This is a genomic window from Bowmanella sp. JS7-9, assembly GCF_004329715.1.
Lineage (GTDB): Bacteria > Pseudomonadota > Gammaproteobacteria > Enterobacterales > Alteromonadaceae > Pseudobowmanella > Pseudobowmanella zhangzhouensis.
In genome coordinates this window covers 115,343-173,013 of the sequence record NZ_JXSY01000005.1, presented here as the reverse complement: position 1 = coordinate 173,013, position 57,671 = coordinate 115,343, and the positions used below count along the sequence as shown (strand labels likewise).

The window sequence follows — 57,671 nt, the reverse complement described above, 5'->3', positions numbered from 1 at the left end:
TAACCGCGGTGTAACCGGCATCTTTTGCCATCTTGATCGCCGCCAGTGTTTCCGTCAGTGAACCGATTTGGTTGAACTTGATCAGGATAGAGTTGGCTATGCCGTTATCGATACCACGCTTAAGGATTTTGGTGTTGGTCACAAACAGATCATCACCGACCAGTTGCACGCGCTCGCCAATCTTCTTGGTCAGGCTAGCCCAGCCGTCCCAATCGCTTTCGTCCAGACCGTCTTCGATAGACACGATAGGATACTTGCTGCTCAGATCAGCGAGGAAATCACCGAAACCTTCAGAGTCGAAGACTTTGCCTTCACCTGACAGGTCATATTTACCGTTTTTGTAGAACTCAGAAGCAGCACAGTCCAGCGCCAGAGTGATATCTTTATCCATCACGTAGCCAGCTTTCTCAACCGCTTCAACGATAACGGCCAGTGCTTCCTCGTTGGATGACAGGTTAGGAGCAAAGCCACCTTCATCACCCACGGCAGTATTCAGGCCTTTGGCGCTGAGTACTTTTTTCAGGTTATGGAAGATTTCCGCACCCATTCGCAGCGCTTCAGAGAAACTCTTTGCGCCGACTGGTTGCACCATAAATTCCTGAATATCTACGTTGTTGTCGGCGTGCTCACCACCGTTGATGATATTCATCATCGGCACGGGCAGGCTGTATTGTCCCGGAGTGCCATTCAGATCGGCAATGTGCTGATACAAAGGCACGCCTTTGTGCATGGCGGCCGCTTTTGCGGTAGCCAATGACACAGCCAGAATCGCGTTAGCACCAAACTTTTCTTTGTTCTCAGTGCCATCCAAATCAATCATGATTTGGTCGATATTGGCTTGCTCCAGCGCATTTTGGCCCAGTAAGGCTTGCTGAATCTCGTTATTCACCGCGGATACCGCTTTGAGTACGCCTTTACCCAGATAACGAGCTTTATCACCGTCACGCAGTTCCAGCGCTTCGCGGGTACCGGTTGATGCACCACTGGGTGCACAAGCGCGGCCAAATGCACCGCAAGTTAAAAATACGTCGGCTTCGACAGTAGGATTACCCCGTGAGTCCAGTACTTCACGGCCGATAATCTTAGCAATGCTAGACATGCTGTACCCTCTTGTTTGTTACTTGTTGAAATTAAATTAGTTATGTTGCTTATGAAAATCCCCAGCGGCTTTCACAAACCCTTCAAACAATGGGTGACCATCGCGTGGGGTAGAGGTGAACTCCGGGTGGAACTGTGCGGCGACAAACCACGGATGATTATCGATTTCGACAATCTCTACCAGTTTTTTGTCGGTCGACAGACCAGTAACTTTCATGCCCGCCTGTTCTATTTGCGGTCGCAGATTATTGTTCACTTCGTAACGATGACGGTGACGTTCATAGATGCTGTCCTCGCCATACAATTGGTGAACTTTACTGCCTGAAATTAAGTGGCACAGCTGGCTGCCCAGTCGCATCGTTCCGCCTAAATCGGAACGCTCGCTACGGGTTTCCTTACTGCCATCGGCATCCAGCCATTCGGTAATCAAACCAACCACTGGGTAAGGTGTAGCGGGATTGAATTCGGTACTGTTTGCTTCTGGCATGCCAGCCACATTTCGGGCGAATTCAATCAAGGCGACTTGCATACCTAGACAAATGCCTAAGTAGGGTACGTTATTTTCACGGGCATATTGGGCAGCAAGAATTTTGCCTTCAATACCACGCTCTCCAAAACCACCGGGGACCAAAACAGCGTCCAGGCCTTCCAGCAGTTGAGTGCCTTTACTCTCAATATCCTGAGAGTCGATATATTTGATATTCACCGCCAGACGATTTTTCAGGCCTGCATGCTTTAATGCTTCGTTGACTGATTTGTAGGCGTCCGGCAGAGCTACATATTTGCCCACCATACCAATGGTGACTTCAAAGTTGGGATTCGACTCGGCATACAGAACCTGCTCCCATTCGCTCAGGTCGGCTTCCGGACAGTCGATGCCAAAACGTTTCACCACCAGCTCATCCATACCCTGGGCTTTAAGCGCCGCCGGAATTTTATAGATGCTGTCTACGTCACGCAGGGAAATAACCGCTTTGTCCGGCACATTGGTAAATAACGCGATTTTGGAACGTTCGCCGGCGGGCAGGGCGACTTCTGAACGGCACACCAGAATATCTGGCTGGATACCGATAGAGCGTAATTCTTTTACTGAATGTTGGGTCGGCTTGGTTTTGGTCTCACCGCTGGCTGCCAGATAGGGTACCAGTGTCAGGTGCATAAACATGGCGCGCTCACGGCCCAGTTCAGTACCTAACTGGCGAATGGCTTCTAAAAACGGTTGTGATTCAATATCACCCACAGTGCCACCCACTTCTACGATGGCAATGTCATTGCCTTCGGCACCGTCAATCACGCGACGTTTGATTTCGTTGGTGATATGCGGAATAACCTGAATAGTGGCACCCAGATAGTCGCCGCGGCGCTCGCGGCGCAGCACTTCTTCATAGACCTTACCCGTCGTGAAGTTATTGCGCTTGGACATACGGGTGCGAATAAAGCGCTCGTAGTGGCCTAAGTCCAAATCGGTTTCGGCACCGTCGTCGGTTACAAACACTTCACCATGCTGAATCGGACTCATGGTGCCGGGATCCACATTGATGTAAGGGTCGAGCTTGAGCATGGTGACTTTGAGACCGCGTGCTTCGAGGATGGCTGCCAGTGATGCAGCAGCAATTCCTTTCCCCAACGATGAAACAACACCACCTGTGACGAAGATGTAATTAGTCATGCGAAACCTAAGGCGTAGAAGTTAACAGGAAAACGTTAGCGGGCAACGTTTTACGACATCAAGATGGGAGATCAGTATAAGGGAACATGGCTGCGCTGTACATGAAAAATACGCTATTCCACGTTAGTTTTGCTGCTCCTCGACAACCAGCTTTTCCGGAATTTCCACGCTAAAGCAGGTACCATGATCGCTGCTGGTTACGCTAATTTTGCCTTTAAGCATCTGTGTCACCCAATTGTGCACCAGGTGTAACCCAAGACCGGTATTGCCCTCGCTGCGCCCGGTGGTAACAAAGGGATCAAACAGGGTTTCACGCACCTCGTCATCAATACCGACGCCGTTGTCACATAATTCAATGTTAATCTTGCCTTGCTGTTTGGTGGCCGAAATCTTTAAGATCGGGTTGTTAACCCCGATTGGGAAACCGTGGTCGATGGCGTTATCGATCAAGTTTTGTAACACCTGCGAGATAATCCCGGGGTAACTGGTGAGGATGATATCGGCGCCGATATCTACCTGCACGCTAACCCCCCGGCGTTTGATTTTTGGCGTGATACTCAGGAGTAAATCTCTGAGATTATCGGCAAGAGCAAAGGTTTCAAGGGTTAACGTGGCACGGTCAATAGCCAGGCGTTTAAAGCTTTGCAATATCTCTGCGCAGCGTTGCAGGTTACGCAAAGTCAATTCAAAGCCCTGACGATTGCCTTGCAAATACTCCTCTAGTGCGCTTTTTGTCAGCCCGGTGCGCACCAGCTCATCCATTGCACTTAAGCGTTGCTCTAAGGTGGTGATGGTAATTAATGTGGCTCCTATTGGGGTATTTAACTCGTGGGCAACACCGGCCACCATCATGCCTAAAGAGGACAATTTTCGGGTCTCAACCAATTCATCCTGCATCAAACGCTGGGTTTCCAAATTGGTTGCCAGTTCCTGATTTGAATGCTGGAGCTGTTGTCGTTGCTTTTGCAGGTCCACATAAAGCTTATGGGCAATCAGCTGGTCGGTCACAATGCGGTATTTGGCCCAGACAATGTAGCTTATCAGTAGCAACATCACGGGTATGATAATAACCAACGTGCGCAGTCGTATGTCGTTCAAGGTGCCGGAAGATAAGGCCGTCACAACGAAAAAGTTTTTTTCGTACGCACCGGCGATGTTATTTAACTCGGTTTCCAGCGACATATAGCGCCATAATCTGCCGTTGGTGTTGACGCTGCCAATGCGCTCACCGGATTGTATGGTTTGCCACAACTCAGTGTAGGCATTGCTGATATTGTATTCAGGGTGATTTAACTGGTTGCCCCATTCCTTGGTGGGCTCAGGATGCAACAACCAGTTGCCGGTTGCGTCAGCGACAAACAGTTGAAATTGTTCTGAAGCACCGTGGCGGAAGGTATCCAGCAGCGAGTTCAACTGAAAATTAGCAACCAAATAGCCTGGCTGCATGCCGTCAAACTCAGTACGCATAATGGTTCTGACGGTAATCCGAAACGGCAGTTCGACCTGGCCATATTCTACATTCAAGTTAATTTGTGACAGATAGACGTTGCCCAGCCCAATGTCTTTTGCGGCCTGAAAATAATCACGGTGTCCTTTGTCGACCAGTTTGTCTTCAGGGATTACCAAAATCTGCTTATTGTGTTTAATGAGTTTGATGCGTTCCTGTCCGTTGTCATCCAGCCAACGCAGTTGATACATATTGGAATTGGCGGTTAAAAATTCACGAAACAGTTCTACCATCATGGGCGAGTTTGCCTCAATTGGCAGGCTGCGGTTTTGGTTTCGTCTGGCCAAATCGGCATACAACAGTTTGGTAACGTCGATGTGGGCACCCAGTCGTTGACTGAGCTTGGCAATAAACAGGGTGGATTCCCCCTGCATTTGCTCCTCAATGCGCGACAAACGTAAATCAAATAAAAACTGATAGCCGAGCAGACCACACAAAATAAGTAATGGAATAAAGAGTAACAGGCGCCTTGCCAGCGCCTGCCAAAATATTAAATCATGTGGGATGGTTTCGGCCGGCAGATTACCCAGAATCAGGTATTTGTTTTCGACCATTTAATCACGTCATCTAATGGCATAGGGCGTGCAAACAAATATCCCTGACCGATATGGCATCCCATTTCTCTGAGCAACTGCTTTTGTTCTTCAGTTTCTACGCCTTCAGCTACCACTTCAAAGTTAAAGCGGTTGCCCAGGCGCATGATCATCTCAATCACATGATTGGCACTGTTGGTTTTGCCAATATTGCGCACGAAACTACCGTCTATCTTCAGCACTTCGGCAGGTAATTCTGTAATGTGTGCCAACGATGAATAGCCGGTACCAAAGTCGTCGATGGCCACGCGGTAGCCGAGGTTTTTAAGCTCGGACAACACCTTAATGAACTGATCGTAGTGCTTCATCGCTTCGGTTTCTGTTATCTCCAGCTCGATGAAAGTGGGAGAAACGTCGAATTTTTGCGGAAACTGCTTTAGCTGTTCTACATAGTGCTTACTGGCTAAGTCGCGAATCGACACATTAATCGCGACCGGTACATTGATGCCTTCTTGTTGCAACCGAATGATCGCAGCGAACGCCAATTCAACAATCTGAATATCCAGCAACTCAATAATACCTGCTTGTTCGGCTAAGCCAATAAACTGATCTGGTGGGTTCATTTTACCTTCGCTATCAGTCCAGCGTGCCAGCGCTTCAAAGCCGGCCAACTTGTTGGTGGCAAATTCGATCTTGGGTTGCAGGGCTATGTGAAAATCCCGGTTGGCAATGGCCTGACGTAACTTGGTTAGCTGCGTTACCCGCTGTGCGGCATGTTGCTCCACCTCGCTGTCAAAGTAGTAGGTAGTTTGATTGAGCTTACGCGCTAACTCTAGCGCATGCTCAGCGGCATGGATTGCTGCCTCACCATTATTGATGGAAACGGATGACAATCGAACGACACCGAATCTCAGTGGCAGACGATGGTCGATGCCATCTACTGGCACAGCCTGAAACGACAGTTGTTCCGGTAACTCGATACTAATGGTGTTATTGGTTAACAATGCGAGCCGGTCTTGCCCGATGCGCGCACTGATCATCAGGCCGGGCAGGTTATCACTGAGCATGGTATACACAGCGCTGACGCAGCGGTTGATAAAATCGCGGCCAAAAGTCAGATACAGGCTGGGGAAATCTTCCAGACTACAAACAATTAACTCACTGGCATACCAGTGGCGACTGCTTAATACATTGAGTTCCCGTTGCAGGCGGTTGCGGTTGAATACGCCGAGTAAGGGATCCATGTAGGCCAGTTCGCTCAGACGGTTAAACAGCGCGATGTTTTTAAAGTTTGACTGCACGTTCTCACTGAAGATTTGCAGCATATAGATTTGCTGGTCAGTCAGGGGCTTTTCACTGCAAACCATGCACAGGTAGGCTTCACCGGTAAATTCGGTGCTCGGGAAATATAGCAGGCTACGGTTGTCTTCGAATATATGTTGTTTAGCCTGCCAGAGCTGTTCGAATTGCGCATGTAACTCGGGTTCAATGGCATCCAATTGCTGCTTTTTCAGTTTGCTGAATTTGCCACTGGCGGCGAGAATTTTACCAGTGGTGTATTCATCCTGTTCCGACTGGCGAGCGCAAATAATGCCGCCTTCGGCGGCGCCGATTAAGCCACCCAGCGTCGCCAGAACGTGATCGGAAAACACCGGTAATTCACGACATTGATCCAATTGCTGGCTGGCTTCGATTATTAGTTGCAGGCCACGCTGGGCCTCATCAAGCATTCTGAGATGCAGCCAGGTACGAATATTGGAGTAAACGATGGTTTGCAGGTTTTCTTTGTTGAGCTTGGATTTTACCCAGTAGTCGTCAATATCATAGTCTTCCATGATATTTTGCCGCGGTGCCATGCCGGGCTGACCGGTAAGCAGCACAATACGCACCATTTTATTGCCAAGGACTTCACGAATGGTATTGACCAGTCGCAGACCCGAGTCGTCCTCTTCCATCACTACATCAAGCAGGATGATGCATATTTCAGGGTGCTGGGAGATCATGGTGGCAGCCGACGTGCGGCTATTGGCATTCAGAACTTGCAGCTTTTTGCCTCGGTAACGCAAATCCGACAAGGCGAAATTTAACGATTGTTGGTAGGCCGGATTATCCTCAACACTTAGAATGGTCCAGACATCTGCTTTGTCCACATCACTATGATGTGCAACCGGCTCTTCCATAAATTCAAATTCATCGTGTGTCATAACTCATCCGTAATGTATACATCTGCTTCAGCACGGTAAATTACATGCCAGTTCTTGTTACACACAGCGGACAACGGCGTGGTAACAGACGTGGGTGATTTGCATAATACTCCGAAACAAACACGAACATCTGTTGTAAGTGTAATTGTCAATAATCGGACATCAATATTTCCACGTGCCGAAAATTTAAGATAGCCGAAAAATGCAAAAAGCCCACATCTGTGGGCCGGTTTTTTACAATTTCTTTAAGGCGTACAAAAGCTCTAGCGCCTGCAACGGGGTGAGCTTATCTGGCTGAATGCTGTGCATTTTTTCACGCAAAGGGTCTATCGTCTGCACGACAGCTTGGGGGATAGATTGTGCGGAGGAGGGTTTGTCGGACTCCAGTTGCTGTAACTTATGTTTGGCTTGCTGAATTACGGCGCGGGGCACACCGGCCAACTGCGCAACCTGTAATCCAAAACTGCGGCTTGCCGGGCCACCCTGTACGGCGTGCATAAAACTCACGGTATCCTCAAATTCGACGGCATCGAAGTGTACATTGGCAATGTCGTCTCGTTGCTCTGGCAGTTGCGTGAGTTCGAAATAGTGAGTGGCAAACAGGGTCAGGGCACAAATCTGCTCAGATAAATAATGTGCACATGCCCATGCCAGCGACAGGCCATCATAGGTACTGGTACCCCGGCCAATTTCATCCATTAACACCAGGCTGTGGGCGGTGGCGTTATGCAAGATATTGGCGGTTTCGGTCATTTCCACCATAAAGGTTGAGCGGCCGGATGCCAGATCATCTGAGGCGCCAATGCGGGTAAAAATTCTGTCTACTGGCCCGAGCACACATTCTTCGGCTGGTACAAAGCTGCCAATGTGCGCCAGTAATACAATTAACGCGGTTTGACGCATGTAGGTAGACTTACCGCCCATATTGGGGCCGGTAATAATCAGCATACGTCGCTTGCTATCCAACAGAAGAGGATTGGCGATAAACGGCGTGTGCATCACGTTTTCCACTACAGGGTGGCGGCCACCCTGATAACGGATACCAATTTGGTCACTGAATTTTGGACGCTGATAATTCAGGCTCTCGGCACGTTCTGCCAAACAGGTTAGTACGTCCAGTTCAGCCACTGCGGCGGCGCATTCCTGCAGAGCCGAGAGTTGTTGAATAAACGGCTCAAATAGTGCGTCGTACAATTGTTTTTCTAATGCCAGCGCGCGGCTTTGACTGGTGAGTACTTTATCTTCATGGGCTTTTAGCTCAGGAATGATGTAACGCTCGTTATTTTTCAGGGTTTGCCGGCGGATATAGTCGTCAGGGACCAATCCGGAATTGGCACGACTGATATCGATATAAAAGCCGTGTACTTTGTTGTAACCCACTTTAAGCGTACTGATTCCGGTGCGCTCGCGCTCGCGGGTCTCTAATCGGGTGATATAATCGGTAGCGCCTTGGGCCAGATCACGCAATTCATCTAACTCCGCGTTATACCCGGGAGCTATCACGCCGCCGTCACGGATCAGCACCGGTGGATTGTCGATAATCGCCTCGTTAAGCAGTGTTGCCAGTGGCTGAAAATCGCCCAGCGCCAGATTTAAGCGGGTCAGCGCAGGACAATCACTCACCTTAATAAAACCAGAGATCGCGGGTAATTGAGCGAAGCCATGGCGCAGGCGGGCGAAGTCGCGGGGACGGGCGCTACGCAGGGCGATACGTCCCAGAATCCGTTCCATATCACCCATATGCTTTAAATAGCCGGTCAGCTCTGTGAAATCCTGAGCCTGCAAGGTTGCTATACAATCCTGACGCTGAACCAGTTGGTGAGTGTCGGTTAACGGGCGATGTAACCATCGCTGTAACAGGCGACTTCCCATTGGTGTGACGGTTTTATCCAGTACCGACAACAAAGTGTGCTCGCGACCACCGCTAAGGTTTTGGGTGATTTCCAGATTGCGGCGGGTGGCCGCATCCATTAACACCGTATCGGACAGGTTTTCCTTCCGAATGGCACTGATATGGGGTAAAGCTGCGCGCTGGGTATCTTTGACATACTGCAACACCGCTCCGGCTGCCATTAGCCCAACGGGACAATCTTGCACGCCAAAGCCGGATAACTCACTGGTACAAAATTGCTTGTTGAGTTGTTCGGTGGCAGTGGCCAGATCAAATTCCCAACCGGGACGACGACGCAAGCCCTTACGGGAGTCGATCAGATTTTTATGGGGGAAATCTTCCGGATAAAGCAATTCCGCCGGTTGATAACGTTGCAACTCGGACTGCAATGCATCGGCACTTTGCGGCTGAGAAATACTAAAACGGCCGCTGCTGATATCCAGTGTGGCTAATCCAAACGTTTGCTCATAGCTAACGACTGCGGCAAGCACATTATCGACGCGGTCTTCCAAAAGCGCTTCATCTGTGACCGTGCCGGGTGTGACGATACGCACAACCTGACGTTCAACCGGGCCTTTGCTGGTGGCGGGATCGCCGATTTGCTCACAAATCGCCACGGATTCACCCATCTTAACCAGTCTTGCTAAATAGTTTTCTGCTGCATGGTAGGGGACTCCTGCCATGGGGATTGGGTTACCGCCCGATTTGCCCCGGGCGGTGAGGGAAATATCCAGTAACTCGGCAGCCTTTTTGGCGTCGTCGTAAAACAATTCATAAAAGTCACCCATGCGGTAAAACAGTAGGACGTTTGCATGATTTTTTTTGATAGACAGGTATTGCTGCATCATGGGCGTATGGCTGGCAATATTGTCTTCGTTGAACAGGCTGACTTGTTTGTTTAATTCACTCGACGGCATAATGGCTGCGTTTTTTCGTTAAAGTTATCAATATGTCGTTATCACAACACACGGTTTCACTGGCCACTGAACTTGGCACTTTACTGGTTTCCCGCGGTTGGACTATCAGTTGTGCAGAATCCTGCACCGGAGGGGGCATAGGATACGCGATTACCGCCATAGCGGGAAGTTCGGCCTGGTTTGAACGGGGTTTTATTACTTACAGTAATCAAGCCAAAGCGCAATTACTTGGCGTCGACGATGCAGTTTTGAAGCAGTTTGGCGCTGTCTCTTGTCAGGTTGCGGAACAAATGGCAAACGGGGCGGCGCAGGCGGCCAATGCAGAACTGGCCATTGCGGTAACGGGAATCGCAGGCCCGGATGGCGGCAGTGCTGAAAAACCGGTGGGCACAGTGTGGTTTGGCTTGCACCATCCCGATGGTACTATTAGCCACAGAAAACAATTTGATGGTGATCGCGCTGCGGTGCGGGAGCAAACTATCAACCACGCGTTAACACTGTGTATTGAACGCCTCAAAAACTAACCTGAATGTATTAAATCCATATTAATCAATTGGTTAGTCTGGTAACTAAAAAAATAATCCCAGACACTTGTAACTGTATGGTTATACAGTATACTTGCGCAATTACTGTATGGCAGGGTTTCTGCCGCGCTCAATCAACAAGGAGCCACAATGGACGAGAATAAATCACGCGCGCTATCTGCAGCATTAGGTCAAATTGAAAAGCAGTTTGGTAAAGGCACCATTATGCGTCTGGGCGATAACCAGGCAATGGATATTGAGTCTATCTCTACCGGCTCTTTGAGTATTGATATTGCGTTGGGTATTGGTGGCTTGCCGTGTGGTCGAATCGTGGAAATCTACGGTCCGGAGTCCAGTGGTAAAACCACATTGACGTTGCAAGTTATCGCTGAAGCGCAGAAAAAGGGCAAAACCTGTGCGTTCGTGGATGCGGAACACGCGTTGGATCCTGTTTACGCTGAAAAACTGGGCGTTAATGTGGAAGAACTGTTAGTTTCGCAGCCGGATACGGGCGAACAGGCACTAGAAATCTGCGATATGTTAGTGCGCTCTGGCGCGGTCGACGTGGTGATTGTTGACTCTGTGGCAGCGCTGACACCAAAAGCTGAAATAGAAGGCGAAATGGGTGATTCACACGTGGGCTTACAGGCACGACTGATGTCGCAGGCGCTGCGTAAATTGACCGGTAATATCAAGCGTTCTAACACCCTGTGTATTTTCATCAACCAAATCCGGATGAAGATTGGTGTGATGTTCGGTAACCCGGAAACAACAACCGGTGGTAATGCGTTGAAATTCTACGCGTCCGTGCGCTTGGATATCCGCCGAATTGGTGCGGTGAAGGAAGGCGAAGAGGTCGTGGGTAACGAAACCCGCGTAAAAGTAGTTAAAAACAAAGTCGCACCACCGTTTAAACAGGCGGAATTCCAGATTATGTACGGCGAAGGGATCAGTAAAGAAGCCGAGCTGATTGACCTGGGCGTAGCACATAAATTTGTGGATAAAGCCGGTGCCTGGTACAGCTGCAACGGCGAGCGTATTGGCCAGGGTAAAGCTAACGCGGTGAAATTCCTTAAAGAAAATGTGGCAATGGCTCAGGATATTGAGAAAAAACTGCGTGACAAATTGCTATTGAAGAAAACAGTTAAAGCCGATGAGGTCGTGTTAGACGCCCCGCAAGAGCAAGCTGAATAAATAGAAAAAGGCCGCAAATAGCGGCCTTTTTTGTGTTTGAGTCCTGTGTAAATTGGGCTTTGGATTATTTGATGAAATCCATCAGGGCTTGCCAGCTGGCCTCGTCGGCTTGCTGATTATATTCAAGCGGCATATTGAATTTTTTTCCTACCTCAGTAGAGCCTGGGTTGGTAAAACTGTGTTTGGCATCAGGATAATTGAGTAATTCAAATTGCACACCGGCACTGGCCATCTCCTGCACAAAGGCACTGACCTGATCAGCTGGCACCATGGGATCGGAGCCACCCGTTGCCACCAATAAACGGGCTTTTATATCACCGCTTTTGGCGGGAGCCTGTGTGCCCAGGCTGCCATGGAAACTGGCCACCCCAGCCAGATTATTCCCGAGGCGAGCCTGATTTAATACCACAGCACCGCCAAAGCAATAACCGATCGCATAGATTTTATCTGGATTGACCATCCCTTTACTGATTAGAAATCCTTTGGCGGCGTTAAAGCGCGCGGTCATTTTATCTGCATTGGCGAATGCCTGCTGCATAAAGGCCATAGCGTCCTCAGGATGGGTGGCGATTTGGCCGTCACCATACATGTCGACAGCGATGGCAACATGCCCGGCTTCCGCCAACATTTTTGCGCGGTTTCGGGCGTAATCGTTTAGCCCCCACCATTCATGCACAACAATCACCCCGGTGGAGATGGCGTCGTTGTTCTCCGGCGAATACATCACCGCGCTACCGAGTTGGTTGGGGAGAGTGAGTTCACGCTCCACTATTTTGGCGGAAATGGAAGTGGCGATAGCCATCGATAACAGTGCAATAATCCTGATAAATGTGCTTTTCATTGTGAGTTCCTGCGTATTGATGTGTGTGGGTCATACGCAGTGTAGTCACAATCAGATTAAATTTTAGAATTTCAGAGAGTTATGGTTCAAGACTTCCATAACTGAACAGGCTCGGTTAGCCAGTGATGGTCACTGTCATATTCGGCTTTTACCAACATGTGCTCTAAATTTTGGGCATTAATATTTGCTATGTGAGCGGTAAGCAATTTATCCGATGGTTCTACTTCCAGTGCGTCCAGTTTGCTTTGTAAGGCATCGATGAGTTGTTTAACAGGCTGTGAATCATTGGACTGTGTTTCTGGCCCCTTTACTAGCAGCGCAAAACTGGCTCCGCTTACTCTACCAGCCAATAGGATATTCTGATGATGATTAATTAACTGCCCCATCTCTTTTAGCAATGCATCAGCTGTGTTTAGACCAACTTGCGTATTAATTTTTGCCATATTGGGCAACCGGACGAGCAATAGAGATAACCCGTCAGGATTTTTCGCTAAGCTATTGTTACAGCGTTTAATCAATTCCTCTCGATTGTATAAACCCGTCAGGGCATCCTTACTGTTCGCGATACGGTTTTGAATTCTTAAATTTATGTTCATCGCCGTAAGGAGTATTGTTATCACTACTAACCCCAACAAAATGGACAGGTGAGGTAACTTTGCTGAGCTTATGTCAAGCGGATATGATTCTCCTTTAGAGCTAGCGGATGTTACCTTGTTGTGTCGCTTTTCCAGGAAATACTGCAGTATTTCTACGTCGTCAACGTTGCTGGTTATTGCCTGCTGTTTTAAGTTTTGTAACAGCAATGAAAGCTTAGAATAGGCAACGTGAACATCACCGGTGTTGAAGTAATAATTCGCTTCTATTTCCAGTAATGCGTTTTGGTAGTCTGTCAGAGGTGGGAGTGTCTCGATAATAACCTGTAACGATTGAATAAAGTTGTAGGTTTTATCGGGATTGGTGTTTAGGTAACCCCAGGCAAAGTTTTCTAATACATTAAATTGCTGAATGTTTTTATCTTCATAATCGCTGATGAATTGAGCGGCGAGACTGTTGAATTCTAAGCCTTTTTCTATATTTTCAATCTGACGAATGTAAAGCTCGGCTAATTGGGCATAGGCCAAATGTAAACCGTATTTATAGTCGATGTCTGTGGCTAATTGGATAGCCTGAAGCAAAGTGTCTTCGCCAGCTTTGTGCTGCCCGAGTTTAATTTGCGCGATACCTTCACACAGCGTGGCATTTACCGTGTAGCTTGAGACGTTGGCAGGGGCTGTATCGATAGCGAGATTGCAATATTCCCGTGCTTTTTCAAAGTTACCGCTCAATAGGTAAGTTTTTCCCAGATTGTAGGCAACTTCGTCACTATAAAAATCGAAGTGGTATGCTTCAGCTGGTTCGCTGATTAACAGCGGATAATGATTTTGCAGCTCAAAAATGGCCAGTGAATATTGTCCGTTTTCAAATAACACCTCGTATTTTGTATAGACGCTTAAATTTGCCAGGCTGGAAATTCGATGTGTTTCCGCCCATTGATAGATAGTGTCAATCTCCGACAGAGTTTGCTCCATTGGAAGTCTCGATAGCCATAATTCATATAAGCGGTACTCAAAATACGCTTGGGGATATTCATCTATCAGGTAGTGTCGTTCTACATCGCTAAAAGACGGTAGATTGGTAACCTTTTCGCGAAAGATCTTTACTGAATTGGATAATAGCTTAAAGCTAGTCACATCGAAGGAATCGTGGGAAACCTCATCTAACAACGCAACTCTGTGTTCTTTGCTGTAAGCGTTATTGAGTATGTTTTCACGCAGGTTTATTAATTCCTGTTCACTAATCTGTTGTGCATAAGTGCAGGCCGTGAATACCCAAAATAGGCAAAAAGTGACAAAACTGTGTGGTTTGAATGACTGCAAGGATATACCTCATCCTTAAATGTGACGCCTTACGGTAATGCGTGTTCAATACACAGGTCACCGTATTGAAGACAGGAATCTAAAGAAAGCATTACATATTTGCAATGCTTTCTTAATCGATTTGCTAATCAATTTTGCGTGAATACCTGTTTGCCTGCTAACCAGGTTTGCAACACCTGAGTTTGCCATATTTGTGCGGCGGGTACGGTGAAAATATCCCGGTCAATCAGGATAAAATCGGCATACTTACCTGGCTGGAGATTGCCGAGGATCTCTTCCTGATGCGCGGCATAGGCTGCATCAAGGGTAAACGCCTTAAAAGCCTGCTCGCGACTGAGTTTCTCCGCAGCTAACCAACCATCTTCAGGTAGATTGGCATGACTTTGTCTGGTTACTGCCGCATGCAAGCCGTGAAACGGATTGGCTAGTTCCACTGGAAAATCTGAGCCCGCAGCGATGACGGTGCCCTGTTGGGCGAAGGTTTGCCAGGCGTAGGCCCCTTTGAGACGCTCTTTGCCTAACCTATCCTCCGCCATATTCATATCGCTGGTAGCATGTACGGGTTGCATTGAGGCGATCAAATTAAGCGGTTTAAAGCGGGGAATATCGTCGAGGGTAACCACCTGAGCATGCTCAATTCGGTTGCGAAGCGTCAGGCCATTCGTGTGCTGATAGGCCCGTGCAAAGTTGTCCAGAATCAGGCGATTGCTGCGGTCACCAATCGCGTGAAAGTTTAACTGAAAATTTGCCCCCAACACTTTGTCAAATAAAGCCGGTAAAGCATCCTCTGGCGTGACCAAAATGCCACGGTTGCCAGGATCGTCGCTGTAATCTGCCAGCAGGGCAGCGCCACGGCTACCTAATGCTCCATCTCCAAATCCTTTCACGCTGCGGATCCACAGGGTGTCATCATCACTTTGCACATAACCGGCAGCAAGCATGTCATCCAGCTTCGAGTCAAACGATGAAATCATCGCGTAAATACGCAATCCCAATTGCTGCGTGTCTGCTTTTTGGCGATAGAACTCGTAGCTGGCAAAGTCAATGCCGGCGTCATGGGCACTGGTAATTCCGACAGATAATAGTTCCTGTCGCGCGGCTACCAGTTGTTTTTCACGCACGGCATGGGTGACGGCTGGTGCGGCATTAAACACAAGATCCATCGCGGTATCGATGAGAACGCCGGTTGGATACCCCGCCTCATCGCGTACTATCTCGCCGCCAACTGGATTAGGGGTGGTGGTTGTTATGCCTGCCACTGCCAGCGCTTTACTATTAACCCATAAGGCATGGCCGTCTACCCGTTCCAGCACCACAGGTTTATCAGGCAGGAGCTTATCCAGACTGTGTTTAGTGGGGAATCGCTTTTCGGGCCACAACACCTGATTCCATCCACGACCGCTGATCCAATCTATTTGAGGATTCAGATTCGCGTATTCACGAGCACGTTGCGCGGCTTGCATTTCGGTATCCGCACCACGCAAATCGACTTTCATTAACGATTCACCCAGTCCGAGTATATGACCATGGGCATCAATTAAGCCCGGTAACAGGGTCTTGCCGTTTCCATCGATAATTACTGCGTTCTTGTAGGCTGCCGCAAGCTCAGCGTTGCCAGTGGCCAGTACCTTACCGTTCTCGAACGCCAGAGAACTAAACGTTTGGAGTTTATCTCCCACGACATGATAGCCGTTCACATTGTTAATAATGGTTGGCTCGGCGAACGTGTTTGTGACGACAGAGAATACAGACAAACATAGCAAGTGCTTGAGTTTCATAGTTGATCCTAAGGCTGGTAATGGATTTACTGTAACGTTTTGTGCTGTAAAAGGTAATCCTTAGCGATGTTATCCAACGTCGGCTTTCGACTTTTGCCCCCATTTAAGGTAACGTCGCGCCAGTTTTGCTTGTCGCCCATATTCGATGTCTGAATTGATTGTACGCTATCCCTATCGCTTCGCTCTGTTAGTTATTTGGGCATGTTATGTGTATTTCGCCGATGGCTCAGTTGTACTCGTGGAAAATTATGCCGGGTTCAGCCTGTTGGGGATCTTCGGTGCCATTTTTGCTAATTCAACTGGTGCCGGCGGTGGAGTCATTTTTATTCCGTTTTTCAATCAGTTAGGCATGAGTGAAATGTCTTCGGTAGCGACAAGTTTCGCTATTCAATGTGTAGGCATGAGTGCAGGTGCAGTGAGTTGGTTGAGCTTTGTTCGCGCCACACCAGCGTTGCAGCACCCACAATTTCGCACGGTTTTGATGGTAACCGGGCCACTGAGCATAGTGGGGATTCTTGCGGTACAGTTTTTCGACCTCATCGCCCCTGGGAATTTGCATCAGGCATTTGGCCTGTTTTCGTTGCTATTGGCGCTGGCGATTTTCGCCTCGGTGTTCGTTGTGACATCAAAAGCCCCGTTCCTGTTGTTAACCCGTATCGATTTTTTCGCACTGAGTCTGATTGCGTTAATTGGTGGGGGAATTACCGCCTGGTTATCTGTTGGTGTGGGTGAGTTATTAGCCGTTTATTTGATTATTCGTGGGTACAATATTGTTTCGTCGATTGCGATCGCAGTAATCGTTACAGCATTTTCAGTATGGAGTGCCATTCCCTACCACATATGGGAGTCGCAAGCGATCGAGTTTAATGTGTGGTTGTTCGCAGCGGCCGGTGCGCTGATAGGCGGAACCCTCGCACGTTATGTGGTGAGTTGGATATCTCCCCGTTATTTAAAACTATTTTTTGCGTTTTGGATCGCGTTTATGGGCTGGGCGACACTTTAATGCCATCAATCAAGAAAATTTTCGCCAAAGACGGGCTGTTAACTGAAACGTTGCCAGGTTTTGTGCCCAGAGCGGCACAAACCGACATGGCACTGGCGGTAGAAAAAGCCATCAAACGTAAGTCTACGCTGGTTGTTGAAGCGGGTACCGGGACCGGCAAGACCTACGCTTATTTGGTTCCCGCGTTACTAGCAGAAAACAAAAAAGTCATCGTATCGACTGGCACAAAAAATCTGCAGGAGCAGTTGTTTCACCGTGATTTGCCGAGAATGCGTGATGCGCTGGGCAGTCACAAGCGTATCGCATTGTTGAAAGGACGGGCCAATTATCTGTGTGATTACCGTCTGTTGAAACACAGTAACGGTACCCAGCTGATGGACAAACAACAGTTGGCTGATCTGGCCGAAGTACGGCGCTGGGCAACCACAACACGTAGCGGTGATATCGGTGAAATTAAAACGCTGGCCGAAGACTCGCCCATTCTCCCTTACGTTACGTCTACGGTGGATAACTGTCTGGGGCGCGAATGTGCACATTATGAGGATTGCTATCTGGTTAAAGCGCGCGCCAATGCATTACTGGCAGATATTGTGGTGGTTAACCATCACTTATTTTTTGCTGATTTAGCGCTCAAAGACACGGGATTTGGTGAACTGGTACCTGAGTCTGATGTGATCATTTTCGACGAGGCTCATCAGGTTCCGGATATCGCCAGCGACTATTTCGGTGAGGCGGTATCCACCCGCCAATTAGTGGATTTGAGCCGGGATGCGGATGCCATCGCCCGTACTACGCTCAAAGATGCAGCACAAATTAGTGCCGTGGCTGACAAATTGATTGCTCACAGTGCGGACTTACGTTTATTACTGCCAGAAAATCCGCAAAAAGGAGCGAGTTCGGACTTGTTACGAGCGGACGACATCACCGCTCAACTGGCAAGGGTTAATGATGCGCTAGAGGGATTTGTCAGAACCCTGAAGATCCATTTAGGCCGTGAAAAAGAATTGGATACCTTGTATGAGCGAGCGCTGCAGTATAAAGATCGCCTGATGCGTCTAAGTGAGCCCGCTCAGCCCGGGGTTACGCACTGGTACGAAACAACACCCAAACAACTTGTATTGCATTTAACGCCGCTGAGCATCGCAGATAAGTTTGCCGATATTGTCGCCGACCCCAAGCGCAGCTGGATTTTTACCTCGGCGACGCTGGCCGTGGGCAAAGGCTTTGAACATTTTACTGAGCAGATGGGGCTGGCGGATGCGGATACTCTGGCGCTGGATAGTCCATTCGACTATGCCAACCAGGCACTATTGTGTGTACCCCGTTATCTGCCTGAACCACATATGCCGTCGATGCGAGAAAAACTGGTGGATATTTCCGTTAGTTTGGTCAAAGCCAGCCAGGGGCGCTGCTTTTTATTGTTCACCAGTCACGCCACCCTACGTGATGTAGCTGAAAAGCTCAGTGAGAGGGTAACGAATAAGTTACTGGTACAGGGCAGCATGAGTAAGCGAGCGTTACTAGACGCGTTTGTGGCTGATAAACATGCGGTGCTGCTTGGTACCGGCGCATTCTGGGAGGGCGTCGACGTACCCGGAGATGATTTGACCTGTGTTATGATCGACAAACTGCCATTTGCTTCGCCAGACGATCCTATTCTGAAAGCACGCGTACAGGACATTAATCAGCGTGGCGGTAAGGCGTTTTTTGATTATCAGATCCCGCAGGCCGTGATTGCACTTAAGCAGGGGGCCGGAAGATTAATCCGTGATGCTGCAGATAAAGGGGTACTGGTTATTTGCGATAACCGTTTGGTTAGCAAAGACTACGCGCAGACCTTTTTGGCGTCATTGCCGCCGATGGCGAAAACCCGGGATTTAGCAACGGTCAGTGACTTTTTACACACCCTGAATAAATAGAATCTTGAACCATTATGAATTTTTTAGTCTTAGATACCTCAACCGAAGCTTGCTCTGTGGCATTGATGAAACATGATGAGGTCTTCAGTCAATTTGAACTTTGCCCACAGCAGCACAGTCAGCGCATTTTGCCCATGGTGGAGGAAATCCTGATTCAGTCGCAGTGTACCCTTGGCGAACTGGATTTTATTGGTTTTGGCCGGGGGCCGGGCAGTTTTACCGGGGTAAGGATAGCCACAGGCATTGTTCAGGGGTTAGCGTTGGGGGCAAATTTGCCAGTAGTGGGGGTATCTACGCTGGCTGCGATGGCGGCCCAGTCTGCCGCGCAACATGCCGATACTCGCATTGCGTGTAGTCATGATGCACGCATGCAGGAACTGTATTTCGGCCTTTATGAAGTTACAGCAAATCAACTGATTCCCTTGGCAGAGGAGTGTGTGGCAGCCCCAGACGAAGTTGCCACTTTGCTCGCGGGCCACGATAACGTCACGTTAGTTGGCACTGGTTGGCCTGCGTATCCTGATATAGCCGCGAATGCATTACGCAGAGACATTCTATATCCGGATGCCAGATACATGCTGGAACTGGCTCGTCAGGCATGGAGTAATGGTGAAGCGGTCAGTGCAGAGAATATTGAGCCGGTTTACTTGCGGGATAAAGTCACCTGGAAAAAGTTGCCGGGGCGAGAATAGTCACCTAGCATGGAATGAATATTGCAGAATATTTTTGTTTCAATCGTACGCATTTAGGGATTAAACGGATACTGGCAGCGTGGAGTTAGAATCTTCTCTGGTCGCGGCGCAAAATGCGATAATCACCCCGCCTAATTTTCGGGAGCCCAATCGCAGCGCCGCCGAACAACAACAAACACAACAGCAACGGGCCAATACGCAATTGCCGCCCGCACAGGTTGTTGTGCGCCAAGGCTCTGCCGAAGCCTATCAGCAGGCGGATCAGTATCGCAAACAGCAAACCTATTATGATCAGCCAGAAGGCAAAGCTCGTGCTGCGCTGGCCGCCTATCAAAGTCTGCAACTCGACGCTAAACGCGATGAAATTAAACAGTTTCTGGGCGTAGACACCTACGTATAGCCATCTATCAACCTGCGCTAAATTCAGTTAAGGTTAAGCTAACTACACCGACACTTTTGCATTATTCGGATAAGGAAAATTCATTATGTTGCGTCATATCGTTGTAAGCGCGGTTTTGTTATTGCTTGGTGCCTGTGCCAGTGTACCCGATAATCTCAAAGTGGCGGATGACGGCCAGCTTATTCCTTATCAGGTGGTGGTGTTGAACCCTGCTGACCATGTGGGTAAGCCAGCGCGCTGGGGCGGGGTAATTGCTGAGATACGTAATCTGAAATCTGCCACGATGATAGAAATTGCGCACCGCGAATTAAACAGTTCTGGCAGGCCTGTGGGTGCCGACTTTAGCGCCGGGCGTTTTCGCGTCTATGTGAGTGGATTTTTAGATCCTGTGGTATTTCAAACCGGCCGCACCATCACGTTTGTCGGGCAGGTTGGCAAAGTAGAGGAAGGCCAGGTCGGTGAGCAGGCTTATCAGTTTCCTACTCTGATGGGGCAGTCCTACCAATTATGGTCAGAACAGCAGCAGGTAGATGTATCAAGCATCGAATTTGGCTTTGGTATTTGGCCAAGTGCTTATCACCGCTATTGGAGCGGTTGGGGGCACAGTCATTTCGGGATTTATCCGTCCTTCCGTCGGGTTATTGTGCGAGATAATAATCATCGCGGCACGGGAGGCATCACCACGCCAGCAACTACTGCTGCGCCTGAATCACCGCAGGTCCACCCTCAACAAAAGCCTGCATTACGTCAGGAACCTGTCCCAGAGAGTAAAAAGCGGCGTTCAGCTGAACGAATGTAGGCAGATGTATGCCTGTGAGGCGGCAAGAAATTGCCGCCTTTTTTCGTTTAAAAGCTGCGCAAACAAACCAAAAATCTCGCATTTACGCTTACATTTGTGCGCTGATATGAGATGATTGTCGGGCTTTGTTATCTGGACAGACCAGCGCATTATGCAGGAAATCACGCTTCACTATGGTTCGCGTCAACTCGCTGCCCTCGGCTTAGGTGACCCGGGCAAGCCACTGCTGTTGGCCTTACATGGTTGGTTAGATAATGCCGCCAGTTTTATTCCATTGGCGCAACACCTGCAGAATTATTATGTGCTGGCGATAGATTTGCCCGGTCACGGTATGAGCCCGCATCGCAGCGAAGACGCTCATTACCATTTGGTTGATTGGGTGCAGGATTTACACGGCCTGATTACAGCACAGGGATGGCAAGACGTGTCTATTCTGGGGCATTCGCTGGGCGGCATTATTGCCAGCTTATATGCAGCAAGTTTCCCGGAAATGGTCAAACACTTGATCCTGATCGAATCATTCGGACCATTGACCGAACCGGAAGACACGTCGCCGCAGCAATTACGTGATTCGGTACTGAGCCGGCTTGAAATAGCCAGTAAACCCGCGCGTCATCCTAAAGATGAAGCACAAGCTGTCACCGCACGTAAATTGGCCGGTGATATGCGTGCACCGTCGGCAGCCCTGCTGGTAAAACGGAATTTACGTGCTCTCGACGATGGATGCCTGCAATGGCGATCTGATCGTCGTTTGCGCACGATTTCTTCGTTGCGCATGACAAATGCACAAGCCGAAGCGTTTCTTCGCGCAGTGCAGGCACCGGTGCTGTTGCTGCTGGGAGAGAAAGGCTTTGAAAAATTACGCGTCAATTTGGCCAAACGTCAGGAGTGGGTCAAAGACCTGACTGTGCGCACGTTGCCGGGTGGACACCACCTGCACATGGATTATCCTTTGCAGGCAGCAGATAGTATTCAAGATTTCTTAAAATAAAGATTGTGGCAATGGCCACCGGACACAACACGATTTTATCGTACCCTGAAAGTCAGCCAAGCGGCTGCAATAACAACAATATCCACGTGGGAGGTAATGTGGAAAAAACCTGGTTAAACAGATATCCCGAGTCTGTGCCACACACCATAGATCCGGATGCAACCCCATCCCTGATGGAGGTCTTTGAGAAGAGTGTGGCGCAATATGCTGACAATGTTGCGTTTATTAACATGGGTCACAGTATTACCTTCAGGGAACTGGATACGTTATCGCGTTGTTTTGCTGCTTATCTGCAAAACAATGGATTGCAGCAGGGGGACGCTGTTGCGATCATGATGCCCAACCTATTGCAAAATCCCATTGCGATTTTTGGTGTGCTGCGTGCCGGTATGCGTGTGGTTAATGTTAATCCGCTCTATACAGCCCGCGAATTGGAACACCAACTCAACGACTCACAGGCTAAAGCCATTGTAATCGTTGATAATTTTGCGCACACCCTTGCTGAAGTTATCGGTCACACCGGCGTTGAAAAAGTATTATTGACCCGTATGGGCGATATGCTGCCTGCACCCAAGCGCTGGATTGTAAATTTCGTGGTTAAGCACGTTAAGAAAATGGTCCCGCCGTTTGAATTAGCCAATGTGGTTACTTTTAATGACGCGCTGAACCATGGAGCCAATCAGACCTATACCCGCCCGACCATTCAGGGCTCGGATATTGCCTTTTTACAATACACCGGCGGAACGACGGGCGTATCAAAAGGCGCGATGCTGACGCATCGTAACCTGATTGCCAACCTTGAGCAGATTTCTGCCTTTATCGAGCCGATTATTGAGCCGGGTAGAGAACTGGTTGTCACTGCGCTGCCGCTGTATCACATCTTCGCGCTGGTCGCTAACTGCCTGACATTTGTTAAGTTCGGATGTAAAAACCTGCTGATTACCAACCCGCGTGATATGCAGGGGTTTGTCAAAGAGCTGGGGCAGTATCCATTTACAGCGTTAACCGGGGTGAATACCCTGTTTAACGGCCTGCTTAATACCCCGGGATTTAGTGAACTGGATTTCAGCAAACTGAAATTCGCCTTAGGTGGCGGTATGGCGGTACAGCGTCCGGTGGCAGAAAAATGGGAAAAAGTGACCGGCCACGTGTTGCTGGAAGGATACGGATTAACTGAGTGTTCACCTGTGGTTACTGTTAACCCGCCGGATCTGGAGCATTACAATGGCTCGATTGGTCTGCCGGTTCCCTCAACAGAAATCAAACTGGTTGATGATGAAGGCAATGAGGTCGCAGAAGGTCAGCCGGGTGAAATGCTGGTGCGTGGTCCACAGGTGATGGCGGGTTACTTTAACCGTGAAGAAGCCACCCAGGACATTATGAAGGACGGCTGGCTGGCTACCGGTGATATTGCCAAATGTGACGAGCAAGGCTTTTTCTACATAGTGGACCGTAAAAAAGACATGATTCTGGTGTCAGGTTTTAACGTGTTCCCTAATGAAGTTGAAGAAGTCGCGGTCATGCATGAGGGGATCGTAGAAGCCGCGGCGGTGGGCGTGCCCCACGAAGCATCCGGCGAAATCGTTAAGCTGTTCGTGGTACGTAGCGACAAAACCTTGTCGGAAAAGGACGTAATTGCGCATTGCCGTGAGCACCTGACTGGTTATAAAGTACCGAAAGTGGTGGAATTCAGAGATGAATTACCGAAAACCAACGTAGGTAAGATATTGCGTCGCGCATTACGCGACTAGCAAATCTGAAAAGCCGGCGTGAGCCGGCTTTTTGTTAACAGGGAAATGAATACACAATGCAGTATCAGCTTGTCACTGACACTCAGACACTGGCGGCATTTTGCCAGCGCGCTTCGACCAAAGCCTTTATTGCGGTCGATACCGAATTTGTGCGAACCCGCACGCTCTATCCTCAGTTAGGACTGATTCAGTTATTCGATGGCGAACAACTGTTGTTAGTCGATCCATTGGCGGATATTCAATTGGCGCCTTTGGCTGAGTTGTTGACTAATCCGGCGGTGATCAAAGTATTGCATTCCTGCTCAGAAGATTTGGAGACGTTTCAGACTGCGCTGGGAGTGATGCCGGCGCCGCTATTTGATACGCAACTGGCGCTGAGCTTTTTGGATCGCGGCAATTCTGTCGGTTACGCACGTATGGTCGAAGAGATGCTGTCAATCAGCGTGGATAAAGGCGAGTCGCGTACAGACTGGTTAGCCCGTCCTCTCAGTGATAAGCAGTTAGATTATGCGGCCAAAGATGTACTGTATCTTTATCAGGTTTATCCGAAGTTAGCCGCCGATGTGGACGCTGCGGGTAAAACGGCCTGGTTGTTTGATGAAGTGACGTTAATGCAGGCGAAAAAGCGCGCCAGTTTACCCAGCGAATATGCCTATCTGACCTTTAAAAACTGTTGGAAGCTACGTCCAAAAAATCTCGCAACTCTGCGCGCGCTGGCTAAGTGGCGTCAGGAGTTAGCCCGCAACAAGAACATCGCGCTTAACTTCATTGTACGGGAAAGTAATTTGTATGAGGTGGCATGGCGGTTACCGGCCAAGCGCGCCGATTTATTTACCCTTCACGGCATGACTCCGCAGGAAATTCGACGCTATGGCGAGTCTATGCTGGGCATTGTTGCCGATATTCAGCAACTGCCCCCCGAACTTTATCCACCAAGAGTGGAACAACTGACCGATTTTACTGCCTATAAAGCGATGGCGAAGTCAATTCGCCAGGTGTGCGAGGAGGTTGCTACGGCTCACGGGCTGCCGGTAGAGTTGTTTGCCTCACGTAAGCAAATTCATCAGGTGCTCAAGTGGCAATGGTTTGAACTGGACGAAACCCGTTTATCCGGATTGCAGCCGGATTTATTGATGGGTTGGCGTAAAAGCCTGTTAAACGACGCGCTGGCGCATTTGTTTGATGATAGGATCAAACCAGTCTGAATAAACTGGACGGAAGTAGTAATGATTTGTGCCGTTTATAAAAGCAGCCGCAAGGCGGAAACGTATCTTTTTGTGCCCAAGCGGGATGACTTTTCCCGCGTACCTGAGCCATTAATGCAAACTTTTGGAACGCCTCAATTGGTGATGCTGTTGCAGTTAGACGGTAAGCGTACATTGGCGCTGGCCGATCATGAAAATGTGCGTAAGGCACTGGCGCAAAAGGGTTTTTATTTGCAGTTGCCACCACCGGTTGAAAGCCTGCTGGAACAACACAAAAAAGAACAGGGGATCAAATGAGAGCATGGTGTTTAGCCATCGCATTGATATCGTCCGCGGTCAGTGCAGAGCAAAAACCGAGTTTTGCAGACTATATCGAGTCGGTAAAACAACAGGCCCTGGAGCAGGGCTTCGAACGAGGATTTTTAGACGATGCCTTTGCTGATGTGGAGTTTTATCAGCGCAGTGTGCAGGCAGATAAGAATCAACCAGAATTTAAACTGACGTTGGAACGTTATCTGAAAAGCCGCTTGCCAGACTGGAAGGTGAAAAAGGCGATTCAGTTATACGAAGAGAACAAGCCGTTGCTGGAAAAGGTCGGTGAACAATACGGGGTGCAACCACGCTTCATCGTCGCGCTGTGGGGCAATGAGAGTAACTTTGGTGCAATCCAGGGCAAGTTTCCGGTTCTGTCAGCGCTGGCGACCATGGCTTATGAGGGGCGCAGAGAGCCGCTATTTCGAAAGCAACTGTTAGCGGCGTTGACCATTCTCAAACAAGGCCATATCGAGAAGTCCCAATTCGTTGGTTCATGGGCCGGCGCAATGGGCCAAAGCCAGTTTATGCCGACATCTTTTTTAACCTACGCGCAGGATTTTGATGGCGATGGCAAAAAAGATATTTGGGGCAATAAAGCCGATGTGTTCGCATCCATTGCTAACTATCTTAAGTCTGAAGGCTGGGATCATGCAGGTACTTGGGGACGTCAGGTTAAGTTACCTGCGGGGTTTGATGAGACCTTAAGTGGTCTTGAAAAAGACAAAATGCTAAGTCTGCAACAGTGGCAGGCATTAGGCGTAAAACGCTACAACGGTCAGGATTTACCCGCTGCCGATGTGCGGGCAAATCTGATTATGCCAGACGGCAAAGATGGGCGTATTTATCTGGTCTATGACAACTTTCACACCTTGATGCATTGGAATCGTTCGACCTATTTTGGCAGCGCAGTGGGAACACTGGCCGATCGTATCCAATGGGGTAAATAGTCTATGTATCGCCATATACTGGATGGTCAGATTAGTGAGTTACCGGTAGGCAAAGCGGTATGCGTGGGGCGAAATTATCTGGATCATATTCGCGAACTGGGTAATGAGGTGCCGGCCGAGCCATTACTGTTTATAAAACCCAATACTGCCATGGTGACGATGCAGGATTCGGTGGTAATCCCAACGCAATGGGGTGAATGTCACAACGAGCTGGAAGTTGCCTTATTAATCGATAAACCACTTGGCAATGCCGCTGAAGCGTCCGCAATGCAGGCGATTGGCGGTGTCGGGCTGGCGCTGGACCTTACGTTGCGAGATGTGCAGGATAACCTTAAAAAGCAGGGACAACCGTGGGAGCGTGCTAAAGCCTTTGATGGCGCTTGTCCGTTAAGCCCGTTTATCTCTGCCGGGCAAATCCCTAATCTGGATGCACTGTGTTTCTCGTTAGAAGTTGACGGGGCTGTGCGTCAGCAGGGCGATACATCTATGATGATGCGTAGGGTTGCCACCCTGCTTAGTGCCATCAGTCAGGTATTCACCTTATTGCCAGGCGATGTGGTGTTGACGGGTACGCCAGCGGGTGTTGCGCCGCTGAGGCCGGGGCAGCACCTGCGTGCCAGCTTGGCCGATAAAATTGAGATTGAAACAAGGGTTATAGCGCGTGACTGATCGTTTTTGGGAGCAAAAATCCCTAGATGCAATGAGCCGTGAAGAATGGGAGTCCATTTGTGATGGCTGCGGCAAATGTTGCCTGCATAAATTTATTGAAGATGACGATGAGGCTCAGGAAGGGCCGACAGATGTCATCCACGACGGTGAACATATCCATTACACCAATGTGGTTTGTGGTTTATTGAACACTAAAACCTGTAGTTGCACCCAATACAGCAAACGCACAGAGCTGGTGCCGGATTGCGTTAAACTGACCAAAGAAAATCTCAAAGATATTTTCTTTATGCCGCCAAGTTGCAGTTATCGTCGCTTACATGAAGGGCGGGGCTTGCCCAGTTGGCATCCTTTGTTAAATCGCGGCAAAAAAACTGCTATGTACAAAGCTGGCATGTCAATCCGTGGCCGGATTATCAGTGAAAACGATGCGGATCTGGATAATTTTGAAGATTACATCGTGATGTGGCCTTTGGAAGACGCAGACTAAACGAAATCAAATAAAAAGCCGCTTCAAATGAGCGGCTTTTTTAATGATGGTAGCCAATGTGCCGTCAGGCTTTTTTCAAGGCGAACCAGCGTATCAGTGTCACACTGACAGCTAACGCGGTGTATATGCCGAACACAACCACCATCCACTGTGGCATGGACATCCCCAGGAATTGCCAGTCAATATCACCACAGTCGCCCGTTGCGGCAAATATTTGTGGAAGCCATTCATGCAGCGGTGCCCAGGAAGGGAAATTGGGAACGATTTCACAGCCAGCAAAAAAGCCAAAAGGATCTTGCTGAATAGCCACATGTTCACGGGCAATCAACAAGCCCCAGATTGCACTAACCAGCCATAACGCCTGAGCAAGCAGGCGCAGCAAGGTGTTCTCGCTGCTGAAAATGCCCAACAGCGCCGCAAATAACACACCAAATACGGCAGTACGCTGGTAGACGCACATGATGCAAGGTTGTAGATCCAGCACATACTGGAAATACAGCGCACACACTTCCAACCCCAGCGCACTGATAAACAAAAGTTTCCAGGCGGTGGGGTGGGTTGGCCATTCTGCGATGGTCTTAATCATTCTACGGCTCGTTCAGTGAAGTTTAATGAGATGGAACCGCCTGATGGGGCAGGTCAGTATGATGGTTAATCAGATGCATCTGATACATCCAGTCAGTCGCATCCGCCAGCATCAAGTAACTACATGCCAGACCAACCAAGGTCAGCACGATGGTGTAAGGCAGCGCCATCACCACCATCTTACCGTAACTGAGGCGCAGCAACGGTGCCAGCGCTGAGGTCAGCAGGAATAAAAACGCTGCCTGCCCGTTGGGTGTAGCCACACTTGGCAGGTTAGTACCGGTATTAATCGCCACCGCCAGCATATCAAAGGTATCACGGTTGATATGGCCTTCACGCAGGGCGGTAGCCACCTCATTGATATATACCGACCCGACGAAGACGTTATCACTGATCATCGACAATGCGCCGTTGGCCAGATAGAACATAACCAGCTGGGTTTTACCTTCGAAGGTTAATACCCAATCGATAACTGGCCGGAATAGGCTCTGATCAATGATGACCGCGACGATGGCAAAGAACACACAAAGTAACGAGGTAAACGGCAGCGCTTCCTGAAAAGCTTTACCAATATGATGTTCATCGGTAATGCCAGCCAAAGAGGTCGCTAGGACTATAACCGATAAGCCAATTAGCCCCACAGGCGCCAGGTGCAGTGCCAGGCCGATAATCAGCCAGATGCCGATCAAAGCCTGGAAGATCAGTTTGGCAACATCCTGTTTTGTGCGCTTTTCATCGACCATGGCGGAGTAGTCAGTGAGAATATGTCGCACAGGTTCAGGTAAGCGAGCGCCATAGGAAAAGACTTTAAATTTTTCGACCAATACGGTAGTCAGCAATCCTGCAATGAATACTGGGATGGTGACAGGCGCCATGCGCATAAAAAATTCAATAAAATCCCAGTTTGCCGTGTCGGCAATAATCAGGTTTTGTGGCTCACCTACTTTGGTCATGACGCCACCTAAGGCGGTGCCAACTGCGGCATGCATCATCAGGTTGCGCAGGAAACCACGGAATTCTTCCAGTTCGTCACGGCTCAGGGCATGCACTTCCTCGTCAGAGGTGTGGTCGTGGTCATGGTGATATTCTTTGCCGGAGGCAACCTTGTGATAAATGCTGTAAAAACCGGTGGCGACTGCAATGATTACCGCCACTACCGTCAGGGCATCTAAAAACGCCGACAGAAATGCTGCTGCCGCGACGAAAGATACCGACAGTGCTGTTTTGCTCTTAATTTTTAGCAGCAAGCGGGTAAAAAGGTGCAGGAGGAGGTCTTTCATAAAGTAAATCCCTGCCACCATGAACACCAGCAATAACACCACTTCGATATTGGTCACAATCTCGGCCTTAATGTGCCCCGGCGAGGTCATGCCGATTAACACCGCCTCAATGGTCAAAATTCCCCCGGGCTGTAATGGGTAACATTTCAGCGCCATAGCGAGGGTGAAGATGAACTCCAGAATCAATAACCAACCCGCCACATAAGGGCTGACAAAAAAGAAAATCAGGGGGTTAATGACTAAAAAGGCAAGAATGAGTTTTTTGTACCATTCAGGGGAGTTGCCGAGGAAGTTTTTGTAAACGGCGGATAGCAGAGATTGCTGCATGAAGTCTCGTCCCATGTTGAAGCTAAACGTGCCACGCAATTTGTATTCTGTCGCTTAACAAATTGCAAGTTATTGATGAATTTAGGAATAATTATTTTAGATGGCAGTTTGGCAGTTTGCACAAATGAAACTGTAAATAGTCTGTTAGCAGAGCGTAAGCAGGATTTGAAAATTAAGCTGGTACAATCAGTTAACACTGGTACAATCACTTCCCAATATTTTCATAAAAATAAGAACACGAGCGAAGTGCAGTATGATTTATAAAGCGCAAAGCCCGGCAGGATTTGCCGAGGAATATATCGTTGAGTCTATCTGGAGTGGGCGCTTTCCCCCCGGCACGATATTACCCGCTGAACGTGAACTTTCTGAGTTAATTGGGGTTACCCGCACCACTTTGCGTGAAGTGCTGCAGCGCCTGGCGCGCGATGGCTGGTTAACTATCCAGCACGGTAAACCCACCAAGGTAAATAATTTCTGGGAAACCTGTGGCCTGAATATTCTGGAAACGCTGGCGCGTCTGGATGAAAACGGTATTCCTGAACTTGTTGATAATCTGCTGTCTGCGCGCACTAACGTGAGTGCAGTATTTATTCGTGGCGCGATTAAAAATAACCCTCAGGCAGTGATTGAAGTACTGAATAAAGCCAAAGACGTGGATGAAGATGGTCAGGCATTCGCCCGTTTTGACTATGAATTGCACCATGAAATGGCGATGCAGTCCGGTAACAACGTCTATGTATTGATGATGAATGGCTTCCGTGGATTATATTCTCGAATCGGCAGTTATTACTTCTCTCATCAAAGCAGTCGTCGTATTTCCCGTCAGTATTATGCGGATTTATGCGAATTGGCAGAGAAAGGCAATCACGACGCAGTGCCGCACCTGGTGCGTCGCTATGGTATTGAAAGCGGTAAAATTTGGCTGGATATCCGTGATGCGATGCCAAAAGGATTGGTTGACTGAGACCTTTTCTTCGCTTCACCCAATAAAAAAGGAAGCCGCGGCTTCCTTTTTTGCAAGTTAATGCTGGCTTAGCCTTTTAGCTCACGTACCAGACCCTGCACAACTTTACCGCTGCCACAGACGATATTGCCTTTAAACATCGGATCGTTGCCACCGCTGAAGTCCGTTACCAGACCACCCGCTTCACGCACCAGCAGTTCACCTGCGGCAATATCCCATGCCTGAATACCCGCTTCCCAATAGCCGTCGAAACGGCCTGCCGCAACATAGGCCATATCCAGTGCAGCAGAGCCAGTGCGACGTACGTCGCCACATTGCTGGAAAATACGTCCGAAGCTATCCAGTGACGTTGCAGTTGCGGATTTGGCTTTAAACGGGAACGCTGTTGCCAGCACAGTGCCACTGAGGTCGCGCTTTTGCGAACAACGAATACGGTAACCATTTAATTGTGCACCGGCACCTTTACTGGCGGTAAATAGTTCACCACGCAACGGGTCAAATACGACCGCCTGATCCAGACGACCTTTATGTAACAGTGCAATAGAAACGGCGAAGTGTGGAATGCCACGAACGAAATTGGTGGTACCGTCGAGAGGATCGATAATCCATTGGTACTCGTTATCTCCGGCAACTGCACCGCCTTCTTCACCCACAAAGCTGTGAGTCGGGTAGGACTGTTGGATTTTGCTGATGATCAGTTTTTCGGCTTCTTTGTCAACCGAGGTCACATAATCATTGGCGCTTTTGAATTCCGTTTGCAGATCGCCACCATTTTCATAGGCGCGAACAATAAGGGTTCCGGCAGCGCGCGCAGCACGCACAGCAATATTCAGCATTGGATGCATAAGAGATAACCTACCAATTGTAAAAGAACCACGCCATTTTGGCGCTCAAAAAATCGGCGCGAATTCTATCAGGCGTGTGTTAAAAGGCAAGCAAACACTGACAATTTAATTGGGTATGCTATGATGCGCGCCCAAATTTTTGCTTAGGAAGCTAGCTGGCGATGCTTGATCGTATCCGAATCATTCTGGTGAACACCTCTCATACGGGTAACATTGGCTCAACTGCTCGCGCAATGAAGACGATGGGACTGTCCAGTTTGTATCTGGTAGACCCGGTCAGTGCGCCGGACGGTCAGGCCAGTGCGTTGGCAGCAGGCGCCGGCGATGTGTTAGCCAAAGCGACAATCGTCCCCACCCTGGCTGACGCCATTGCTGATTGTGGATTGGTGATTGGCACCAGCGCGCGCTCTCGTACCTTGTCTTGGCCAATGATTGAGCCGCGTGAATGCGGACTAAAATTAGTCGCAGAAGCCAGCCAGTATCCGGTTGCGCTGGTGTTTGGTCGTGAAAACAGCGGTTTGAGCAATGAAGAATTACAGCAGTGCCATTTTCACGTGTGTATTCCGGCAAACCCGGAATATAGCAGCCTGAACCTGGCAGCCGCGGTGCAGACTTTGTGCTACGAAATACGCATGGCGAGCCTGGCCGATCTCCCCAGTGAAGAGATTGGCGACTATCCTTTGGCAGAAGATTTAGAACGCTTCTATACCCATTTGGAACAAACCCTCACAAAAACGAATTTTATCGTTAAAAATCATCCGGGTATGGTAATGACCAAATTGCGTCGCTTGTTTAATCGTGCCCGTCCGGAGGCTCAGGAATTAAATATTCTGCGCGGAATTCTGGCATCCATTGATAAAAGCGTGGAGTAAGCGTGTTCGACGGCATTAAAGAAGATATTCAGAGTGTATTTCATCGCGATCCTGCGGCCAGAAGTGCATTCGAGGTCCTGATTAATTATCCCGGGCTGCATGCCATTTGGTGGCATCGTCTGGCCCACCGGCTATGGCGCAGTAACTGGAAATGGCTGGCCCGCTGCGTTTCGACGTTAGCACGTTGGCTAACGGGGGTGGAGATTCATCCTGGTGCGACCATAGGCCGGCGCTTTTTCATCGACCATGGAATGGGCGTGGTAATAGGGGAAACCGCTGAAATAGGCGACGATGTCACCATTTATCATGGTGTAACCCTGGGTGGTACCAGCTGGAATGCTGGTAAGCGCCATCCCACTCTGATGGATAATGTGGTAGTCGGGGCCGGGGCCAAAGTGTTAGGGCCGATTATCATTGGAACCGGTGCGAAAGTGGGCTCTAACTCAGTGGTAGTGAAAGATGTACCCGCTGAAGCGACGGTAGTCGGCATTCCGGGGCGTATTGTGGCGGGTAAAGTCAGCGATGAACAATTGGATGCGCGCCAGGCAATAGCTAAGAAATATGGCTTTGATGCCTATGCTGTGGCGCCGGATAATCCCGATCCTGTCGCCAGTGCAATCGGTACTATGCTCGATCATATGCATTTGATGGATCGCAAATTGGCAGAAATGTGCTGTGCGATCAATAAATTAGGTGGCAATGTCTGCGAAGATTTACCTGAAGTCCATATTGAAGATTTCGCCGATGTTGAAGAGGCTGCAGCCGAACAGCGTAAACGCGAAAAAGACGCCTTCGATCCGGCAATTTAATTCACTAATACCCGACTATGACAGTAGGTTATTTACTTGACTAAAATAGTCGGGTATGGGAGACTTCACCCAATCTCAAAGGTGGGTGAACAAGCAATGAAATTAACTTCAAAAGGACGTTACGCGGTCACCGCGATGTTGGATGTGGCATTGCATTCTCAGCATGCCCCGGTGTCACTGGCGGATATTTCTGAGCGTCAGGGAATTTCATTGTCTTACCTCGAGCAGTTATTTGCCCGTTTACGCCGCCAGAATCTGGTGGAGAGCGTGCGAGGCCCGGGAGGGGGTTACAAACTGGGGCGTGAGGCTAATACCATTGCAGTTGGTGAAGTGATCAGCGCTGTAGACGAGTCAGTGGATGCTACCCGCTGTAGTGGGTTGTCGGATTGCCAGTCTGGTAAACGCTGCCTGACCCACAGCCTTTGGAGTGATTTAAGCGATAGGATCAGCACATTTTTAAATGGCATTACCCTGGGAGAATTAATGCGTCAGGGCGATGTTCAACAGGTGGCTGAACGTCAGAATCGTTGTACAAGTCAAAAATCAACAGCGAACGACAGTATCGCTGTTACCTTACATATGTAAGCGGAGTTAAAAATGAAGTTACCCATTTACCTGGACTATTCTGCGACCACCCCTGTGGATCCGCGAGTGGCTGAAAAAATGATGCAATGTCTGACTACCGACGGCAATTTCGGTAACCCGGCATCGCGTTCACACCGTTTCGGCTGGCAGGCCGAAGAAGCCGTGGAAGAAGCGCGTGCGCAAATCGCAGAACTGGTGAATGCCGATCCCCGTGAAATTGTATTTACCTCTGGCGCAACTGAGTCCAACAACCTGGCGATCAAAGGTGCAGCGCATTTTTATCAGAAAAAGGGTAAGCACATTATCACCCTCAAAACCGAGCACAAAGCTGTGCTGGACACGTGTCGTCAGTTGGAGCGTGAAGGTTTCGAAGTAACCTATATGGAGCCAAAGCCAGACGGTTTGCTGGATCTGGACGCTTTTAAAGCAACGTTACGTGATGACACTGTGCTGGTTTCCGTGATGCACGTGAACAACGAGATTGGTGTTATTCAGGATATCGCTGCCATCGGTGAGATTTGCCGTGAAAACAAAACGGTATTCCATGTAGACGCAGCACAAAGTCTGGGCAAAGTGTCAGTGGACTTAGCTGAACTTAAAGTTGACCTGATGTCATTCTCTGCGCACAAGTGCTATGGCCCTAAGGGTATCGGTGCTCTGTATGTTCGTCGTAAGCCTCGGATCCGTCTGGAAGCGCAGATGCACGGTGGCGGACACGAGCGCGGAATGCGCTCAGGTACACTTCCAACTCACCAAATCGTTGGCTTTGGTGAAGCATGTCGTCTGGCTAAGCTGGAAATGGCGGCGGAAAACGAGCGCGTCCTGATGCTGCGCAATAAATTATGGAATGGCGTTAAAGATATCGAAGCAGTGCAGGTCAATGGTGACCTTGAGCAGCGTGTCGCCGGCAATCTGAACGTGAGTTTTGCCTATGTGGAAGGTGAGTCACTGATTATGGCGCTGAAAGACATGGCGGTATCCTCAGGTTCTGCGTGTACCTCTGCAAGTCTGGAACCGTCTTATGTATTGCGCGCGCTGGGTCTGAATGACGAACTGGCACACAGCTCAATTCGTTTCAGCATCGGCCGTTTCACTACCGAAGAAGAAATCGACTATGTCATCAATGTGATTCAGGGCGCGATCGATAAACTGCGTCAGATGTCACCACTTTGGGAAATGTACAAAGATGGCATCGACCTCAACAAGGTCGAATGGGTTCACCACTAAGTTTTTGATTTGTCTGGCGAATAGCCGCACAAAAAGGTAAAGATTATGGCATACAGCAATAAAGTAATTGATCACTACGAGAATCCACGCAACGTGGGTTCATTCGACAAAAACGACCCTAGCATTGCGACGGGGATGGTGGGTGCACCTGCTTGTGGTGACGTAATGAAGCTGCAATTAAAAGTGGGTGAGAACGGTGTAATTGAAGACGCCAAGTTCAAAACCTATGGTTGTGGCTCTGCCATCGCATCTAGCTCACTGGTCACTGAGTGGGTAAAAGGTAAGACTCTGGATGAAGCGGTACAGATTAAAAATACCGATATCGCAGAAGAGTTGGCGTTGCCGCCGGTGAAAATTCACTGCTCTATTTTGGCGGAAGATGCGATCAAAGCTGCGGTCGAAGACTATCGCGCCAAACACGCTAAGAAGTAAGGAACAGCATGGCTATTAGCGTTTCTGAAGCGGCTGCCCTGCGAGCAAAAACGTTTTTGCAAAATCGTGGTAAAGGAATTGGCATTCGTTTGGGAGTCAAGACCACAGGATGTTCTGGTCTGGCCTACGTGTTGGAGTTCGTCGATGAACTCAATGAAGAAGACACTGTGTTTGAGGACAATGGCGTAAAAGTCATTATTGATCCAAAGAGCCTGGTGTATCTGGATGGCACCCAACTGGATTTTGCCAAAGAAGGGTTAAATGAGGGATTCACCTTCAACAACCCGAATGCGAAAGGCGAGTGTGGTTGCGGCGAAAGCTTCAACGTTTAATTTCGCGTTAACTCAATGCCAGTGCCAGTCCCACAGACTGGCATTTGCGTTTTAACACAGTGCGGATTGGCATGAATTATTTTGAGCTATACGATTTAGCACCGGAATTTGAGTTGGATTTGGCGGATTTGTCGGCACGTTATCAACGACTGCAGCAATTGACTCACCCGGATAAATTCGCGACAGCCAGCGATGCGCAGAAGCGTGTGGCGATGCAAAAAAACGCACAGATAAATGATGCGTTTCAGGTTCTAAAGTCCCCGTTAATGCGTGCCGAACATATGCTAACGCTGCGTGGTATTGAACTTCGCCATGACCAGACCACCATGCAGGATGGTGGCTTTCTGATGCAGCAGATGGAATGGCGAGAGCAGTTAGATGACATTCGTGCCAGTCGCGACAGCCATGCTCTTGAATTGCTGCAGGATGAAGTGACAGCCGAATTAAAGCGTCGTCATCAGTTACTGGCTGAGTTTCTTCACGACAATACGCAAGACAGCAACCTACGGGCGGGGGCTGAAATTGCTAAATTAAAATTTTTGGTCAAGCTGAACACTCAGTTGGATGACCTGTATGATCAATTTTCCGAGGACTTGTAGAACATGGCATTTTTGCAAATAGCAGAGCCAGGCCAAAGTGCCGTGCCACATCAGCGTAAGTTGGCTGTGGGTATTGATTTAGGTACGACTAACTCCTTGGTCGCTACGGTTCGAAGTGGTCAGGCCGATACGCTGGCAGATGCCAAAGGTTTTCATTTGCTGCCGTCGGTAGTGCATTATTCGGATGAGCGTGTCGAGGTTGGTCGTTTGGCCAGAGAAAAGGCCAGTATGGATCCTGCCAACACGATATCATCAGTAAAACGCCTGATGGGGCGTAGTGTGCCAGATATCAAATCTCGTTATCCCGACCTGCCGTATCGTTTCTGTACCAGCAGTGAAACTATGCCGGGCATAATCACCCCGGCAGGTAAGGTAAACCCGATTCAGGTATCAGCAGAAATTCTCAAAGCACTGAAATTGCGCGCAGAAATGACGCTGGGAGATGAGTTGACCGGCGTAGTCGTGACTGTACCGGCTTATTTTGATGATGCTCAACGTCAGGCCACCAAAGATGCTATTCGTATCGCCGGTCTTAAACTGTTACGCCTGCTCAACGAACCTACTGCAGCAGCCATTGCATACGGGCTCGACAGCGGGGAAGAAGGTATCATTGCTGTTTATGACCTGGGTGGTGGAACGTTTGATATTTCTGTTTTACGCCTCAGTAAGGGCGTGTTCGAAGTGATGGCGACAGGTGGGGATACAGCCCTTGGTGGCGATGACTTCGACCAGCGCATTGCCAATTGGTTTATCAGTGAACAAAACCTGCCAACTGGCTTGTCCGCTTCTGAACGTCGCCGTTTGTTAGACGTGGCGAAAGCGGCCAAAGAAGCATTGTCCTCACAGACTGAAACCAACCTCCAGTTAACCCTCGATGACGGTACTACCTACAGTGGCGAGTTAACGGCGCTGCAATTCAACGATTTAATCGGGGATCTGATTAAACAAACCCTCAAAACCTGTCGTCGAGCACTGAAAGATGCCGGTATCGACAAAGAGGATATCAGTAATGTGATCATGGTCGGCGGGTCTACCCGCACACTGGCCGTGCGTGAGCAGGTGGGGACCTTCTTCGCGAAAACGCCGCTGACCTCTATCGATCCGGATAAAGTGGTGGCGATTGGAGCCGCATTACAGGCCGATATTCTGGTTGGTAATAAGCCAGAAAGCGATATGTTATTGCTGGACGTATTACCCTTGTCACTGGGCCTGGAAACCATGGGGGGACTGGTTGAGAAAATTATTCCGCGCAATACCACCATTCCGGTGGCGCGTGCGCAGGAATTTACCACCTTTAAAGATGGTCAGACGGCGATGATGGTGCATGTGCTGCAAGGTGAGCGCGAACTGGTACAGGATTGTCGTTCACTGGCGCGTTTTAACCTGACGGATATTCCACCTATGGTAGCCGGTGCAGCCCACATTCGCGTGACGTTTCAGGTCGATGCCGATGGTTTGTTATCAGTGACTGCAATGGAAAAATCCACCGGTGTGCAAGCCAGTATTGAAGTCAAACCCGCCTATGGATTGAGTGACGACGAAGTGACCCGCATGTTGCAGTCCTCAATACAACACGCCAAAGATGATATGCATGCGCGTATGCTGCGCGAACAACAAGTGGAAGCCGACCGGGTAAGAGAGTCGCTGCAAGCTGCGTTGAACGCGGATGGTGATGCCTTGTTAGATAGCGACGAGCGTTTAGCCATTGAAGCAGCCATTGACGCTATGATGCAGACTGCTGCGGGGGATGACCCAGGCGCCATCGAGAAGGCGATCGAACAGGTTGATGCAATTAGTCAGGCATTTGCTCAAAGACGTATGGATCGCTCCATCCGTCAGGCATTGGCGGGTCATACCGTCGATGAACTTTAATCAGAATTAACAGGTAACGATGTTATGCCACAAATAATTTTTCTGCCTCACGCAGAGTTATGCCCGGACGGTGCAGTATTAGAAGCCAATAAAGGCGAGACGATTTTGGACGTTGCGTTAAAAAATGGCATTGGTATTGAGCATGCGTGTGAAAAAAGCTGTGCCTGCACCACCTGTCATGTGATCGTGCGCGAGGGGTTTGATTCCCTCAATGAATCAGATGAACTGGAAGACGATATGCTGGATAAAGCCTGGGGTCTGGAAAGTGAATCGCGCTTGGGCTGTCAGGCATTGGTTGCCGACGAAGATTTGGTCGTCGAGATCCCCAAATATACGGTGAATCAGGTCTCTGAAGGCCATTAGCATAACAAAAGGCGCCGATGGCGCCTTTTTTATAATCCGAATAAATTGAATTGACTTAAAGCATAGTCAACCAGCGAGCCGGCAACCATAGACAATGGAGCGGCAGCCGTCACTGCGATTACTTTTAAACTCTGAGGCACATCCACTGGCCATTCGCGAACTTTGGCAATTTCAGTTTTAGTCGCAATTAAACACGCAATTCGCCGTAATGTTCTAGGGTTGTCGGTAATACGCCGTCCACCGCAAATATTTTCTTCCATCGTATCATTTAATTTTTTGTAAATACGCTGAATTGCCATTGCTTTTTTATGGGCAATGATTCTTTGTGCTTTGAATACCGGCATAAAAAGATAAAAGGTTATTCCGAGTAACAATAAACAGGTCAATATAATATCTATTCTTGGTATCTGCCGTCCTATCCAAAATAGAGGGATGAGTACAAAAATAATTGCCGCTTTGACTGTGTTGTTTACAACAAACTTTGATACGGGAGCTAATTTTTCGATGCCCATGATGTCGATGGAGTCTTTAGTGAGATATTCCTGAGTCGCTATGTTGTTTAAAGATACTGTGTGAACAATGAAAAAAAAGATAAAAAACCAAAAGGGCACCGCCATTAGATTCATTGTTATAGAGACGATGTTTCCATCGAAAGCAAGTAAGTCCTCGCTATATAAGTAACTAAATGTGGCCAGTAAAGAAAGGACAATTGATATTGCCGTGTTCCTGATGGCTGTTTGAAGGAAGCGCTTCTTTTTTATTTTTTGTTGTTCCTCAGGAATGTTTTCGGCGAGTTGATTAAATGAATCTACTGCGGTGTCATGAATCGAGATTAACGCATACCAAAGATAAGCGATGATAGTTGGCATTGCTATGGCTCCCGCGAAAGGACGCATTTGCTCATCAGTCGCAGATGCTCCAGGGAAATTCAAGCTCCCAGTTAAATAACTAGCTGCCATCAACACAATCCAGCAATAATAAGGATAAAGTTTATTGCTAATCACAAAGATAAATAGTCGCTGAATCATAGAAAGCTTTTTACCAGGTTGTCGATAATTGAACTAGCTATCCAACTGAAAGCTGGAATGAAAATTAATAATCCAATTCTAATCATAAATGGAAAGTCTAATAACCAGGTTTTTGTTTCCAGTATTTCTTGTCTGACAGTTAATAAGTCTGAGACATATTGAAGCTTTTGGTCATTGTCAACTAGCCTTCTATATTGCTTGGGCCCGCTATGTAATGCTTCGTCAATTGCTGAGTTTATCCTTTGTACAGCCATTGATTTTTTGTTCGACATTGTTCGGTTGATGTTTATAACGGGATATCCAAAAAAGAATAATGAAGATATCAATGCGAATATGATGAAGAACATATCTATATTAGGTGGTGAAGAGTGTATCCAAAATAAAGGTTGCAAAGAAATAACTAAACTCGTGACGACGAAATTTATCCACCCGGTTTTTAACGCTGGTGTTAACATTTCTAGCTGGAACAATCTAATCCTCACGCGAAAATTAATGTAATGTAGAAGTGTTCTGGTAGAAAAATATAACGTGTAGATTAAGGTGCAAAGCATCAACCAAAAAAAGAAACATTGGACAAACAAATAGAGTCTGAGTACCTCAATCCCTCCTTCATTGTCATTGCTAAAAACTAAACCATTTGCGATCAGGTAACTACTTGTCAGGAATGCACTAAGTGTTAGAAGTTGAGGTATGTTTCGTTTAATTTTTTGCTCAAAAAATAGCCACAACCGATATTCAATTTTTTGTTTCCGTACTTTTGTGTGACTTAGCAAGCTTATAGAATTAGCCAGGCTGCGCAGACAAAACTGAAAGCTGAAGATCATAAATCCGCTGATAATAGGAAATGCGAGGGCTGCTCCAGCATCTTTAGCTTGGACTGAATCGTAGGGTACGCTGTTGAATGCCAATAATCCCAGCAACCAGTTTGTCATCAAGAACAAAGCGATAAAGGCGATAGCGAGGCCCATTTGCCATTGTATCTTTCGTTTTATTTTGTAGTGCCAAGTGATCAACATAGTTTTTCAGCTGCCTTTACGCAGGGTATTACGCAACAGATCCGGTCGATCGCTAATAATTCCATCAACACCCATATCGATTAATTCACGCATTTCCCAGGGATCGTTGATGGTCCATACGTGGACTTTCATACCTTTGCTGTGTGCGTCGTCAATTAAGGACGGGGTCACCACTTTCATGCCCGCTGAATAGTGTGGCACCTGCAGTGCTTGTCCACGAGGACTGGTTAAATGGGCGAGTCCCAGTTTATTCAGAACGACAAACCAGGTGGTCTCACTTTGTGCCATTGACGTGGCTACATCGGGGCAGACCAGACGAAATTCATCCAGCGCACTTTGATAAAAGCTGCCGATAATGACGTCGTCGGTTTTGTTGAATTCATGTATTAAGCGACAAAGTGAAACGGCAATAGACGGCTCGGTTTGCTTAATTTCGATAGTCATCAATTTATGCGGAAAACGGCTGAATACTTCGGCCAGGGTTGGCACAGTGATGCCCTTACCACGATAAGGAAAATCATCTGGGGCATCTTCTAACCAGCGGAAGCCCGCATCCAATTGCTTAATATCTGCCAGGGCTTTGTCTTTCAGATAGCCGCTGCCATTTGTGGTACGGTCCACAGTCGCATCATGCATTACGACCAAATGCCCATCCTGACTTTGGTGAACGTCCATTTCTAGCATGCCTACGCCAAGCTGTTCCGCCTGCTCAAAAGCATACAAAGTGTTGCTTGGCCACAGCAGATAGCCGCCCTGATGACCAATAGTTAAAAAGGCTGGATGTTTGCTCTGCCAGGGGAACGCTGGGGATTGCTCGGCCAATAGATAAAACGCGGTGTAAATCACCATCATGATGGCGGCAAGCGCGATAAGAATTCGGATCCACATACCTGTGCTGAAAATCAATTTTGATTGAGAATAACTCGCAATCAGCTTAAACGCTAGGCTGATTCATTGTGACGATAACGATCTACCCACATGGCAGTTGCACCGCAAATCGCCACCGGCATCACGATAAAGTTGACGATAGGGATCATAGAAAACAATGTAACTGCTGTGCCGAACGAAAAGGCGGCCCCTTTATCGCCAGATAGTAAGGTACGCATGCGCTGGAACGGGACTTTATGATTATCAAAGGGATAATCTATATATTGAATCGCCATGGTCCAGGCGGTAAAGGCGAACCAGATTAACTGGCCAATCACTGGCAAGATTAAAAACAGTAAAAAGAAGCCAATTGCACGGGGAATGTAATAAACCAGTTTCACCCACTCTCTGCTCAGGGTACGCGGTATATCTTTTATGATGTCGTTTACACCGCCGCCGGTCAGAGATTGTCCGGTTAGATGCTGCTCAACCTTTTCTGCCAGTACACCGTTAAATGGCGCGGCCAGCCAGTTGGTGACAGAGGTAAAAAGAAAAGAAAACACCACCAAAATGGTGAGAATTGCCAGCGGCCACAAAATCCAGTCTATCCAGCTAAGCCAGTCAGGCAGATAGCCATCGATCCAGGCAAATACCTGGTTAAGTTGGCTATACAAATAGTAAAAGGCAGCGCTAAACAGTAGCAGGTTCACGAGTAAGGGAATAAACACAAAACGTTTCAGTCCTTTGGTCTGAATTAAATCAAAACCCCGCATAAAATAGCCTGCGCCACTGGTGACTTGCTGCATCAAAACTTCCTGCAAAATAAATGAGTTACCGTATAAGTCTATCAACGCTATTTCAGTGAATAAAACCCAAATTGTTACAATTCCAAACATCTGTTACATTCCTGATGCCGGCCCGGATGCCAACACCGATAAAAACAAATGCGCTTAAAGAAAATCAGGCTCGCAGGGTTTAAATCCTTCGTCGATCCCACCAACATTCCATTTCCCGATGCCATGACTGCGATTGTCGGTCCGAATGGCTGTGGAAAATCGAATGTGATCGACGCCGTTCGCTGGGTGTTAGGCGAGAGTTCGGCAAAAAATCTGCGTGGCGATGCCATGACAGATGTGATTTTCAATGGTTCCAGCGCGCGCAAGCCAGTAGGTCAGTGTTCTGTTGAGTTGGTGTTTGAAAATGTCAGTGAACGCTTACAAGGTGAATACGCTAAATACAATGAGCTATCCATCAAGCGATTGGTGACCCGAGACGCGACCTCGACCTATTTTCTCAATGGCAGTAAGTGCCGCCGCCGTGATGTGACCGACCTGTTTTTAGGTACCGGGCTTGGGCCGCGTAGTTATGCGATTATTGAACAGGGCATGATTTCCCGTTTGATAGAGTCCAAACCTCAGGACCTGCGAATTTTCATCGAAGAAGCTGCTGGTATTTCCCGCTATAAAGAACGTCGGCGAGAGACCGAAAACCGTATCCGCCACACCCAGGAAAACCTTGAGCGTCTGCAAGATGTGCGCGGCGAGTTAGCCCAGCAATTAGAAAAGCTGCAACGACAGGCATCTGCAGCGCAAAAGTACAAGACGCTTAAAGCCCAAGAGCGGCAATTGAAAGCTGAATTGGCGGCGCTGCGCTGGTTAAAACATTCTCAGCAGGCGGATTCACTGCAGAAACATGTTGATGAACTGGAAGTAGATTTACAGGCACTCATGCAACAGCAGCGGGGAGACGAGAGTGGTTTGCTGATTAAACAGCAACAGCGAGATGACTTGCGTACCCAAAGTGAACAGCTACAACAGCGGTATTTTAAACTTGGCACGGATATCACGCGGGTCGAGCAAAATCAGCACCATAACAAAGCGCGGATTGGACAAATTGGTGCCGAACTGCAGCAAATTCTGCAACAACAAGCCGAACTGGCTTTGCAGCGGGAGCAGAATGAAGTTCAACGTTCGGAACTTCAGCTACAGATCGAAGAACTTGAGCCCGAATTTATGTTGTTGCAGGAAAGCCTGCAGGAACAGCAATCCTTGCTGGAAGCTGAAGAACAAAAGTTACGTGAACAACGCCACGTTTGGAACGAACACCTCAAGCAGCAGCGCGCACTGCAACAGCAGCATCATCAGGTGTCGTCAAAGGTAGACAGCCTGCAATTGATGTTGCAGCGCTCAGAAACGACGTTACACAGCATGCAAAGCCAGCTACAACAATTGCCTGAAACCAATCAGGACGAGGTCAATCGGCTGGCAGAACAGCTCAGGGAAGCAGAGCAGGAGCTTGCTGACACGTCGATGCAGTTACAGAATACGCTGGAACAAAAGAAAACAGAGCAAACACAACTGTTGCAATGCCGCGATGTGCTCAAAGACACAGACAAACAGCTTGCAGTAATGGAGGCACAATTAGCCTCGCTACTGGCCCTGCAGCAGCTGGAGGCGGATAATGTTGCCTATCAAGCGTATCTGAGCGACAACACGCAGAGTTGGCAACCACTTTGGCAATATTTGTCTGTCGAGCCTACCTGGCAACTCGCGGTAGAGACCGTGCTGGGTAAGTGGTTACAGGCGCCGGTTTTCAACCAGCAAGCCGAATTTGCCGACGTTTCCGGCGCCATAGCATTGTTTAGCGAAAATTTTGTACAACACAAAGCGTCAGGTTCATTGGCTGAAAGGGTCAGCAGTGATAGCTGCCCGCACTGGTTGAATATGGTGTTGTGTGCTGAAGATGAAGTAAGCGCGAAGCAGATTTCCTTGCTGCCGGGCCAAAGTGTGATTACGCCTGACGGCTATTGGCGCGGAACAGATTGGGCAATACGTTGTGAAGTGGCGTCAGAACAAACCGTGTTGGTGCGCGCTACGCTAATCGAGCAGGTTCAACGCGAAATAGCTCAGCAAAACGCCAGGAAGTCTGAGTTGGATGAGCGGGTACAAGCGTTAGACGCTGCCTGTGAGGAACTGATTAAAGGCGCTCAGCAATTGGACGAAGCCCGTGAAGTGTTGCGTCACCGGGTATTGGAAAGTAAGCAACAGTTTTTGCAAGCAGAGCAGGCTCAGTTGCAGCGGGACAATCAGCAACAGGCCCTGCAGCAACAAATACAAGATCTTCAGCTTCACATCGAAACTGAACGTGAAGAATTATTGCTTGCAAAGGCACAAAGCGAAGACAGCGCTGAGCAACTCGCACAGGCAGACTCACAGGTGAGTCAAATGCAGGACTCTCAACAGCAGATTGATCTGGCGATTAATCAGCAGCGCCAGCGTGTTGAACAACTGCGTAACGATAGTCATCGGTTGGCATTATCCCGTCAGCAGCAACAATCACAGTATCAGCAATGCGAGCAGCAACTAACTCGTATGGCGGATATGCTCACCGCACTGGATGAGCGCGAAGCGATGTTGGTTGAGGAGCGTGAATCTTTGCAACTGCCGCTGGAAGACAATCAGGAGCAATTGCAGCTATGGCTAACTGAGCGCGTAGACATTGAGCAACAGAAAAATATCTGTCAGCAGCAGCTGGAGGATATCGAACTCTGGCTGGCGGATTGTTATAAGGGTCAGCAACAGGTTGCTGCCAAAGCGGCCAAGATTAAGGCTGAGCAGGCTAGCATCCGCCTTGAGATTGAGGGGCAGCGAGTGCGCGCCAATGCCCTTATCGAACAACTGGATGAAATGCGCCAAAATCTGAAGTTTGTATTAGATAACCTCAGTGATGATGCCGAAGAAAACCAATGGCAGAAGCAATTGGATCAGGTTGGCATGCAGCTAGCGCGTTTGGGGGCAGTAAACCTGACCGCAGTTGAGGAATATGAGTTGCAGGCACAACGCAAGGCTCACCTGGATGAGCAATTTGACGATCTGACCAGTGCGCTGGATACCCTGCAAACGGCCATTCGTAAGATTGATCGTGAAACCCGGGCGCGCTTTAAAGAAACCTTTGATAGCGTCAATCAGGATCTGCAGCACCTGTTCCCCAAAGTATTTGGTGGCGGCGCCGCCTATCTGGCGTTGACGGACGATGACCTGCTCGAGACGGGAGTCACTATCATGGCGCAACCACCTGGCAAGAAAAATAGTACGATTCACCTTCTTTCCGGTGGAGAAAAAGCCCTGACCGCTTTATCATTGGTGTTCGCAATTTTCAGACTCAATCCGGCGCCATTTTGTTTGCTGGATGAGGTGGATGCACCGCTGGATGATGCAAACGTGGTAAGGTTTTGCAAATTAGTATCGGAAATGTCCGACAGCGTGCAGTTTATTTATATTACACATAACAAGATCGCAATGGAGATGGCGACCCATCTGACCGGCGTAACCATGGCAGAGCCAGGGGTTTCACGCATGGTGGCAGTGGATGTCGAACAGGCCGTCGCGCTAGCTGAAGCATAATAAAAACGATGGATGATTTACGTTTACCTCTTCTAATCATAGGCTTTTTCGCCATTATCGGTGTCACTGCGCATGGCCTGTGGACGAGCCGTAAAAATGCGCGCCGTAAAAATCAACGCGAGGTGGCGATTAGCGCTGTACGCGAGTCTAATCAACGCAGTGCTGACGCCCATCAGCAAGAAGACTTTGATGATTTGGGTGTGGGGCCTGTGCGGGTAATTTCCCGTACTGAGCCGACTTTTGAGCAAGACGAGACGGTTGAGACACTTGAGGATGACATCCCGGTAGAACAGCACGTCGATGAGGCAGCACTCAGTCAGCCGGAACCTCAGGGTCAGCCAGAACAGCAGGCTCAGGCGGTAACGGCTAATCGTCCTCAATGGATGGCGGATGATGATATTCCGGAACCGCCTAGTTCCTTACTAAAACAGCCAACCGACGCGCGGGTAAAGGCTGCACCAACAACCGAAAATGTAGCCCCAGTCGCTACGCCGACAGAAGAGAAAACTGTCGCACTGGAAAAAGAGTCTCTGGCGGATAAAGCACGCAAGCTGGTGCGTGGCGATAAGGCCAGCCCCAAAGCGACTAAGCGCAAAGAGCCGCGCGTGGCAGAAGACCAGCTGCGTATCGATTTTGATGATGAGCCGCAGGTTGCTCCCCAAAACGAACAGAAGCCACGTAGCGCCAAACAGGATGTGCCGGCAGAAGAACAACAGGTGTTGGTACTGAATGTCAAAATGCCAGACGGCAAAGTGATGTCCGGCGCAGCGTTATTGCCGGTGCTGCTGACCCTGGGTTTTAAATTTGGTGCGCAGGATATTTTTCATCGTCATGTGAACAGCAATGGCAAAGGCCCGGTATTGTTTAGCCTGGCGAATATGTTTAAACCCGGCATTTTCGATGTGGATAATATGGAAAACTTCAACACGCAGGGTGTGTCGTTGTTTATGATTCTGCCCATCGAAGGCGATCCGCATCAGGTGTTTAATATGATGCACAACGCGGCGCGCAAGATAGCCGAAGAATTTGATGCGCAAATTCTCGATGGTCGGCGCAGCGTGCTGACCAAACAGGGTCTGCAGCAATATATTGAGAAAATACGCGAGTCAGAACGACGTCGCATGTTAACCCGCTAAATCATCAACGCCCGCCATGCGGGCGTTATTTTTCAGGTACATTGCATGAGCACTTCTCCCCAGCAACGTATTGACCAGTTACGTGAGCAAATCAATCAGCATAATTTCCATTACTATGTGGATGACCAACCGCTAATCCCCGATGCGGCCTATGACAGGCTGATGCAGGAACTCAAGCAGCTGGAAGCAGAGCATCCCGAGTTGATTAGCGCCGATTCGCCAACCCAGAAAGTGGGGGGCGCAGCGCTTGCCAGTTTCGCCCAGGTAGAACACGAAGTGCCTATGCTATCGCTGGATAATGCGTTTGATGCCGAAGAATTTCATGGGTTTAACAAACGTATTGCTGAATGGTTGCGTAGCGACGATGAACTGGCGTTTAACTGTGAGCCTAAATTAGATGGCCTGGCTGTCAGTATTTTATATGAAGATGGCGTTCTGGTGCGTGCTGCCACGCGCGGTGATGGCCGTACTGGTGAAAATATTACCGCCAATGTGCGTACCATTAAAAACGTGCCGCTGCGACTGCGTGGCGAGGATATTCCTGCCCGTCTTGAAGTGCGTGGTGAAGTGTTTATGCCCAAAGCGGGCTTCGACAAACTGAATGAAGTGCAGCTGGAACAGGGTAAAAAGACCTTTGCGAATCCTCGTAATGCCGCTGCGGGTAGCTTACGCCAATTAGACTCGGCGATTACCGCCAGTCGTCCACTGATGTTTTACGCCTATTCGCTTGGGTTAGTAGAAGGCGAACAGGTGCCTTTAGCAGATTGTCATTCAGGGCGTTTGGCCCAACTGAAACACTGGGGGTTACCGCTGTGCGCTGAGAGTAAAGCGGTACGTGGCGCACAGGCCTGTCTGGATTATTACCAGCATATTATGCGGGTACGTAACGCGCTGTCTTACGAAATCGATGGGGTGGTGATTAAGGTCGATAATATCGCGTTGCAACAACGGTTAGGGTTTGTCGCACGTGCACCGCGCTGGGCCATTGCATTTAAATTCCCGGCCCAGGAAGAAATGACCAAACTGTTGGATGTGGAATTCCAGGTCGGCCGCACTGGTGCGATTACTCCGGTCGCACGATTAGAGCCTGTTTTCGTTGGCGGCGTAACCGTGTCTAACGCAACCTTGCATAATCAGGATGAAATAGAACGACTGGGCCTGAAAATTGGCGATACCGTGATTATTCGCCGCGCCGGTGATGTGATCCCGCAGGTGGTGGCAGTGGTTGAAGCTGAGCGTCCTGCTGATGCCACAGATATTGTTTTTCCACAAACCTGCCCGGTATGTGACTCTGCGGTAGAAAAGCTGGAGAGTGAAGCTGTGGCGCGCTGTAGCGGCGGACTATTCTGTGGTGCCCAGCGTAAAGAAGCCATGAAACATTTTGCCTCCCGTAAAGCCATGGATGTAGATGGCCTGGGTGATAAGGTGATCGAGCAGCTGATTGATGCTGAGTTGGTTAAAACCCCCGCGGACTTTTTCAAACTGGAGGTCAGTCAAATTGCCAGTTTGGAGCGAATGGGTGAGAAGTCTGCACTGAATCTGGTAGCCGCGATTCGAAAAGCCAAAGCGACGACATTGCCGCGCTTTTTATATGCATTGGGCATTCGTGAAGTGGGGGAGGCAACCGCCCAGAATCTGGCGAATCATTTTATGACCCTTGAGACTATTCAGCAGGCCAGCCTTGAGGCTCTGACCGAGGTGAATGATATCGGTGAGGTGGTCGCCCAGCATATTTATCACTTTTTCCGGGAGCCACATAACCTGGATGTGGTGCAGGCGTTAATTGAGGCGGGCGTGAACTGGCCTGTTATTGAAAAAAAGTCTGCCGATGAACAACCGCTTGCCGGCCAAACCTGGGTGTTAACCGGTACGTTGACCACCATGGGCCGCAGTGAAGCCAAAACCCGACTGCAGAATTTGGGGGCCAAAGTCGCCGGTAGCGTATCGGCCAAAACTCATGCAGTGGTGGCAGGTGAGGCCGCTGGCTCTAAGCTGAACAAAGCGACCGAGCTGGGGATCCGCGTGCTGGACGAGGACGCCTTAGTCGCGATGTTCGCGCAGCACGGGGTTTGATTTGAACCACCGTCTGGCACTGCCGCTGCATCGATACGATGGACAGGGGCGGGTTTTACCACCGCGCATGTTGTGGCTGGCACTGCTGGTATTGATGCGTGGCTGGCTGGCGTGGTTGCTGGCGTTGGTGATGCGGCCCGATGGCAGTGCACTGCTTGGTCTGTTATATCCACGCCATCAGGACTTTTATACAGCGTTGGCCATCGGATTTTTGCCCTTGTTGTTGAGCCTTATGATCATGCAGCGCACACGACTCTGGCAACATGGTTGGCAAGCGCTGTTTGTCATGATTAAACCTGTGCTGTTGGGATTATTGTTACTGGATATCACTTTCCAGTTGCGGGTGATTTATCTGCAGCATTTTAGTTTTGATCTGTTGTTAGGGGGATTAGTGTTGTTCGACGCCGTGTTGATAATGTGGCTGCAACGCAGCAAAACCCTGCGTATTACACTGGCAGATTGGCAACGACCAGACCCAGAAGAATCTATTTAAATAAAATCTAATAAAAAGCCCGCTTAGTAGAGCGGGCTTTTTTAGGTCTGTTGCAGCTTATTTTAATACGCTAATTTCAATTTTACTTGGGTGTGCGGCATCGTGATAGATACGATGTTCAGCTTTAACAAAGTCCGCTTCAGCCGCTTCAAAAATGTTAGTGACATAGTTTTGCGGGTTACGATCTAGGAATGGGAACATACTGCTTTGCACCAGAATCTGCAGTTTATGACCGCGTTTGATCGTGTGCAGTACATCATACAATTCAAAGTTAACCGGGGTCACTTCGCCGGGTGTAAACGGCTTAGGATCGCTCATTGAATCACGGAAACGACCGCGAATGGCGCCCCAGCGCACTAATTCATGACGATTTCCGACCTTTTTATCCAGATCGTGGCTGTTTTCATCTTTCGGCGGAAACACATCGACCAGCTTGACAATAATGTCCGCGGCGGATTGGGAGGTGCTGAAATGTAATTTGAGCTGAATATCGCCAGCCAGCGTCAGGTCATCTTCCATCGGCTCAGTTTCAAACAGCAATACATCCGGACGACGGGCAGCAAAGCGCTGATCTTCGGCCATATATTCGCGGTCCCATCCGCGCCCAATGGCTTTGGAGTGCGGCACGGGTTTGTTGGGGTCGCTGACATAATCACTGTAACTGTCTTTTGCTTTAGGAGCATCTGCCGACAGCGTTTCCTTAGCAGCAAAATAAAGGGTCTGACGTTTGGCCGCTTTGGGTGGCCAGCTGTCAAAAAACTCCCAGCGTTTGGCGCCTGTATCAAACATGGTCGCTTTGGCCAGATTGGATGATTTGCCGTCTTTCAGATGCTCAACAAAGAAAGGCAGGTGAACATTGGTCTGGAACCACTCACTGGTGTTGAAGCCGTTGTCTGCTTCACCCATGTTGCTGCCTTCACCACGATTCCATTGACCGTGGAACCAGGGACCCATAATCAGGCGCACATTGTCCTTTTTATTGCCCTTAGACATGGTTTGATAGGTTTGCAGTGGACCGTACAAATCCTCAGTGTCATACCAGCCACCTACGACCAGTGTTGCTGGTTTGGTGTTGCCAAGATGTGGCAGGAGGTTACGTGCTTTCCAATAATCATCGTAATTAGGGTGCGCAGCCAGTTCGTTCCAGAATGGTCGCTCATTATGGAAATAATCTTTGTTCACGTTGGACAACGGACCTAAGTCCAGAAAAAACTGATAGCCATCGTGGGTGGCCATGTCCTGACCTTTTGGCCAGATACTGTGTTTGTCTTTTGGGAAATTATCGAAAGTATCAAAAAACACAAAGGCCATGGGTAATGCGAATGCACCATTGCGATGGAAGTCATCAAAAAACCAGTCAGCAATGGGGGCTTGCGGCGAAATAGCTTTAAGCGCAGGGTGCGCATTAATTGAGGCTACAGAGGTGTAGTAACCCGGGTAGCTGACACCATACATACCCACTTTGCCATTGTTATTCGGTACATTTTTCACCAGCCAGTCGACGGTATCAAAAGTATCAGTGGCATCGTCGACTGCGCCTTTTCCACGTTTATAGGCATCCTGAGGGCGCATATTGACGTATTCGCCTTGTGAGCGAAAACGTCCTCGCACATCCTGGAAGACGAAGATAAACCCTTCTTTCTCAAAGGCCTGATCTGGCGCCAGCGTTTTTTTGTATTGGTTTGAACCATATGGGCCGACGGAATAGGGCGTACGCATCATCAGCATCGGGTAAGGCTTTGTGCGGTCGTACGGAACATATACAGCGGTGAAAAGGGTTTTGCCGTCACGCATGGGAATTTCGTATTCGTATTTTGCGTAATGCTGGCGAATATATTCGGCACGGGCATCAACCTGATCGGCGGCCATCGTCATAGGGCTGACAAATAAACACGCGATAAACATCAAAAAACGCTTAGCCATAAATCGATCCTTTATCTGGCATTGAGGTGAAATGATTGTGTTAGAGAAACGGCAGACAGGACAAGGTTACTTGTCCTGTGGTTGGCGGTGTTGGTCGGGAATGTTACTGGGTGTTATTGGCGATCGCCTGCTCAAAGTAATTGCGCACGCTAATTTGATTGTCATTGACCAGACGCTGATAACAAATACCGGCAAAGGGATAACTGTGGCCTGCATATTCCAACACCACGTAAGGCGCATCCGGATTGGAGCCATCGTAGCGCCATTGACCACCGACATGTTGGCGAAACACCTCGCCCACATAGGCACCGTAGATGTTGCACAAGGTAAATACGGCCTGATCTTCCAACACCTGATCTTTATAACGATCAAGCCAGGCTAGCAACACGGAATCAACCTGAACAATGCTTTCGGGGCTGTTATCCAGTTTGACATTGAATTCTTGTTTGGTGGTATCAACCGCATTTTGTGCGCTGTCTATCATCAATTGATCCAGCTCTTCCTGGGTCATGTCCATGCTGTGCTCCATCGCAGTGTATCGTTGCATCTTAATCGAGCTTGGCAGTTGAATACAAATATGGTGGTCAGGCTCGCTAGGTAAGATATTTAGAATGGTTTTTTGCCGTTATCGACAGTTTGCGCAATAAATTTAACATTTTTGATTATTTAGCTTAAAAAATATCCGAAATTCATGTGGTTGTGTGATAATTGCAAGCAAGAAGAAAAGCAACAAAAAATCAGTAGCATTTCGTAACGCCCGGTAAACCAATAATAATTAGGGTCTCCGTGTCATCGGCTTGTCATGAATTATCGCTAGATTCTTCCGGTTTATACCTAAAACAACCAAAAAACTAATCATGCCTTGTTACAGGGCTATGTAGGAGAACACATCGTGCAAATTAAGTATCCGGCTCTGCTGGCACTGTTTCTTGCGCCTGCAACACATGCCGCCGACCTCGCGATTAGCGGGGTAATCGACGGACCACTCAACAGTAATCCCAAAGCAGTAGAAATATTGGTAATCAATGACGTCGCCGACTTAAGTCAGTGTGGTGTTGGCTTCGCTAATAACGGTGGCGGTACCGACGGGCAGGAATTTACATTCCCCGCGGTGAGTGTCAGTGCGGGGACCTACCTGTATGTAGCAAATGAAAGCGCCGATTTCACCGCCTATATGGGCTTTGCGCCGGATTATGTTAGTGGCGCCGCCAGTATCAATGGTGACGATGCGATTGAATTATTCTGCGCCGGCAACGTGATTGATGTGTTTGGTGATATCAATGTCGACGGCACGGGTCAGGCGTGGGAGTACATGGATGGCTGGGCATATCGCGATGCTGACTCTAATGGTGACGCAGCAGAGTTCGTTTTGTCTGATTGGTCTTTCAGTGGTGTAGATGCGCTGGATAATGCAACGACGAATGATACTTCTGCCATGATCTTTCCGGCTCGGACATTTGTTTCTGATGGCACCGGCAGCGGAACGGGTGGCGATAATGGCGGTGACACAGGTGGCGATACCGGATCTGGCACGTTCGTCCCTGTTACTATCAGTGATGCCTGTTATAACTGTCCTGAGCTAAGCACCATTAAAGATCCTGCTTCCTTTGTGGACAGTCAGTACTATGCCGCCGCGATTGAAGCCGATACCAATGCTTTTGGCGCTACAGCATTACGCGCCGCGATTAATGACGCGATCACCGATGGTCATATTAAGCTCAGCTATTCGGAAGTCTGGACAGCGCTGACTAAAACCGATGAAGACCCGACCAATCCAGACAATGTGCTGATTTTATATAAAGGTGCATCGATTCCTAAGTTCGACAATGGCAGTGGTGATCACGCCAACCTGGCCGGAGTATGGAACCGTGAACACGTTTGGGCTAAAAGCCATGGTTTCCCGGATGATGGCTCAACCAACTTTGCCTACACCGATATCAACCATTTAAGACCGGCAGATCGAATCGTTAACTCGACCCGCAATAATCTTGATTTCGACGAAGGTGGCAATCCGGTCAACAATGCTGACGGTAACTTTTACGATAGTGACTCGTTCGAGCCGCGCGACAGCGTAAAAGGCGATGTGGCGCGGATGATCCTGTATATGGACATTCGTTACGAAGGGGAAAGCGAGGCAGTAAACAGCCTGGCTGATTTAAAAGCGGTGGACTCTTTAACAGGCTCTGGTGTGCCAGAAATTGGTCGTTTATGCCGCATGGTGCAGTGGAACGCCGAAGATCCGGTAGATGATATTGAACGCTCACGTAACGAGTGGGTTTATGCTTTCCAGGGTAACCGTAACCCCTTCATTGACCACCCTGAGTGGGTAAATAAAATTTATCCAACCGCAACCTGTGGTGAATTAACCGGAGGTGGCACCGGCGGAACCGGTGGCGGTACAGGTGGCACTGGTGGTTCTGGTGGTGATACAGGTGGTAACACTGGCACCGATCTTGACCCAACAACTACAGGTCAGAATGGTTCTTCGCCTTTGATTTTAACCGGTATTGTGGACGCGACGTTAACTGGCGGTGTCCCGAAAGCGATTGAGATTTATGTGGCGCAGGATATGGATGATCTGAGTGTCTGTGGTGTTGGCTCCGCTAGTAACGGTGGCGGTACCGATGGCGAAGAATTCACCTTCCCTGCGATGGCCGTCACCAAAGGCCAGTTCATTACCATTGCTACGGAAACAGCTAATTTCGAGACTTTCTTCGGACGTTCACCAGATTTAACTAACGGTACCGCACCAAACATTAATGGTGATGATGCGGTTGAGTTGTTCTGTAACGGTGAAGTGGTTGATGTGTTTGGCCAAATTGACGTGGACGGCACGGGTACAGACTGGGAATACATGGACGGGTGGGCGTATCGTAAGGCTGGCACGTTTGCCGGAGGCGACGTGTTCTCCATCAGTGATTGGACCTTCAGCGGTAAAAATGCGCTGGATAATGTGGCCAATAACGCATCAGCAGCCAAACCGGCACCGTTATTGAGCTATACCCCGCCTAGCGGAGAGATCTTTATCTCTGAATATGTTGAAGGGTCGTCCAATAATAAAGCGTTGGAGCTTTACAACCCGTCTATCGAGGCAGTTGACCTGTCCGCCGGTAATTATGCGATTTATCGTTTTGCCAACGGCACCTCTAATGGCACGAAAATTAGCCTCACTGGGGTTATCGGTGCAGGAGATGTGTATGTAGTGGCGAATGGTTCTTCGGTTAACGCTATTTTAGATGTTGCCGATCAAATAAGTGGCACTATCACCCACAACGGCGACGATGCTTACACCTTGACCAAAAACGGCGAAGTGATTGACAGCTTCGGTGTGGTGGGTGTTGACCCCGGTTCTTATTGGGGCAGCGGTGACTATAAAACCGTTGACAATACCCTGGTACGTAAAGCATCGGTAACTTCAGGGGATACCAATACTGACGACGATTTTGATCCGTCAATTGAATGGATTGCACTGGGCAAGGATGACTTCAGTTCACTGGGTAATCGCAGCGGAATTGGTGCGCCTGAGCAAGGTTTAGTGCTGGGTCAATGTTATGATGCCGCGACATTAATTTCTGCAGTACAAGGTAATGGTGCGGTGTCGCCGTTGGACGGTCAGGAAGTGGTGGTTGAAGCAGTTGTGACGTTTGCTGCGCCTGCTCTGAAAGGCTATTTTGTGCAGGAACAACTGGCGGATATGGATGCCGATGCACAAACCTCTGAAGGTTTGTTTGTGTATGCCAATAGCACAACAGGATTACCTGCCGAAGGCGCAGTAATGCGCGTTAAAGGCCAGGTTAATGAGTTCTACAACCGTACCCAACTCAACGCTGCTGAAGTGCTGGATTGTGGCAGTGATTCCGTCTCTTCTACATCAATGAGCCTGCCGTTTAGCGCTGATACCGATGCAGAAGCGTTGGAAGGCATGCTGGTCACTACCACACAATCCTTGTTGGTGACTGATCACTACAACCTGGCTAAATACGGTGAAGTGACCTTATCCAGTCAGCGCCTGATGAACCCGACCCAATTGTATTTACCGGGCTCAGAAGAGGCACAGGCTGTGACTGCAAGTAATGAGTTAGACCGTATTTTATTGGATGATGTGGTATCAGGATCATATCCGGAAACCTTACGTTATCCGGCAGGAGGGCTGACTGCTAACAACACCTTACGTTTGGGTGATTCGGTAGAGCCTTTGGCCGCGATTGTGGACTATGCCTTCAATGCCTACCGTTTATTGCCAGTAGAAGAGCCAGTATTCAGTCAAACCAATCCACGTGATGCAGCGCCGGTTATCGAGCAGGGTAACCTGTCAATCGCCAGTATGAATGTTCTGAATCTATACAATGGTGATGGTCTGGGTGAGGGCTTCCCAACCGAACGCGGTGCGGATTCAGTGCAAGAATACGAGCGTCAATTGGCTAAAGCCGTTGCTGCCATACTGGCAATGAATGCAGATGTTACGGGTCTTATCGAGATCGAAAACGATGGATTCGGTCCTCAAAGTGCTATTGCGCAATTGGTTAACGCATTAAATGCAGAAGCTGGTGATGGCGTATTTGCATTCGTTAACAGCGGTGAGCAAATGGGCACTGACTCCATTAAGTCTGCGTTTATCTATAAGGCCGCAGTGGTTGCACCGAAAGGTGATGCATTGGTTAATCTGGATCCGGTATTTAATCGTCCGCCCGTATTGCAAAACTTTGTCCGTCTGGAAGACGGTGCTGAGGTTGCGGTGGCCATTAACCATTATCGCAGCCGAATTTGTAGTTCCTCTTCAGCAGATGCCGACAAGGATCAAGGTGACGGTCAGGGCTGTTTCAATGGGACTCGTTCGGCTCAATCTCAGGCACTGGTTATCTGGTTGGCAAATGTCGCTGCACAGCTGGAGCATGTTGTGGTTATCGGTGATTTGAACAGTTACGCCATGGAGCAACCTGTTCAGACAATCGTTGATGCCGGATTCGTTAATGCATTTGCCGACAACCATGACTATTCCTACGTTTATCAGGGATTAAGTGGTTCGATGGATCATGCATTGTTGAAAGCCGATATGGCTGAGTATCTGGTAGATGCGACACACTGGCACATTAACGCCGATGAGCCTAAAGAGCTGGACTACAACATGGAAAACAAGTCTGAAGCGCAGTTGGTCGATTGGTACAGCGCCGATCCTTTCCGCGCGTCGGATCATGATCCATTGTTAATTACGCTGGACGTGCCACCACCACCGGTATTTGGTGACTTCAATGGTGACCGTATTGTGGATATGCGTGATTTCTTCGCCTATATGCTGGCGGTGAGATTTGGCTATGAACTGGATATGGCCTATGACCTCAACGGCGATGGCAAAATCAGCATGGCTGATCTCGGCAGATTCCACACGTTATGTACTTACCGTGGTTGTTTGCCAACCCCACCAAAAGGTTGGCAGAAAAATCACAGCGTTCGGGAATTTATTCATCCCGGTCGTAAGTGACCAATCAAAAAGGGGCGTGTAGCCCCTTTTTTGCGTCTGTTATAAATTAACGCTGAATCGGTCAGAGCATCGGTGCATAATCATCGACAAAACATGAGGTATGCATGCAAATACATGTGATTTATGGCGCTGGTTTGATTGGCGTGTATCTGGCCGGATTACTGCGTCAGGCATTGCCTGATGCGAAAGTCTTGGTCGTGGGTCGTCCCTCGGTGCTGGCGCGCTATAGTAAGCAGCTCACTCTTATCAATTTGCAGGGAGACTCCTTGTGTTGTCCTGCTCCTGAGGTAATTGAGCTGGATAATCCTCTCCTTAAACAAGCAGATTATGTGTGGCTGACCTGCAAAACTACGGCACTGGCGTCGGTTTTACATGAACTAACCGGTGTCATCTCAGACACCTGTCCGGTATTCACCTGTCAAAATGGTATTGGCGCACAGGCCATGGTCGCTGAACAGTTGCCACACAACCCGCAAAGCACAGCGCTCATTGGATGTAATGTGGTGCTGGCGGGTGATGATGGTTTGCGTCAATCCAGTGAAGGAGGGTTGATCCTGGAAGATGCTGGTTTATATGGACAGTTGTTGCCCAATTGGCCTGAACGTTTTTGGTCGTTATCCCTGACCGACGATATGCCAGCTATGCAATGGGCCAAGCTTCAATTGAATCTGACCAATGCGGTGAACGCGCTGGCAGATGAACCATTGTTGAATGTCCTGCAACAACGGGCCATGCGCAAGGTGGTGGCATCCATGATGGATGAATTACTCGCCGTTTGCCGCGGGAAGCAACTGGCCTTGCCGCGCCTGACGAAAGTCACGCCCGCCTTACTGCCCTCTATTTTGCGATTACCTAACTGGTTGTTTCGCCGCGTGGCCGCCGCCATGTTAACAATTGATCCCGAGGCAAGA

At 48.9% G+C, this 57,671-nt stretch carries 47 protein-coding genes (2 of these 47 running past the window's edge); 30 read left to right on the top strand and 17 right to left on the bottom strand.

Annotated features, from left to right (window positions below; all coding sequences use genetic code 11):
* The 5 genes from eno to mutS all read right to left on the bottom strand — a co-directional run.
* Nucleotides 1-1,099: the 5' portion of a phosphopyruvate hydratase gene (gene eno, locus TK45_RS03360; protein ID WP_131257217.1), read on the bottom strand. Its footprint begins 194 nt before the window's first position; 1,099 of the gene's 1,293 nt are visible here — the first part of the coding sequence; its start codon is at nucleotides 1,097-1,099; its stop codon lies beyond the left edge, outside the window.
* A 36-nt stretch (nucleotides 1,100-1,135) separates the two neighbouring features.
* Nucleotides 1,136-2,767 carry a CTP synthase gene (locus TK45_RS03355; protein ID WP_131257216.1) on the bottom strand — a complete coding sequence of 544 codons (1,632 nt, stop codon included), beginning with the start codon at nucleotides 2,765-2,767 and terminating at the stop codon, nucleotides 1,136-1,138.
* Nucleotides 2,768-2,890: 123 nt separating this feature from the next.
* A complete protein-coding gene (locus TK45_RS03350; protein ID WP_131257215.1) occupies nucleotides 2,891-4,828 on the bottom strand; it encodes a sensor histidine kinase in 1,938 nt (645 codons plus the stop codon).
* Nucleotides 4,807-7,011 carry an EAL domain-containing protein gene (locus tag TK45_RS03345; protein ID WP_131257214.1) on the bottom strand — a complete coding sequence of 735 codons (2,205 nt, stop codon included), beginning with the start codon at nucleotides 7,009-7,011 and terminating at the stop codon, nucleotides 4,807-4,809. The genes TK45_RS03350 and TK45_RS03345 overlap by 22 nt, the downstream gene beginning before the upstream one ends.
* Nucleotides 7,012-7,245: 234 nt before the next feature.
* Entirely contained in the window at nucleotides 7,246-9,819 is a 2,574-nt protein-coding gene (mutS, locus tag TK45_RS03340) for a DNA mismatch repair protein MutS (protein ID WP_371414250.1), read from the bottom strand.
* Between the two features lie 32 nt (nucleotides 9,820-9,851).
* Here mutS and TK45_RS03335 point away from each other — a divergent pair, with 32 nt between their 5' ends.
* On the top strand, nucleotides 9,852-10,343 hold the full coding sequence (locus TK45_RS03335; RefSeq protein ID WP_131257213.1) for a CinA family protein: 492 nt from the start codon (nucleotides 9,852-9,854) through the stop codon (nucleotides 10,341-10,343).
* A gap of 150 nt (nucleotides 10,344-10,493) precedes the next feature.
* On the top strand, nucleotides 10,494-11,537 hold the full coding sequence (gene recA, locus TK45_RS03330; RefSeq protein WP_131257212.1) for a recombinase RecA: 1,044 nt from the start codon (nucleotides 10,494-10,496) through the stop codon (nucleotides 11,535-11,537).
* A gap of 64 nt (nucleotides 11,538-11,601) precedes the next feature.
* Here the strand turns inward: recA and TK45_RS03325 are convergent, their stop codons facing one another.
* The 3 genes from TK45_RS03325 to TK45_RS03315 form a co-directional block, all read right to left on the bottom strand.
* Nucleotides 11,602-12,378 (bottom strand): dienelactone hydrolase family protein, encoded by a 777-nt coding sequence (locus TK45_RS03325; protein ID WP_131257211.1) that lies wholly within the window; start codon nucleotides 12,376-12,378, stop codon nucleotides 11,602-11,604.
* Between the two features lie 86 nt (nucleotides 12,379-12,464).
* Nucleotides 12,465-14,294 carry a diguanylate cyclase domain-containing protein gene (locus TK45_RS03320; RefSeq protein WP_131257210.1) on the bottom strand — a complete coding sequence of 610 codons (1,830 nt, stop codon included), beginning with the start codon at nucleotides 14,292-14,294 and terminating at the stop codon, nucleotides 12,465-12,467.
* 128 nt (nucleotides 14,295-14,422) lie between these two features.
* The gene (locus TK45_RS03315; RefSeq protein ID WP_131257209.1) at nucleotides 14,423-16,072 is read right to left on the bottom strand and encodes an amidohydrolase; all 1,650 of its coding nucleotides are present in this window, start codon (nucleotides 16,070-16,072) and stop codon (nucleotides 14,423-14,425) included.
* A 145-nt stretch (nucleotides 16,073-16,217) separates the two neighbouring features.
* Here TK45_RS03315 and TK45_RS03310 point away from each other — a divergent pair, with 145 nt between their 5' ends.
* The 12 genes from TK45_RS03310 to TK45_RS03255 all read left to right on the top strand — a co-directional run bounded on the left by TK45_RS03310 (nucleotide 16,218) and on the right by TK45_RS03255 (nucleotide 27,250).
* Nucleotides 16,218-17,075, top strand: coding sequence for a sulfite exporter TauE/SafE family protein (locus tag TK45_RS03310; RefSeq protein ID WP_131257208.1), 858 nt, complete (start codon nucleotides 16,218-16,220; stop codon nucleotides 17,073-17,075).
* Nucleotides 17,075-18,994, top strand: a complete 1,920-nt coding sequence (locus TK45_RS03305) for an ATP-dependent DNA helicase (protein WP_131257207.1) — start codon at nucleotides 17,075-17,077, stop codon at nucleotides 18,992-18,994. The genes TK45_RS03310 and TK45_RS03305 overlap by 1 nt, the downstream gene beginning before the upstream one ends.
* A 14-nt stretch (nucleotides 18,995-19,008) precedes the next feature.
* The gene (gene tsaB, locus TK45_RS03300; RefSeq protein WP_131257206.1) at nucleotides 19,009-19,686 is read left to right on the top strand and encodes a tRNA (adenosine(37)-N6)-threonylcarbamoyltransferase complex dimerization subunit type 1 TsaB; all 678 of its coding nucleotides are present in this window, start codon (nucleotides 19,009-19,011) and stop codon (nucleotides 19,684-19,686) included.
* A 79-nt stretch (nucleotides 19,687-19,765) separates the two neighbouring features.
* The gene (locus TK45_RS03295; protein WP_131257205.1) at nucleotides 19,766-20,086 is read left to right on the top strand and encodes a hypothetical protein; all 321 of its coding nucleotides are present in this window, start codon (nucleotides 19,766-19,768) and stop codon (nucleotides 20,084-20,086) included.
* A gap of 85 nt (nucleotides 20,087-20,171) precedes the next feature.
* A complete protein-coding gene (locus TK45_RS03290; protein ID WP_131257204.1) occupies nucleotides 20,172-20,885 on the top strand; it encodes a Slp family lipoprotein in 714 nt (237 codons plus the stop codon).
* A gap of 115 nt (nucleotides 20,886-21,000) precedes the next feature.
* Entirely contained in the window at nucleotides 21,001-21,876 is an 876-nt protein-coding gene (locus tag TK45_RS03285) for an alpha/beta fold hydrolase (protein ID WP_254426533.1), read from the top strand.
* Nucleotides 21,877-21,974: 98 nt separating this feature from the next.
* Nucleotides 21,975-23,627 carry a long-chain-fatty-acid--CoA ligase FadD gene (gene fadD, locus TK45_RS03280; protein ID WP_131257203.1) on the top strand — a complete coding sequence of 551 codons (1,653 nt, stop codon included), beginning with the start codon at nucleotides 21,975-21,977 and terminating at the stop codon, nucleotides 23,625-23,627.
* A 56-nt stretch (nucleotides 23,628-23,683) separates the two neighbouring features.
* A complete protein-coding gene (gene rnd, locus TK45_RS03275) occupies nucleotides 23,684-24,832 on the top strand; it encodes a ribonuclease D (RefSeq protein ID WP_131257202.1) in 1,149 nt (382 codons plus the stop codon).
* 21 nt (nucleotides 24,833-24,853) lie between these two features.
* The gene (locus TK45_RS03270) at nucleotides 24,854-25,129 is read left to right on the top strand and encodes a YcgL domain-containing protein (protein ID WP_131257201.1); all 276 of its coding nucleotides are present in this window, start codon (nucleotides 24,854-24,856) and stop codon (nucleotides 25,127-25,129) included.
* Nucleotides 25,126-26,094: a lytic transglycosylase domain-containing protein gene (locus tag TK45_RS03265; RefSeq protein ID WP_131257200.1), complete on the top strand. Its 969-nt coding sequence runs from the start codon at nucleotides 25,126-25,128 to the stop codon at nucleotides 26,092-26,094. Before TK45_RS03270 ends, TK45_RS03265 begins: the two co-directional genes overlap by 4 nt.
* A 3-nt stretch (nucleotides 26,095-26,097) precedes the next feature.
* Nucleotides 26,098-26,763 (top strand): fumarylacetoacetate hydrolase family protein, encoded by a 666-nt coding sequence (locus tag TK45_RS03260; RefSeq protein WP_131257199.1) that lies wholly within the window; start codon nucleotides 26,098-26,100, stop codon nucleotides 26,761-26,763.
* Nucleotides 26,756-27,250 carry a YcgN family cysteine cluster protein gene (locus tag TK45_RS03255; RefSeq protein WP_131257198.1) on the top strand — a complete coding sequence of 165 codons (495 nt, stop codon included), beginning with the start codon at nucleotides 26,756-26,758 and terminating at the stop codon, nucleotides 27,248-27,250. The genes TK45_RS03260 and TK45_RS03255 overlap by 8 nt, the downstream gene beginning before the upstream one ends.
* A gap of 64 nt (nucleotides 27,251-27,314) precedes the next feature.
* On the opposite strand, the gene dsbB is transcribed toward TK45_RS03255, so the two are convergent.
* Nucleotides 27,315-27,836, bottom strand: a complete 522-nt coding sequence (gene dsbB / locus TK45_RS03250) for a disulfide bond formation protein DsbB (RefSeq protein WP_131257197.1) — start codon at nucleotides 27,834-27,836, stop codon at nucleotides 27,315-27,317.
* A gap of 22 nt (nucleotides 27,837-27,858) precedes the next feature.
* Nucleotides 27,859-29,442 (bottom strand): sodium/proton antiporter NhaB, encoded by a 1,584-nt coding sequence (gene nhaB / locus TK45_RS03245; RefSeq protein WP_131257196.1) that lies wholly within the window; start codon nucleotides 29,440-29,442, stop codon nucleotides 27,859-27,861.
* A 253-nt stretch (nucleotides 29,443-29,695) separates the two neighbouring features.
* Between nhaB and fadR the strand changes: the two genes are divergently transcribed.
* Nucleotides 29,696-30,406 carry a fatty acid metabolism transcriptional regulator FadR gene (gene fadR / locus TK45_RS03240; protein WP_131257195.1) on the top strand — a complete coding sequence of 237 codons (711 nt, stop codon included), beginning with the start codon at nucleotides 29,696-29,698 and terminating at the stop codon, nucleotides 30,404-30,406.
* A gap of 68 nt (nucleotides 30,407-30,474) precedes the next feature.
* Here fadR and suhB read toward each other — a convergent pair whose 3' ends face one another.
* Entirely contained in the window at nucleotides 30,475-31,251 is a 777-nt protein-coding gene (suhB, locus tag TK45_RS03235; protein WP_131257194.1) for an inositol-1-monophosphatase, read from the bottom strand.
* 161 nt (nucleotides 31,252-31,412) lie between these two features.
* Here suhB and trmJ point away from each other — a divergent pair, with 161 nt between their 5' ends.
* From trmJ to fdx, 9 genes are all read left to right on the top strand, one after another.
* Entirely contained in the window at nucleotides 31,413-32,123 is a 711-nt protein-coding gene (trmJ, locus tag TK45_RS03230; RefSeq protein WP_131257193.1) for a tRNA (cytosine(32)/uridine(32)-2'-O)-methyltransferase TrmJ, read from the top strand.
* Between the two features lie 2 nt (nucleotides 32,124-32,125).
* On the top strand, nucleotides 32,126-32,932 hold the full coding sequence (cysE, locus tag TK45_RS03225) for a serine O-acetyltransferase (RefSeq protein ID WP_131257192.1): 807 nt from the start codon (nucleotides 32,126-32,128) through the stop codon (nucleotides 32,930-32,932).
* 96 nt (nucleotides 32,933-33,028) lie between these two features.
* Nucleotides 33,029-33,517 (top strand): Fe-S cluster assembly transcriptional regulator IscR, encoded by a 489-nt coding sequence (gene iscR, locus TK45_RS03220; protein ID WP_131257191.1) that lies wholly within the window; start codon nucleotides 33,029-33,031, stop codon nucleotides 33,515-33,517.
* A 12-nt stretch (nucleotides 33,518-33,529) separates the two neighbouring features.
* The gene (locus TK45_RS03215) at nucleotides 33,530-34,744 is read left to right on the top strand and encodes an IscS subfamily cysteine desulfurase (RefSeq protein WP_131257190.1); all 1,215 of its coding nucleotides are present in this window, start codon (nucleotides 33,530-33,532) and stop codon (nucleotides 34,742-34,744) included.
* Between the two features lie 45 nt (nucleotides 34,745-34,789).
* The gene (gene iscU / locus TK45_RS03210; protein ID WP_131257189.1) at nucleotides 34,790-35,176 is read left to right on the top strand and encodes a Fe-S cluster assembly scaffold IscU; all 387 of its coding nucleotides are present in this window, start codon (nucleotides 34,790-34,792) and stop codon (nucleotides 35,174-35,176) included.
* 8 nt (nucleotides 35,177-35,184) lie between these two features.
* Nucleotides 35,185-35,508 (top strand): iron-sulfur cluster assembly protein IscA, encoded by a 324-nt coding sequence (iscA, locus tag TK45_RS03205; RefSeq protein ID WP_131257188.1) that lies wholly within the window; start codon nucleotides 35,185-35,187, stop codon nucleotides 35,506-35,508.
* A gap of 71 nt (nucleotides 35,509-35,579) precedes the next feature.
* Nucleotides 35,580-36,107 (top strand): co-chaperone HscB, encoded by a 528-nt coding sequence (hscB, locus tag TK45_RS03200; protein ID WP_131257187.1) that lies wholly within the window; start codon nucleotides 35,580-35,582, stop codon nucleotides 36,105-36,107.
* 3 nt (nucleotides 36,108-36,110) lie between these two features.
* On the top strand, nucleotides 36,111-37,979 hold the full coding sequence (hscA, locus tag TK45_RS03195) for a Fe-S protein assembly chaperone HscA (RefSeq protein ID WP_131257186.1): 1,869 nt from the start codon (nucleotides 36,111-36,113) through the stop codon (nucleotides 37,977-37,979).
* A 24-nt stretch (nucleotides 37,980-38,003) separates the two neighbouring features.
* Nucleotides 38,004-38,342, top strand: a complete 339-nt coding sequence (gene fdx, locus TK45_RS03190; RefSeq protein ID WP_131257185.1) for an ISC system 2Fe-2S type ferredoxin — start codon at nucleotides 38,004-38,006, stop codon at nucleotides 38,340-38,342.
* 29 nt (nucleotides 38,343-38,371) lie between these two features.
* Here the strand turns inward: fdx and TK45_RS03185 are convergent, their stop codons facing one another.
* Genes TK45_RS03185 through cysZ form a run of 4 tightly spaced genes read right to left on the bottom strand, consistent with a single transcriptional unit; the run spans nucleotide 38,372 to nucleotide 42,059 of the window.
* Complete coding sequence (locus TK45_RS03185; RefSeq protein ID WP_131257184.1) at nucleotides 38,372-39,370, bottom strand: hypothetical protein; 999 nt, start codon at nucleotides 39,368-39,370, stop codon at nucleotides 38,372-38,374.
* On the bottom strand, nucleotides 39,367-40,386 hold the full coding sequence (locus tag TK45_RS03180) for a hypothetical protein (RefSeq protein ID WP_131257183.1): 1,020 nt from the start codon (nucleotides 40,384-40,386) through the stop codon (nucleotides 39,367-39,369). Before TK45_RS03180 ends, TK45_RS03185 begins: the two co-directional genes overlap by 4 nt.
* 6 nt (nucleotides 40,387-40,392) lie before the next feature.
* Nucleotides 40,393-41,274, bottom strand: coding sequence for a glycerophosphodiester phosphodiesterase (locus tag TK45_RS03175; protein ID WP_131257182.1), 882 nt, complete (start codon nucleotides 41,272-41,274; stop codon nucleotides 40,393-40,395).
* Between the two features lie 53 nt (nucleotides 41,275-41,327).
* The gene (gene cysZ / locus TK45_RS03170; protein ID WP_131257181.1) at nucleotides 41,328-42,059 is read right to left on the bottom strand and encodes a sulfate transporter CysZ; all 732 of its coding nucleotides are present in this window, start codon (nucleotides 42,057-42,059) and stop codon (nucleotides 41,328-41,330) included.
* 138 nt (nucleotides 42,060-42,197) lie between these two features.
* Between cysZ and smc the strand changes: the two genes are divergently transcribed.
* From smc to TK45_RS03150, 4 genes are read left to right on the top strand one after another with little or no spacing between them, the layout of a single operon-like run.
* Nucleotides 42,198-45,656, top strand: coding sequence for a chromosome segregation protein SMC (gene smc / locus TK45_RS03165; RefSeq protein WP_131257180.1), 3,459 nt, complete (start codon nucleotides 42,198-42,200; stop codon nucleotides 45,654-45,656).
* Between the two features lie 8 nt (nucleotides 45,657-45,664).
* Entirely contained in the window at nucleotides 45,665-46,792 is a 1,128-nt protein-coding gene (gene zipA, locus TK45_RS03160) for a cell division protein ZipA (protein WP_131257179.1), read from the top strand.
* Nucleotides 46,793-46,837: 45 nt separating this feature from the next.
* Nucleotides 46,838-48,865 carry an NAD-dependent DNA ligase LigA gene (gene ligA, locus TK45_RS03155; protein WP_131257178.1) on the top strand — a complete coding sequence of 676 codons (2,028 nt, stop codon included), beginning with the start codon at nucleotides 46,838-46,840 and terminating at the stop codon, nucleotides 48,863-48,865.
* A 1-nt stretch (nucleotide 48,866) separates the two neighbouring features.
* Nucleotides 48,867-49,358 carry a DUF2919 family protein gene (locus tag TK45_RS03150; protein ID WP_131257177.1) on the top strand — a complete coding sequence of 164 codons (492 nt, stop codon included), beginning with the start codon at nucleotides 48,867-48,869 and terminating at the stop codon, nucleotides 49,356-49,358.
* Between the two features lie 57 nt (nucleotides 49,359-49,415).
* Here TK45_RS03150 and TK45_RS03145 read toward each other — a convergent pair whose 3' ends face one another.
* Nucleotides 49,416-51,281, bottom strand: coding sequence for a CocE/NonD family hydrolase (locus tag TK45_RS03145; protein WP_131257176.1), 1,866 nt, complete (start codon nucleotides 51,279-51,281; stop codon nucleotides 49,416-49,418).
* 103 nt (nucleotides 51,282-51,384) lie between these two features.
* Nucleotides 51,385-51,798: a hypothetical protein gene (locus TK45_RS03140; RefSeq protein WP_131257403.1), complete on the bottom strand. Its 414-nt coding sequence runs from the start codon at nucleotides 51,796-51,798 to the stop codon at nucleotides 51,385-51,387.
* A 375-nt stretch (nucleotides 51,799-52,173) separates the two neighbouring features.
* On the opposite strand from TK45_RS03140, the gene TK45_RS03135 reads away from it, so the two are divergent.
* Complete coding sequence (locus TK45_RS03135; protein ID WP_131257175.1) at nucleotides 52,174-56,760, top strand: ExeM/NucH family extracellular endonuclease; 4,587 nt, start codon at nucleotides 52,174-52,176, stop codon at nucleotides 56,758-56,760.
* Between the two features lie 104 nt (nucleotides 56,761-56,864).
* Nucleotides 56,865-57,671, top strand: the 5' portion of a protein-coding gene (locus TK45_RS03130) for a ketopantoate reductase C-terminal domain-containing protein (protein ID WP_131257174.1). Its footprint extends 180 nt past the window's final position; 807 of the gene's 987 nt are visible here — the first part of the coding sequence; the start codon lies at nucleotides 56,865-56,867; its stop codon lies off the right edge, out of view.

Excerpts from the sequence above, each read along its gene's own strand:
- TK45_RS03355 (WP_131257216.1), bottom strand. The coding sequence starts at position 2,767 with ATGACTAATTACATCTTCGTCACAGGTGGTGTTGTTTCATCGTTGGGG.
- TK45_RS03350 (WP_131257215.1), bottom strand. The coding sequence starts at position 4,828 with ATGGTCGAAAACAAATACCTGATTCTGGGTAATCTGCCGGCCGAAACC.
- TK45_RS03345 (WP_131257214.1), bottom strand. The coding sequence starts at position 7,011 with ATGACACACGATGAATTTGAATTTATGGAAGAGCCGGTTGCACATCAT.
- mutS (WP_371414250.1), bottom strand. The coding sequence starts at position 9,819 with ATGCCGTCGAGTGAATTAAACAAACAAGTCAGCCTGTTCAACGAAGAC.
- TK45_RS03335 (WP_131257213.1), top strand. The coding sequence starts at position 9,852 with ATGTCGTTATCACAACACACGGTTTCACTGGCCACTGAACTTGGCACT.
- recA (WP_131257212.1), top strand. The coding sequence starts at position 10,494 with ATGGACGAGAATAAATCACGCGCGCTATCTGCAGCATTAGGTCAAATT.
- TK45_RS03325 (WP_131257211.1), bottom strand. The coding sequence starts at position 12,378 with ATGAAAAGCACATTTATCAGGATTATTGCACTGTTATCGATGGCTATC.
- TK45_RS03315 (WP_131257209.1), bottom strand. The coding sequence starts at position 16,072 with ATGAAACTCAAGCACTTGCTATGTTTGTCTGTATTCTCTGTCGTCACA.
- TK45_RS03310 (WP_131257208.1), top strand. The coding sequence starts at position 16,218 with ATGTCTGAATTGATTGTACGCTATCCCTATCGCTTCGCTCTGTTAGTT.
- TK45_RS03305 (WP_131257207.1), top strand. The coding sequence starts at position 17,075 with ATGCCATCAATCAAGAAAATTTTCGCCAAAGACGGGCTGTTAACTGAA.
- tsaB (WP_131257206.1), top strand. The coding sequence starts at position 19,009 with ATGAATTTTTTAGTCTTAGATACCTCAACCGAAGCTTGCTCTGTGGCA.
- TK45_RS03290 (WP_131257204.1), top strand. The coding sequence starts at position 20,172 with ATGTTGCGTCATATCGTTGTAAGCGCGGTTTTGTTATTGCTTGGTGCC.
- rnd (WP_131257202.1), top strand. The coding sequence starts at position 23,684 with ATGCAGTATCAGCTTGTCACTGACACTCAGACACTGGCGGCATTTTGC.
- TK45_RS03270 (WP_131257201.1), top strand. The coding sequence starts at position 24,854 with ATGATTTGTGCCGTTTATAAAAGCAGCCGCAAGGCGGAAACGTATCTT.
- TK45_RS03265 (WP_131257200.1), top strand. The coding sequence starts at position 25,126 with ATGAGAGCATGGTGTTTAGCCATCGCATTGATATCGTCCGCGGTCAGT.
- TK45_RS03260 (WP_131257199.1), top strand. The coding sequence starts at position 26,098 with ATGTATCGCCATATACTGGATGGTCAGATTAGTGAGTTACCGGTAGGC.
- dsbB (WP_131257197.1), bottom strand. The coding sequence starts at position 27,836 with ATGATTAAGACCATCGCAGAATGGCCAACCCACCCCACCGCCTGGAAA.
- nhaB (WP_131257196.1), bottom strand. The coding sequence starts at position 29,442 with ATGCAGCAATCTCTGCTATCCGCCGTTTACAAAAACTTCCTCGGCAAC.
- fadR (WP_131257195.1), top strand. The coding sequence starts at position 29,696 with ATGATTTATAAAGCGCAAAGCCCGGCAGGATTTGCCGAGGAATATATC.
- suhB (WP_131257194.1), bottom strand. The coding sequence starts at position 31,251 with ATGCATCCAATGCTGAATATTGCTGTGCGTGCTGCGCGCGCTGCCGGA.
- trmJ (WP_131257193.1), top strand. The coding sequence starts at position 31,413 with ATGCTTGATCGTATCCGAATCATTCTGGTGAACACCTCTCATACGGGT.
- iscR (WP_131257191.1), top strand. The coding sequence starts at position 33,029 with ATGAAATTAACTTCAAAAGGACGTTACGCGGTCACCGCGATGTTGGAT.
- TK45_RS03215 (WP_131257190.1), top strand. The coding sequence starts at position 33,530 with ATGAAGTTACCCATTTACCTGGACTATTCTGCGACCACCCCTGTGGAT.
- iscU (WP_131257189.1), top strand. The coding sequence starts at position 34,790 with ATGGCATACAGCAATAAAGTAATTGATCACTACGAGAATCCACGCAAC.
- iscA (WP_131257188.1), top strand. The coding sequence starts at position 35,185 with ATGGCTATTAGCGTTTCTGAAGCGGCTGCCCTGCGAGCAAAAACGTTT.
- hscB (WP_131257187.1), top strand. The coding sequence starts at position 35,580 with ATGAATTATTTTGAGCTATACGATTTAGCACCGGAATTTGAGTTGGAT.
- hscA (WP_131257186.1), top strand. The coding sequence starts at position 36,111 with ATGGCATTTTTGCAAATAGCAGAGCCAGGCCAAAGTGCCGTGCCACAT.
- fdx (WP_131257185.1), top strand. The coding sequence starts at position 38,004 with ATGCCACAAATAATTTTTCTGCCTCACGCAGAGTTATGCCCGGACGGT.
- TK45_RS03185 (WP_131257184.1), bottom strand. The coding sequence starts at position 39,370 with ATGATTCAGCGACTATTTATCTTTGTGATTAGCAATAAACTTTATCCT.
- TK45_RS03180 (WP_131257183.1), bottom strand. The coding sequence starts at position 40,386 with ATGTTGATCACTTGGCACTACAAAATAAAACGAAAGATACAATGGCAA.
- TK45_RS03175 (WP_131257182.1), bottom strand. The coding sequence starts at position 41,274 with ATGTGGATCCGAATTCTTATCGCGCTTGCCGCCATCATGATGGTGATT.
- cysZ (WP_131257181.1), bottom strand. The coding sequence starts at position 42,059 with ATGCAGCAAGTCACCAGTGGCGCAGGCTATTTTATGCGGGGTTTTGAT.
- smc (WP_131257180.1), top strand. The coding sequence starts at position 42,198 with ATGCGCTTAAAGAAAATCAGGCTCGCAGGGTTTAAATCCTTCGTCGAT.
- zipA (WP_131257179.1), top strand. The coding sequence starts at position 45,665 with ATGGATGATTTACGTTTACCTCTTCTAATCATAGGCTTTTTCGCCATT.
- ligA (WP_131257178.1), top strand. The coding sequence starts at position 46,838 with ATGAGCACTTCTCCCCAGCAACGTATTGACCAGTTACGTGAGCAAATC.
- TK45_RS03145 (WP_131257176.1), bottom strand. The coding sequence starts at position 51,281 with ATGGCTAAGCGTTTTTTGATGTTTATCGCGTGTTTATTTGTCAGCCCT.
- TK45_RS03140 (WP_131257403.1), bottom strand. The coding sequence starts at position 51,798 with ATGGACATGACCCAGGAAGAGCTGGATCAATTGATGATAGACAGCGCA.